The organism is Pseudomonas sp. S2_B10, assembly GCF_054668425.1.
Genome location: NZ_CP162768.1, coordinates 4452391 through 4510061, shown reverse-complemented (window position 1 = coordinate 4510061; position 57671 = coordinate 4452391). Strand labels below are relative to the sequence as shown.

Below are 57671 nucleotides of genomic sequence, written 5' to 3'. Positions count from 1 at the left end.
CCCCTCAATGGCAGCCATCGGGCCGCTGCTGTCGGCGATCCGTAGCGATATACCGTTGAGCTTCACGCTTGCCTCTTTGCTGACGATGCTGCCGGTCATGGCCATGGGGCTGGCGATGTTCTTCGGCCTGCGCATCAGCCAGCGTCTGGGCGAACAACGCACGGTGCTGCTGTCGCTGCTTGTCATCGGGCTGGCGAACGTGTCACGGCTGTTTATCGATTCTGCGGTCGAGCTGATCGTCAGCGCGATACTGGCCGGTATTGGCATAGCCCTGATTCAGGCATTGATGCCGGCGCTGATCAAGACGCGCTTTGCTGACAACGTGGCGTTGTGCATGGGCATCTACGTGACTTCGATCATGGGCGGCGCCGCGATTGCCGCATCGTTCGCGCCGCTGGTGATGGTGGAGACCGGCAGTTGGCGCATCGGGCTGGCCATCTGGGCGGCGTTGGCATTGGTCGCGTTGCTGGTCTGGTGCTTGCAGCCCGCGCAAGCCCTACCAAGGGTGACCCAGCGGGAATCTTTCATCACGCGCCGTCGCGCCTGGTTGCTGGCGATTTTCTTTGGCCTCGGTACGGCGTCCTACACCTGTGTCCTCGCCTGGCTTGCCCCGTATTACGTGGAAAAAGGCTGGAGTGAACAGAACGCCGGGCTGCTGTTGGGTTTTCTTACAGCGATGGAGGTCATTTCCGGCCTGGCAGTGCCTGCGATCGCCAATCGCAGCCGTGACCGGCGTGGGATATTGGCGGTTCTGCTGTTGCTGATCATCGGCGGTTTCTGCGGGCTGATTCTCGCCCCGCTAACTCTGGCCCTGTTATGGCCTTGTCTGTTGGGGTTGGGGATTGGCGGTCTGTTTCCGATGAGCCTGATCGTTGCACTGGATCACTGCGACGAGCCGCAGCGCGCCGGTGGCCTGACCGCGTTTGTACAGGGGATCGGTTATCTGATCGCAGGACTGTCGCCACTGTTGGCAGGGATGATTCGCGATCGGCTGGGCAGTTTCGAAGGCGCGTGGTGGGCGCTGACTGCAGTAGTGGTGCTCATGCTGCTGATGGTCGTGCGCTTCAACCCTCGCGACTACACACGTCACTTGCCCTGCCCGGGCTAGAGGCCTCTGGCCATCTTTTGCGCACGAGATTGGCAACGTCGTGTTGCTAAAAGTTTCTGTCCCACATGTGTCCGTGAAATGTCCTACGAGGGTTTCTCCTGGCACCATCGTTCCGTTAGGATCGTACGCACACGTTTGCGCGAATTCTGCGCGAGGGGCACAGCGAGACGGAACTCATGCTGAACAGTAATTTGCTTCGCAAGCTCGATATGCAGGACTTGATGGTATTCGTCGCCGTGTACGAGCAGAGCAGTGTCACCGATGTCTCGGAAACCCTGTTCGTCAGCCAGTCCACCGTCAGTTATTGCCTGAAGAAACTGCGCACCAGTTTCGAAGACGAACTGTTCATCAACACCCGCACCGGCATGCGCCCGACCTACAAGGCCTGCAGCATGTACGGCCATGTGCAGAAAATCCTCGAAAGCATCAACCTCTGCCACGCCGGTGCCCCGGCTTTCGACCCGAGCCGGCAGGCGGTGACTTTCAACATCTGCGCCCCGGAATACTTCGAGCAATTGATTCTGCCGCGACTGTTGAAGCGCTTCGATTTCGACGACTTGCCAGTGATGGTCAACATGCACAAATTCGAAACCGACGTTCCGGCCGAAGAGTTGCGCGACGGCAGCCTCGATCTGGTGATCAGTTTCGGCCCGCACTTTCACCGCCAGCATGCGGATCTGAAATCACGGATGTTGCTGGAAGATGACCTGGTCTGCGTCTTCGACAAACGCGCCACCCCACTCGAACCGCGCCTGAGCCTGCAAGCATTCACCGAACGTCGGCATGTGTTTCCAACGCCGTGGACTTCAAGCACCAACATGGTCGACGGCTGGCTGGCGCGGCAAGCGCAAAAGCGCCAGATAGTGGCCCGATCGAACAGCTACAGCGCCGCGTTGAAGATGATCACCGGCACCGATTTCATCCTCACCCTGCCCCGGCGTATCCAGCGTCTGCTGACCAACGACGCAGTGTTCAACCACTGCGAAGCGCCCAACGGCCTGCCGGGTTTCACCCTCGACATGCAGTGGAGCCAGAGCGCCGATCAGGACAGCGCCAACGTCTGGCTGCGCGAGCAGGTGATTCAGGTGTGCAGCGAGCTGGAAAACGCCTGAACGTCAGATGCCGATGGCGGCTTTGCTGTAGGACTCGCGATCGATGTCGAGCAGTTCCACGCACAGTTGCACTTCGAGCCCGGCCGGCCATTCGCAGAGTTCCTGCAACACTGCCAGCAGACTTTGCGAGAGCTGCTTCTTGATCTCCGCCGAGCGCCCGCTGAGCAAGGCCAGTTTCACATGGACGAAGGCACGCTCGCCCTGCGCCGTGCCGACCTTGAAGTTGTCGATCTTGATCGCGCGGCTCTTGATATCGAACTCCGCGCCGAACTGACCGGAACCGACCAGCGTGTTGTTGAGCCGGATCAGGGCGATGTCAGCGTTCAACTGCGTCAGGTTGGCGGTGTATTCCATGTGCAGGTGTGGCATTGCGGATCTCCAGTCGGCGGATGCGGGGGGCGTACATATACCACAATCACACAGCGTCATTTGTGGGAGCGAGCCTGCTCGCGAAAGCGTCCTTTCAGTTTGCACACCCGCGCCTGCCGAACCGCTTCGCGAGCAGGCTCGCTCCCACAGGGATACGTGGCATCTGTTAGATCTGAATAAGCGGCCGTTCACTCATGAATGCTTCCAGCCGCGAGCGCAGCCAGCGTTCGGCAGGGTCGCTGTCGACGTGGCTGAGCCAGACCATCGACAGGTCCAGTGTTGGCGTCTTGAACGGGAACGGTTCCTGGAACAGCGCCCCGGACGCCGCCATCGCCGCTGCGGTGTAATCCGGCAGGCTGGCGATCAGGTCGGTGCCGGCCAGCAAAGCCGGCAGTGCGCTGTATTGCGGCACCGACAACACCACCTGCCGCGTGCGCCCCAGTTCCGCCAGCCACTCATCGGCGTAACCGCTGACATTGGCCGTGTGTGACACCAGCACATGCGGGCGAGCGCAATATTCGTCGAGGGTCAGCGGCGTATCAGAGGCATCGGCGCGCAGGATGCTCGGCTGGATGTGCCGCAGCAGTTTGCGTTTGGCGTTGGCCGGCAGACCGCGGGTCTGGCTGATGCCGACGGTGATATCACCGGCAGCAAGCAGGTCGGGAATGCGCCAGTAATCGACATGTTGCACCACGAACACCACGCTCGGCGCCTCTTGGCGCAGCGCGCGCAACAGCGGCGGCAGCAGGCCGAATTCGACGTCGTCGGACAGGCCGATGCGAAAGGTCATGGTGCTGGTGGCGGGATCGAAATCGCGGGTCAGGCTCAGCGCCGCCGAGAGTGAATCCAGTGCCGGTTTGAGATGGCGGTAAATGTCTTCGGCGCGGGCCGTCGGTTCCATGCGATGGCCGACGCGGATGAACAGCGGATCATTGAGCATCGTGCGCAAACGGTTGAGTGCCGAACTGATGGTCGGCTGGCCAAGAAACAGCTTCTCCGCCGCGCGGGTCACGTTGCGTTCGAGCATCAGGGTCTCGAACACCACCATCAGGTTGATGTCGGCCTTGCGTAGTTCATTGCGGTTCATCCTTTGCCCCTGCTCCCGGAATAGCGGCAGTGTAGAAAGGCCCAAGAACCGCGTCTATGGGCCGCTGCGCCGAACAGTCACTGAAGGGTCAATGAAGCGTCAACGCCAGAATGCCAATGGCCAGTTTGCGCGGATCGAGTCCCATGCCCAGCGCTCTCGGGCTGACGGCATCGGCGTGCTGGAAACGAATCACCAGCACGCCTTCACGCTCAATGCGCTGCTGGACTTCCGCTGGCAGATCAACGCTGACAACGTTCGCTTCGGCCTTGAGCAAGCGGGTGGAGAGCACCGGCACATCGTTGACGCTAATCTCCAGCCCCTGTTCGGTATGCGACGGCGCAATCAAAGCGTTGGCTTCCAGCACAAATGAACTCACCGGGGCCTCGGGCCGCAGAATGATTTGCGACTCACTGCCCTCGGACCACGTACCCCACGGTTCGCTTTTCGACCATCCGCTGCCGAGGAAAAACGTCGCCAGGCTGGTAACGTTGAAGGTCACGCGCTCGTTCGACTTCATTGGCGAAATCAGCGTAAGGGGATCGGCGGCCACGATGGGCGGGCAATCGGCGCAACGCTTCCAGCCGGGCGCCAGCACGTTCAAACCGTCGATTCTGGCGAGTACGTCAGTCTCGCGATTGAGCGTCAGCGCGGCCGGCAGCACAGTGCGGCTATCGAGTACATACAACGTATCGGCGGCGTATTGACCAGAGCTGACCATCTGGTCGGCCACAGCCTGGGCCGCCTCGGTGGCCTTGGTACTCATGCGGCCGAGGTAGACCGCATTGGTCGGCAGATGATGGCGTCCCGCATACTCGGCCAGCGTTCGCCACTGCTCCGGATAATTCTCCGGGCGCAGCCAGCGCACCGCCTGATAATGGCGGGCTGCCTGATCCCAGAACGGATCAACCAGTGGCGTCGGCCATTGTGGCGCCGGCGTGGCCATGAACAGGTTGCGCGACTCTCCCCAACCGGAACGCGTATCCGCCACTTGCAGCAACAGGGCAATGCTCAGCAGAATCCGTGCCGTGCGCGAAGTATGGCCGCGAATCACCACGTACAGAATGGCGAAAATCGCCATGTACATGACAGGCCAGATCATCCGCCCCGAACCGCGAAAAATCGTCGCCACCGCCACCACCGCATCCGGCAGCGGGATGTGCAACTCGAATGGGCCGACCCCGATGTTGTTGGAAAACGCAAACAGCGCCAGGCCGGCGAGCGCGAGCAACAGCAACGGGTAGCGACGTGGCTTGAGGTGAACATCCGTGCCGCGTTGCAGCCATGCCGCGAAGGCGCAGATGAACAGGAACACCACACCCAAACCAAGGAAAGCAAAACCGTCACCATCGCCCAACACACCGGGCATGTCGCGCAGGGCAAACGACCAGGTTCCCGGGTCGAAAAAGCTCAGCACATTGGCGCGGAACAGACCGTAGCCCATCAGTGCCAGACCGTCATCGCCGACGCTGAAGTAGCCCGCCTGCCAGCAACACAGACTCACCAGCAAAAACAGACCGATCAGTTCGGCCACAGCTTTGCGCGGCGCCAGATGTCGCCGCAGGGTGTGCGCTGCGAGATCGGCGAGCCAGATCAGCGCAATCATCGCCAGCAAATAGGCGTGAATCAGCGCGGCCGCCGCCAGCAACGTTCCCCAGGCCAGAGAGCGCTTGGGCGTGAAGGGCCGCAGCGCCAGGTACAGCGCGGCCAGCAACATGAAATGCCCGCCCAGGGACAGGTGCACGCTCATGCGGATCAGCATGGCCGGAACGAATAAAAACAGCCCGGTGCCGAGCAACCGCAGAACCGCGTCGCGGGTCACCAGGCCGAGCAGTTTCCAGGCAAACCAGCTCTGCAGAATGAAGCAGGTCAGCAACCACAGTCCGAAATACTGAAACGGCTCTGGCAACAACGCCGAGAACGGCTTGAACAAAAAGGCGAACAGGGGATTGGAATCGGAAAAGATCAAGCCATTGCCCAATTCAAGTCCATAAGACGGATTAAGCCCCAGCGGAAAGCTCCATGGCGAGTGCCGGAAAAACACCCAACCCTGGTAATGGGTGGCCGGGTCGCCGTCGCCCAGCCAGGCAATGTTCATCGGGTTCAACGCCCGTGGGCCGACCACGATAAAAAAGGCCAGAATGCCTAGCAGCACAGGCAACAGCGCAGCGGCCCGAGAGGTTGAGCAAAGCTTCATCGATACGTCCAGAAATTATGCAAAACGAAAGTGAACGCTGGCACCGTCAGGGCCACGGCGCCGATCCCGAGCAGATAATGCAACCCAGCCATTTGCGCCGCCCAGGCAACCAGCATCGCCAATAGAAAACCGCCCGCCGAGACCGACACAAAGCGCAGTAACGTGCGCCCGTGCAGGCGAGCTGAAAAGCTCCAGGTGGTATTGATCACATACGACACAACGGTCGCCACGGCAAAGGCGAAACCATTGGCCAGCGGCGGTTCGGGCGCGATGAAGCGGATGAACATCACGGCCACCAGCGCATGCAGCGCAGTGACGAACAGCCCGGTCAGGGCAAAGCGCAGACCACGGCGAACCAACGCTGAACGATCACTGTCGATCACGGTTTCTGCGCCAGCACGAAGACGCTCAAACCGGCCAGCCGGTTGCTGCCCATCAACGGCAACTCCATTCGGCAAAGAGTCTTGAGCACGCTGTTGACCCACGGGTGATGACGCTTGAGTTGCGACTGCGGCCGTGCGGTTTGCGAACCTTGAGGTATCAGGCGCAACGCTGCGGCGATAGGAAACACCGCACCGAAATAGTAGGCGCCGCGCTGCACGGTCAAACCGGCATCGCCCGCCAGGGTTTCGAATTGCGCGAGGGTGTAGCGGCGCTTGTGCTCAAGAAAATCATCATGACCGCTCCAGAGAAACTGAAACGCCGGCACCGTCATCAGAAAACGACTGCCCGAAGGCACTTTATCGACATAGTTTTTGAGCAGGCCGAGGTCGTCGTCGACATGCTCGAGCACGTCCATCAGTAACACCAGATCGGCATCGATGCTGTCGATGCCGCGGCGGTAATGCACCGGTTTGCCCGCGGTGGTGGCGCTTGAATCGGCGGGGTAACTGATGTCGACGCACCACGCCTCATGCGCGTCGGTGTGGGTCAGCAGATGATGCGAGAAAAACCCCGAGCCGGCACCGACATCGAGTATTCGTCGGATCGGCATGTTACCCAGCAATCGCCGGGTCGCCGCCGCTTTGCAGCAGTAATACCAATGCTCATCGATGCTGTCGCCGAGGATGTCGGTTTCCTTGAGATCCATCTGTCAGTCCTTGGGGTCGTAAACGCGACGCACCAGAAAAACCGGCCGGCGTTTGGATTCGATATAGGTGCGGCCAAGGTATTCGCCGAGTACGCCAATGCCGATCAATTGCAGACCGCCAAGGAACGTGACTGCGACCATCAGCGAGGCATAACCAGGCAAGTCGACACCGTGGATCAGTGTGCGCAGGACAATGAACATGGCGAACGCAAACGACACCAGCGAAACCGTTGCCCCCAGGTAAGTCCAGACCCGCAGCGGCTCGGTGCTGAAACTGGTGATGCCTTCGAGGGCGAAGTTCCACAGCCGCCAGCCATTGAATTTGCTTTGCCCGGCCACGCGCTCGGGGCGCTCGTAGTCGACATGAGTGGTGCGGAAACCGACCCAGGCGAACAGACCTTTCATGAAGCGTCGCGACTCAGGCAGGGTCAGCAAGGCATCGACCACGCAGCGGTCCATCAAGCGGAAGTCGCCAACGTTCTCCGGCAACGGCTGTTCGGCGATGCGGTTGTGCAGGCGATAGAACCAGTGGGCCGAGGTCGATTTGGCCCACGTGTCGCTGCGGCGGCTGACACGATGCCCCAGCACCACTTCGTAACCTTCGCGCCAGCGCTCGATCATCTGCAAAATGACTTCCGGCGGGTCCTGCAGATCGGCGTCGATCGGAACCACGATCTGCCCGGTGGCCATTTGCAGACCGGCCGACAACGCCGCTTCCTTGCCGAAGTTGCGGCTTAGATCGACGATGCGCAGACGCGAGTCTTGCCGCTGCCGCTCAAGCAAGCGCTCAAGGGTGGTGTCGGTGCTGCCATCGTTGATGAAGACCAGTTCAAGATCGATCAGTGCCTGCGTCTGAAAGACGTCGTCGATGCGCGAAAGAAAGCTGTCGAGGCTGTCGGCCTCGTTGAAAACGGGGATCACCAGCGACAACGTCACCTGCCCGGCCTGTTGCGTTCCGTGCTCAGTCAAAGGAGTGCTCTTTTTATAGTTTGTCGGTCATCGAAAGTCTTTCGAGGCCATGAGCCGTGCCGTATTAAGCAGCAGCCGGCACGCACGTGCAAGCAGGACACGGCGTCATATCGGCCAATTCGCCGGGCAGTCGCGGCGCTCTGGCCAGCGTCTTTCAGAAACATCCGCGAACGATTGGAAACAAATCCGCGATAGCCAAAAAAACCCGCTGCGCTAGGCTTGCGTCGATGCGCCACACAGGTTGGCGCGCCTTTCTATCGCAGGGAGCGAACCCCATGTATTTCGAAATCTACCGACAAACCCGAGGCACCCCCAGCACTGGCAAAGGCCAGTGGCGCTGGCGTCTGCGTGCGCGCAACCACGAGACGGTGGCCAGTGGTGAGTCATATGTGAACAAGGCTGATTGCCTGCACGTGATCAATCTGATCAAAGCCGTTCAAGGCGAGACGCCGATCAAGGAGATTTGAGCGAAACCACATTCATCAAAGGTGCATGTGCTGCATTTGTTGCTTCCATGCACCCCAGCGCCTCTAGCAGCGCGCGCAGAGATGCGTCGACAGTGGAGCGAACCGGGAAAGCATCAGAGCTGTAACAGAACCACGCCGACCAATATGGCAATCACTGCCGATATCGCCAGCACTTGCGTCGAGGTCAAGGCCAGCGCTGCATCCCTGGAACGGCCGACGAAGCGGCCGCGAATCTGATGCCGATCCGGCTGCGCTTCGAACAGGTTGTCCGGGTGCTCGTTGTCTTCAGGCTCATTGGTCTGCTGACCGGACCATGCACTTCGCGCCATCAAACGGTCGAGCAGACCGGGCATGACCGACTGCCCAATAATCGCTTTGATCGTCGACCACCCTAGCCACAACTCTCGCGGAGGATGCTTTACCACACTGAAAATCGCCCGTGCCGCTACGTCGGGGTCGTGAATCGGTGGCACCGGTTGGGGACGCTTGGGCAATTTGTTGCGCGCCCAGTCGAACTGCGGGGTATTGATCGCGGGCAATTGCACCATGCACACGCGAATATGGCTGCGCTCATGCAGCAACTCACAGCGCAACGAATCGGTAAAACCGCGCACGGCAAATTTTGCCCCGCAGTAAGCGGCCTGCAACGGAATGGCCCGATAGGCCAGCGCCGAGCCGACCTGAATGATCAATCCTTTGTTACGCGGACGCATCAACGACAGCGCTGCCAACGTGCCATGAACCGTGCCGAGATAGGTCACCTGAGTGACGCGCTCGATCTCGGCGGCGGACAATTGTTCTATCGGCGAGAGCACCGTGACCATCGCTGCATTGACCCACACCGCCAGCGGCCCGAGCGAGGCTTCCAGTTGCTGCGCGGCCTCTTGCACGGCGAGCGCATCGGCGACATCGACGCTAACGGTTTCAACCTGAACGCCATACGCTTGCAGTTCCTCTTGCGTGGCGGCCAGGCCCGCCGGATCACGCGCCAACAGTCCGATGCGGTAGCCGCCAGCGGCAAACCGATGGGCCACCGCGCGCCCTACGCCAGCACTGGCGCCGCTAATCACCACCAAAGATTGCTCCTGCATGAACCGTCCTCGTCGACGCTCAGTCGATCGGCCCGTTATTGATCATCAAGTCATCGCTCACTGCCAATATCTCCTCGGGGATCGGGTCCCTCACTGGTTGTTCAATGCAGTCTTTAGGATGGACGCCGAACGTGCGCCGTCAGTTCGTTTTTTCAGCCGAGCATCGAGCGCAGCTTGCGCAAAAGGTCCACCGGCGCGTAGGGCTTGGCGATCAATTCGAACTCATTGTCAGCCAGCTCATTGGGCGTCGACTCGTCCGCGCAGTACCCGGTCGTCAGCAGGATCTTCATGGCCGGATAGCGTTGGCTGATTTCCCGCGCCAGTGCCAGCCCGTTCATGTCGCCCGGCATGACCAAATCGGTGAATACCAGGTCGTATTCGCTACTCTGCAGCACGGCCAGTGCCTCGCTCGCATCTGCAGCGAGGTCGGTGTGGTAACCCTGTTCGGCCAATACAAAGCGCGCCAGTTCAGCGACTTCGGCGCGATCCTCGACGATCAGGATGCGCTCCGTGCCCTTGAGATTTTCTGCGGCTTCAGCGGAGCCAGATGCCGATAGCTGACTGTCATCCGCCGGGAAGAACAGGCGCACCGTGGTGCCGAGTCCCGGCGTCGATTCGATTTTGACCACACCGCCGGATTGCTTGACGAAGCCGTAAACCATCGACAAACCGAGGCCGGCACCGTTGCCTTCCTCTTTGGTGGTGAAAAACGGCTCCATCACTTTGTCGAGATCGTCAGCGGCAATGCCCACGCCGTTATCGGCAACCGCGATGCAGACGTAACGCCCCGCCGCCAGTCCGCCCTGGTGCGGATCCGTCGAGTCCGGTACATCGACGTTGCGGGTCTGCACGGTGATCGCAGGTTGCTGCTGGTCAACCAGCGCATCGCAGGCGTTGGAGAGCAAATGGTTCAGCGCCATCTCGGCCTGCGCCGGGTCGAGCCGACAGTTCCACAAGTCCTCGGCCAGTTCGAATCGCGGTTCCAGATCGGCGGATTCATGCGTCGGCAGCGTAGAGCGCTCAAGCAAGGCATTGAGATTGATCACCCGGCCTTCGAGCCGTTGTCGGCGGGAGAATGCCAGCAGATGCTGGGTCAGCAAACGTGCTTTTTCCGCCGCCGCGCGAGCGTGACCGGCGCCTACCACGATGCGTTGCGGATCAATGCTCGGGCGCTTTGCGGTGTGCTGGATCAGCTCAATGTAGCCGATCATCACTTGCAGCAGGTTGTTGAAGTCGTGGGCAATGCCACCGGTCAACTGGCCCAGCGCTTCCATGTTCTCGCTGTAGCGCAGGCCGTCCTCGGCGTCGCGTCGGCGGCTGACGTCCATTTGCGAAGCGAAGAAATACACCAGTTGTCCGCGCTCGTTGAATAGCGGCGCGATGAACAGCTCGTTCCAGAACGACGAGCCGTCCTTGCGATAGTTGAGCACCTCCACGCAGGTTTCGTGGTGATGTTTCAGCGCTTGCTTGACCCGTTGCAACACCGCACGATCAGTCTGCTCGCCTTGCAGAAACCTGCAGTTACGCCCGAGCACTTCTTCCAGCTCGTAGCCGCTGAGTTCAAGAAACGCATTGTTGGCAAAAATGATGGGATCGTCGGGCTGCGCTGGATCGGTGACAATCATGGCCATGCGGCTGACCTGCACCGCCGCGAAAAACACATCTTTGCGTTCTTGCGAAAGGGTCGCCGCATCGGCGCGGTCGACGATCGGCCTGGATTTTCTGGGCAAGTTGACCTCCGCTAAGTGACTCCGTTTCGCTGTGACCATCATCAGCGAGCGAAGTGCCGAGGCCAGCCGCCGACAGCGCGGGTGTCCGATGAATTGTCGCAGTCCATCGATGGATCCGAATCGCCTCGCTGATTGTCGAAAGCTCACCGAGAACTGCACGCAATATCTGAAATCCGATCCGCCAGGGAGAACCACCGTGGATTTGTTGTTTCTGGGCACGTCTGCCGGCGTGCCGACCCGCCAGCGCAACGTCAGTGCGACGGCACTGATCGCGTCTGCCGGCAAGGGCTGGTACCTGATCGATTGCGGTGAAGGCACCCAGCATCAGGTGCTGCGCACGCCGCTGTCGCTGAGCGAGTTGCGGGCGATTTTCATCACTCATGTGCACGCCGATCACTGCCTGGGCTTGCCGGGTCTGCTGGCGAGCACCGGCATGTCCGGACGCACGCGGCCACTGGACATTGTGCTGCCAACATCGCTGCATCCATGGCTGAAAATGAGTCTGGAGGTGACGCAATCGTATCTGCCGTTCGAGATCAACCTGCACGCTGTGGAAACGCTCACGGAGTGGCGCAACGTTAACGTTCAGGTGCAGACCGTCGAACTGTCACATCGGGTGCCGTGTCACGGTTATGTGTTCACCGAGTCCGACCCGGAACCGCGTCTGGACGTGCAGCGCCTGGATGCCGAGGGTATCGAACGCGGCCCGCTCTGGGGTCAGTTGGCCCACGGTCAGGACGTGGAGGTTGACGGACGGATGCTGCACGCTCGCGACTATCTGCTGAGTTCACGACCTGATCGACGCATCATTGTCTGCGGCGATAACGATCGGCCGGCACTGCTGGCCGAAGTGGCGCAATCGGCGGATGTGCTCGTGCATGAAGCGACATTCGTGCAGGCAGCAATCGACCGCGCTCGTGCCAGTTACGGCCACAGCAGCGCCGCCGCTGTCGCTGGATTTGCCGAATCAGCCGGGGTGCGCAATCTGGTATTGACGCATTTCAGCGCGCGCTATCAGGCCAATCCGGCGGTGAGCCCGTCGATCGAGGATGTGCGCAACGAAGCGGCAGCGCTGTATCACGGCCAACTGATTCTGGCGCGGGACCTGCAGCGTTATCACCTCGACCGCTTGGGGCATTTGCAGCCCGTAGCGATCGAGCGCAAATCTTTGCAAGTCACGAACATTTCCCAGTGATCAACCGGGGCGCGCCGCCTGATGTCAGGCGCGCGCCCCATCAAGCGCTCATAGACGATCTTCGCCCGTGCTTCAGCTGCGATGTTGGAGCGCATGTCGGCGGTAGGCTCACCGACGGTGTCGATATACGCCGCCGTCCATGGCACGCCGGCCGAGACTAACGCAGCAAATGCACCACCAACCCAACCAACGCACAGCCCAGCAACACCTGAATCACTCCGCGCTTGAAGCGAAACAGCGCAATGGCCGCCGCAAGCGCAATCAACGCCGACGGCCAGTCCAGGCTGCCGCTGAAACCCTGCGGCCAGAGCACGTGGTAGCCGAAGAAACACGCCAGGTTGAGAATCACCCCTACCACCGCGGCGGTGATGGCGGTCAGCGGCGCGGTGAATTTGAGTTCGTCATGCGTCGACTCCACCAGCGGGCCGCCGGCGAGGATGAACAGGAATGAGGGCAGAAAGGTAAACCACGTCACCAGCGCGGCGGCGACCGCTCCGGCGAGGAATACCTGATCGGCGCCGAACACCTGCGACACATAAGCCCCGACAAAACCGACAAACGCCACCACCATGATCAGCGGCCCCGGTGTGGTTTCGCCCAGCGCCAAGCCGTCGATCATCTGGGTCGGGGTCAGCCAGCCGTAGTGACCGACCGCACCTTGATAGACATAGGGCAGCACCGCATAAGCCCCGCCAAAGGTGAGCAGCGCTGCCTTGGTGAAGAACCAGCTCATTTGCGTCAACGTGCCCTGCCAGCCGAATAGCGCGGTCAATACACCCATCGGCAGTGCCCACAGCGCGGCACCGATCACGGCGATCAAGGTCAGTTTCTTCCAGCTGAAACGGGCATGAGCCGGGGTTGGTGTGTCGTCATCAATCAACGCTGCGCCGAAAGACTTCTTCGCCGCGCTATGCCCGCCGGCCCTGAATTTCTCCGGCGCCAGGCGACCGCCGAAATAGCCAATCACCGCCGCGCCCAGCACGATCAGCGGAAACGGCACATTGAACGCAAAAATCGCCGTAAACGACGCCGCCGCAATCGCCCACAGCCAATTGTTCTTCAGCGCCCGCGAACCGATGCGATGCGCCGCCTGCACGACAATGGCCGTCACCGCAGGCTTGATCCCGTAAAACAGCCCGGCTACCACCGGCACCTCACCGAAGGCGATATAGAGCCACGACAGGAAAATCAGGATGAACAGCGAAGGCAGCACAAACAACGCCCCGGCCACAATGCCACCCCAGCTTCGATGCATCAGCCAGCCAATGTAGGTCGCCAGCTGCTGCGCCTCCGGCCCGGGCAGCAACATGCAATAGTTCAAGGCATGCAGAAAACGCCGCTCGGAAATCCAGCGCCGGCGCTCGACCAGTTCCTGGTGCATGATCGAAATCTGCCCGGCCGGCCCGCCGAAACTGATAAAGCCCAGCTTCAACCAGAACCAGAACGCCTCGCGCAAACTCACGCTCTGCGGCTTCACCTCGTCATCACCCGCCAATGGCTGAACTTCACTCATCGAGCTGTTCCTTTTATGCAGTCGGCAGGTTGTACCCGAAAAGCATTGCGAACAAAACGCCAGAAACGAAAAAGCCCCCGTAATCAGCAATGATTACGGGGGCTTCGTCTTGTTCAATAATGGCGGAGAGATAGGGATTCGAACCCTAGGTACCGGTGAAGGTACAACGGATTTCGAATCCGTCCCATTCGGCCACTCTGGCATCTCTCCAACGGCGCGCATCATAACAACACTTTCGTCGGTTGCGAACCCCCCAAACGAAATTTTTTCCGTGCTATCAGATGCTTGCGTCGATTAAAGCGGTACGCCCAGACGAGCGGCGACTTCTTCGTAGGCTTCGATGACGTCACCGAGGCCCTGGCGGAAGCGGTCCTTGTCCATCTTCTTCTTGGTGTCCTTGTCCCAAAGACGGCAGCCGTCCGGGCTGAACTCGTCGCCGAGGACGATGGAGCCGTCGCTGAACACGCCGAATTCAAGCTTGAAGTCGACCAGCAGCAGGCCGGCGTCGTCGAACAGTTTGCTCAGGACTTCGTTGACCTTGAGCGACAGTTCCTTCATGCGCGCCAGTTGCTCGGCGGTGCCCCAACCGAATGCCACAACGTGGGATTCGTTGATGAACGGGTCGCCTTTGGCGTCGTCCTTCAAGAACAGTTCGAAGGTGTACGGGTTGAGCTTCATGCCCTCCTCGACGCCCAGACGCTTGACCAGGCTGCCGGCGGCGTAGTTACGCACGACGCATTCCACCGGGATCATGTCGAGCTTCTTCACCAGGCACTCGTTGTCGCCCAGCAGTTTGTCGAATTGGGTCGGCACGCCCGCCGCTTCGAGTTTCTGCATGATGAAGGCGTTGAACTTGTTGTTCACCATACCTTTGCGATCGAGCTGTTCGATGCGCTTGCCGTCGAACGCCGAAGTGTCGTTGCGAAACAGCAGGATCAAGCGGTCAGCGTCGTCGGTCTTGTAAACCGATTTGGCTTTGCCGCGGTAGAGTTCTTCACGTTTTTCCATGATGGGCTCCGCTTGCTAAGTAGGTGGGCTAGGCGATGTGGCGCCAGTCGAGCCCTGAATCTTGATCGGCCAGTTGCAGCCAGTCCGGGTCGCACCCGAGGGTGTCGACAAAACATTGCCGGGCCAGCTGCGGCAGGTTGTTCTTGCTGCTCAGATGGGCCAGCACCAGGTGTTGCAAACCCTGCCAGCCCAACTCGGCCACCAGGAATGCCGCCTGATGGTTGTTCAGATGTCCGCGTTCGCCGCCCACCCGCTGCTTGAGAAAGTACGGGTAGTGACCACGGGCCAGCATGTCGCGGCAATGGTTGGACTCGATCATCAACGCATCGAGGTCCCGATAGCCATCCAGCACCCGCTCGCAGAACGATCCCAGGTCGGTCAGCAGGCCGAAGCGTCGCTGCTCCTGATCGCTGAAGACGTACTGGGTCGGCTCCTGCGCGTCATGGGCCACGGCAATGACCCCGACGTTCAGTGCGCCGATCTGCAGTTGCTCGCCGCCGGCCAGAAAGCCTGCCGGTTCCAGCGGTTTGCGCATCCCGCGCAGTGTGCCGCGACTGAGGTAGACCGGCAGATTGTAGCGCCGAGACAGCAAACCCACGCCATGCACGTGGTCGGCATGTTCGTGGGTCACGAGTATCGCGCTCAGTTGCGCCGGGTGCACACCCAGGCGCAACAGACGTCTTTCGGTTTCCCGCAGGGAAAAACCACAATCCACCAGCACGTACGTATCAGCACTGGCGATCAGCGTGCCGTTCCCTTGGCTACCGCTGCCGAGAACGGCAAAACGCATATCGGATCAGCCCAGGTTGTCCTGAATCACGCTCAACACTTTACGCGCGACATCGGCCGGCGCGACGGTGTTGATGTTCTTTTCGACGGTGACCTGGATGTTCTCGCCCACCTTGCTCAGGCGAACCTGATAACGCTCGGCGCGGGCTTCGACTTCTTCCTTGCTCGGCGCACTGCCGAACAGGCTGCTGAAGAAGCCAGGCTTGTCGTCTTTCTTCTCGGCTTTTTCGGCCAGGTTGATGTAGTACAAGCCCAGGCTGCGGTTGATGTCTTCAACGCGCCATTCGCCCTGTTCCAGCGCACGGCCGACGCTCGACCAGGCGCGGTCCAGATCGGTACCGACGTTCAACACCGGGTTGCCGCTGCCGTCTTCGTTCAGGCTGACACGGCTCGGGGCGTCGAAATCACGCGAGGCCAGCATCGACACCGAGCCGCCCTTCTCGGAGGTGCGACTCATGCTCGCGAGCATGTCGTCGACCAGCGCAGCGTCCAGGCCAGTGTTGACCGAACGGTTGGTGAAGGCCACGTCGGCCGTGCTGCCGGCAGGACGCTCGGCGCTGACCACGTAGATTTCACTGGTGTTGCGCTGCACGCCCGGCTCGATACGCACGCGCACGCGGGTTTCGCTGTCGCTGGCGATACCGGCCGCGCTCAGGCGCTTGGCCATCGAAGCGGACAGCTCGTCGGAGTGCTGCCAGGTAGTGGTGAACTCGCCGGTCTGCGGACGCTGTTCATCCAGACGGAAACCGTTGTCCTGGAAGAACTGCAGCGCCACTGGCCAGACTTCGGCCGGTGGGTGCTGGGCCACGACCCAACGCGTATCACCGCTCTTCTGCAGCGAGTAATCCGTGGCATCGGCAACCGCCGACAGCGGCTGAGGACGCGGCACGACGTATTCGCCCGTCGCGGTGTCATCGGCCACATTGCGCGGGATCGGCAACAGCGGATCGAGACGCTTGGCAGTGCTCACATCCGGTGGCAATTGCATCGGTGCAGTCTGTTGCGCTTGCAGGTAATCGCTTCCACGGTCGCGGAAATAACCTTCCGGCCCCCAGACCCATCCGCAGCCACTGGTGCTGGAGATAATCAAGGCAAGTGCGGAAAGTCCGGCCATTCGCTTCATGCGTTGTACTTCCTCAATTAAACCAGGACGTTGCACTGGCGCAGGGCCGAGCGCAGCGTTTCATGACAAGGGGTGCTCAGCCAGGTCAGTGGCAGGCGGATGCCTTCGTGCATCAGGCCCATTTCGACCAAAGCCCACTTCACCGGAATCGGGTTGGCTTCGATGAACAGGTCCTTGTGCAGCGGCATCAGTTTTTCGTTGATTGCGCGTGCGGTATCGGCGTCGCCCTTCAGCGCGGCCTCGCACAGGTCAGCCATTTCGCGCGGGGCGACGTTGGCGGTGACCGAGATGTTGCCTTTGCCGCCCAGCAGGATCAGCTCGACAGCAGTCGGATCATCGCCGGACAGCACGATGAAATCCTTGCTCACGCCATCGATGATCGCTTTGGCGCGCTTGAGGTCGCCGGTGGCTTCCTTGATGCCGATGATGTTCGGCACGGTGGACAGGCGAATCACCGTCTCGGCCTGCATGTCGCAGGAGGTGCGGCCGGGAACGTTGTAGAGAATCTGCGGAATGTCGACCGCTTCAGCGATGTGCTTGAAGTGCTGGTACAGGCCTTCCTGGGTCGGCTTGTTGTAATAAGGAACCACCAGCAGGCAGGCATCGGCGCCGGCGGCTTTGGCGTTGCGGGTCAGCTCGACGGCTTCGCGGGTCGAATTGGCGCCGGTGCCGGCGATGACCGGAATGCGCCCGGCAACCTGTTTGACCACGGCTTTGATGACGGCGATGTGCTCTTCTACATCAAGGGTGGCCGACTCGCCGGTAGTACCGACGGCGACGATGGCATGGGTGCCGTTCTTGAGGTGGAAGTCCACGAGTTTGCTGAGGCTGTCCCAGTCAAGACGCCCTTGTGCATCCATGGGAGTGACCAGTGCCACCATACTGCCCGCAATCATGAAACCGCTCCTGCCGGAAAAAGAGAGCGGTAATGGTACTGGCGCCAAGATGCTTGCACAAGCGAAGTACTGCGCCGCTGCCATTCCCCTTGGCGCCGCTTTTCGCTACCCTTCAGACTTTGATCGGTACAGATCAGCTTGTACGCCGGGTTTCAGCTTCCCCTTTCGGCCTCCCAGGCCCCGTTCCTGCGTCGCATCGACGCGCTCCCGCACAGAGGAGCGAGCCGCGAACGCTGGCCGGGGCTCTTTATACGGACCGCCAGAACAGGCACGCCCGGCCACCAATGCCCGTCAACCTACCGACCGCTCATCGCTTTAGGAATGCTGCATGTCCACCCCCACAGTTCGCGAACAATTCCTTGTCATCAGTGCCCTCGGCGCCAACCCCATGGAGCTGACCAACGTCCTGTGCCGCGCCAGCCATGAAAACCGCTGCGCTGTCGTCACCTCTCGCCTGACCCGCCACGGCGAGTGCAGCGCTCTGGTGCTGGAAGTTTCCGGTAGCTGGGACGCCCTCGCGCGCCTCGAAGGCAGCCTGCCATTGCTGGCCAAGCGTCACGCTTTCACCGTCAACGTGGTGCGCAGCGCTGCTCTGGAAAATCGTCCGCAAGCGCTGCCTTACGTGGCTTACGTCAGCTCGGCGTATCGCCCGGACATTATCAATGAGCTGTGCCAGTTCTTCATGGACCATAACGTCGAACTGGAAAACCTCACCTGCGACACTTACCAGGCTCCCCAGACCGGCGGCACCATGCTCAACGCCACGTTCACCGTGACCCTGCCGGCCAACACGCAGATCAGTTGGCTGCGCGATCAGTTCCTCGATTTCGCCGACGCGATGAACCTGGATGCCCTGATCGAGCCTTGGCGCCCACAAAACCCAATGTAAGGAAGCTTTCATGGCCGTTGTCATCGACCAACCGGTTGCGGATTTCACCGCGCCTGCGACCAGTGGGCAGACCGTCAGCCTGTCCGAACTCAAGGGCAAGCAAGTGGTGATCTACTTCTACCCAAAGGACAGCACCCCGGGCTGCACCACTCAAGGCCAGGGCTTTCGCGATCAATATGCGGCATTCAAGGCTGCCAACACCGAAGTCTTCGGCATTTCCCGCGACAGCTTGAAGTCGCACGAAAACTTCAAAGGCAAACAGGAATTCCCGTTCGAGCTGATCAGCGATAAGGACGAGGCGGTTTGCCAGCTGTTCGACGTGATCAAGCTGAAAAAGCTGTATGGCAAGGAATACCTGGGCGTTGATCGCAGCACTTTCCTGATTGATAAGGACGGTGTGCTGCGTCAGGAATGGCGTGGTGTGAAGGTGCCGGGGCATGTTGATGCCGTGCTGGCGGCGGCTGAGGCTCTGAATAAAGCCTGATGCTTTTGCTGCGTCGTCACCGACGCCATCGCTGGCAAGCCAGCTCCCACAGGGTTCAGCACATACAAAACCTGTGGGAGCTGGCTTGCCAGCGATGAGGCCAAAAGCCTCACCCCGATTTAAAGCAACGGCGCCACCACCGGCTCCTTGCGCGGCCACGCATCGAGCACAGCCTTGAACAGCGTCGCCAGCGGGATCGCAAAGAACACACCCCAGAATCCCCACAACCCGCCAAACAACAGCACCGCGCAGATGATTGCCACCGGATGCAGATTCACTGCTTCCGAGAACAACAGCGGCACCAGCACGTTGCCGTCCAGCGTCTGAATGATTCCGTAGACCGCCATCAGGTAGATGAACTGATCGCTCCAGCCCCACTGGAACAGCGCAATCAGCAGCACCGGCACGGTCACCACTACCGCACCGACATACGGCACCACCACCGACAAACCTACCAGCAACGCCAACAACGCCGCGTAGTTCAGGCCCAGCGCGATGAAGGCGATGTAGGTCACGCCGCCGCAAATCACGATCTCGATACCTTTGCCCCGAATGTAATTGGCGATCTGCCGGTTCATTTCCTGGGCGACACGGGTGATCAGGGCGCGCTCGCGAGGCAGATAGCCGCGCACCCACTCACCGATCATCGCCCGATCCTTGAGGAAAAAGAACACCAGAATCGGCACCAGCACAAGGTAGATCATGATGTTCACCAGCAGCGGCAAACTCGACAACGAGAAAGTCAGTGCCCACTGACCGAACTTGCCAATCTCGCCCCGCGCCGCCTCGATGGCTTGCAAGACTTGCTCGTCGGACACCAGATGCGGATAGCGCTCGGGCAATAGAAGCAGCAGCGATTGCCACTTGGCGAGCATGCCCGGCAACTCGTTGAACAGCGTGATCAATTGATGCCATAGCAGCGGCAGGACCACGACGATGAACAGCATCAGCGCGCCCATGAACAGCGCAAACACCAGCCCCACCGCCACGCCGCCCGGCACGCGCAGCCGCTCGAGCGTCACCACCAGGCCCTGCATCAGATACGCCAGCACCATGCCCGCCAAGACCGGCGCAAGCATGCCGCCGAGGGTGAGCACGGCGGTGAAGGCGAGAACCAGCAGCACCGCCAGCACCACGGCTTCTTCATCGGAGAAGTAGCGCTGAATCCAGTCGCGTAACACTTTGAACATCAATAATCCCTTCGATCGTTAACGCGCTCGCGTCAGGCTTTTTTCAACCAGTAACGGTAGACGCCAGCCTCGTCTTCTTCGCGCAACAGCGCATGACCGGCCAGTTTGGCAAAGGTACGGAAGTCGCGTTGCGAGCCGGCATCGGTAGCGATCACCTTGAGCACAGCGCCGCTGTGCAGTTTGTTGAGTTCCATTTTTGCCTTGAGCAACGGCAACGGACAGTTCAGGCCACTGGCGTCCAGTTCCACGTCATGGGCTACAGCGTCAGTCATTGCGTCACTCCGGTTCGTTGTCGAGCTGCCTAGAATATCTGGTCGCGGCTTCGGTGTCCGGCTACAGTAAGGTCTTTGTCCTCCAAGGCTTTGTGCATGACTTTTCTGCGCCCTACCCTGCTGACGCTCGCTTGCCTGCTCGCCTCACCAGGCTTTGCCGACGATCTGCCGTCACTCGGCGACGCCAGCTCTGCCATTGTCTCGCCGCAACAGGAATACCAGCTCGGCCGCGCATGGCTGGCCATGCTGCGCAGTCAGGTTTCCCAGCTCAACGATCCGCAGCTCAAGGACTACGTCGAATCCAGCGTGTACAAGCTGGTCGAGACCAGTCAGGTTTCCGACCGACGTCTGGAATTCATCCTGATCAACAGCCCGCAACTCAACGCCTTTGCAGCGCCGGGCGGCGTGGTCGGGGTCAACGGCGGCCTGTTCCTCAACGCCCAGACCGAAGGTGAATACGCCTCGGTGCTCGCTCACGAATTGGCGCACTTGTCGCAACGCCACTTTGCTCGCGGGGTGGAAGCTTCACAAAGAATGCAGGTGCCGATGATGGCCGCGTTGCTGGCCGGCATTGTCATTGCGGCGGCCGGCGGCGGTGATGCCGGCATCGCCACCATCGCTGGCACCCAGGCTGCGGCGTTGCAGGAACAACGGCGCTTCTCGCGACAAAACGAACAGGAGGCAGATCGCATCGGCATCCTCAACCTGGAAAAGGCCGGTTACGATCCGCGCTCGATGCCGACCATGTTCGAACGCCTGATGCGCCAGTACCGCTTTGACGCCAAACCGCCGGAATTCCTCCTGACTCACCCGGTCACCGAATCGCGTATCGCCGATACCCGCAACCGCGCCGAGCAGGCGAAACCGGGCGGCATCGAAGACAGCATGCGCTACCAGTTGATCCGCGCGCGGGTGCAGTTGATCTACGAAGAAACCCCGGGACTGGGCGCCAAGCGTTTCCGCGCCCTGCTCGATGAGAACTCGAAAAACGATGTGGCACGTTACGGCCTCGCCATCGCCCAGATCAAGGGCGGCCAGCTCAACGAAGCGCGAGAGAACCTCAAGCAATTGTTGGCCAAGTCGCCAAACGAGATCATCTACAACCTCGCTCAGGTCGATCTGGACATCACCAACAATCGCCTGCCCGATGCGCAGTCACGGGTCGACCGCATGCTCACGCAGTTCCCGGGCAACTATCCGCTGAATCAGGTGCGTGTCGATCTGCTGTTGAAACAGAATCGCGCCGCAGATGCCGAGAAGGCGCTGGACAGCCTGCTCAAGTCCCGCCCGGATGACCCGGACGTCTGGTATCAGGTTGCTGAAACCCGTGGTTTGTCGGGCAACATCATCGGCCTGCACCAGGCGCGAGCCGAGTATTTTGCGCTGGTCGGCGATTACCGCCAGGCCATTCAGCAGCTGGACTTCGCCAAGCGCAAGGCTGGCAACAACTTCCCGCTGTCTTCGCGCATCGATGCCCGCCAGCGTGAGCTGATGGAGCAGGAACGCATGGTCAAGGACATGATGGGCTGAGTCTTTCGAGACAAGACAAAAACTGCAGACACAAAAAAACCGCCTCTTTCGAGGCGGTTTCTTTTTTACCTTGTTGCTGGCTTATTCTGCCAGTTTGAAGGTGATGAAGCTGGCACGGCCCTGACGCAGCACGCGCATCGACACCGAACGGTTCTTCGGCAACGCCTTGGCGATGTCGGTGAACTCCTTGGCCGAACCAATGGCCTGGTTGTTCAGATGAGTAATCACATCACCCGGCTGCAGACCGATCAGGGCCGCAGGACCGTCCTGCACTTCCTTGATCACCACACCACCTTTGAGGTCGTAGGTTTTCTTCTGCTCGGCGGTCAATTCGCCGACCGCGACACCCAAGCGGTTGCTGCTGCTTTCCGCGCCGGATTTCGGCAGTGCGTCCAGCTCTTTATCCTCGTCCGGGATTGCGCCGACAGTCAGCTCGACGTTCTTGCGCTTGCCTTCTCGAATCACTTCCAGATTAGCTTTGGCGCCAGCCTTCAGCGCGCCGACCAGATGCGGCAGATCGGCAGACATGACGATCGGCTGACCGTTCATGCTCAGGATGACGTCGCCAACCTGCAGGCCGCCCTTGGCCGCAGGGCCGTCATCCTGGATCTGTGCAACGAGCGCGCCAGCTGGCTTGTCCAGACCGAACGACTCGGCGAGGTCCTTGTTCACTTCCTGAATGACTACGCCCAGCCAGCCGCGGCTGACTTTGCCACCGCTTTTGAGCTGATTGGAAACGTCCATCGCCACGTCGATCGGGATGGCAAACGACACGCCCATGAAGCCACCGGAGCGGGTGTAGATCTGCGAGTTGATGCCGACCACTTCACCGTTCAGGTTGAACAGCGGGCCACCGGAGTTGCCCGGGTTGATCGGCACGTCGGTCTGAATGAACGGCACATAGTTTTCGTTTGGCAGGCTACGACCGACGGCGCTGACGATGCCTTGGGTCACGGTGTGGTCAAAGCCGAATGGCGAACCGATCGCGACGACCCACTGGCCAGCCTTCAGATCCTGGGATTTGCCGAGCTTGAGCACCGGCAGATCCTTGCCTTCGATTTTCAGCAACGCCACGTCGGAACGTGGATCGGTGCCGACCAGCTTGGCTTTCATCTCACTGCGGTCAGCCAGACGGACGAGGATTTCGTCAGCATCGGCGATCACGTGGTTGTTGGTGAGGATGTAGCCGTCCGGCGAAATGATGAACCCCGAACCCAGCGATTGCGCTTCACGCTGACGCCCGTCGCCACGCGGTGAGCGCTGCTGAGGCGGCATGCCGCGCTCGAAGAATTCGCGCAGCATCGGTGGCAGGCCTTCCAGATCCGGCATCTGCTGATTCACGCGACGGTCCGGCAGTTTCTGCGTGGTACTGATATTCACTACCGCTGGCGACGCTTGTTCGACCAACTGGGTGAAATCAGGCAGATCGGCCGCTTGCGCAGCAGGGACCGCCTGACCGAGCAACAGCACGGTGGCGAAGATGGAAAGATAAGATTTCAAACTAGGTATCGACATACAGCTCCCGTTACGACGAGCAGGGTTAAGCGATATGGAGCAAAGGAACACCGGAAACCACAGACCGGTATTTTTGTTCCGGGAACAACAAACAAGGCCAGAGCCGTGAGGCTCTGACCTATAAAAAATTTTCAGGGGTTTTGCAAATGAAAATGCTCAGCAAACATTTCGACGTCTCGACGACGAGGTGGAAATGACTGAAATCAGCTCACTGCTTGCTGGTCGCAGCGCCATCGTTGTTACGCATCGATAGAGCAATTCGTTCGGCGGTGCCAATCGGGATTTCGCCAACCACCGTGACCATCATTTCACCTTGCGGTGTAGTCAAACGACGGGATACCGCGACGGTAGGGCCCAACTGGGTACGAGTATCGGTGACGGTTGCACCGTTCAACGGTTCAAGGAACACGGAGAAACGCGCCAGGCCATCGTCATACATCAGGCTGCTGACCTGGGTCTTGGTCTGCGCATCCTTGTGTGAACTGCTGCTGGTCAACTCGAAGCCTGGCGGCAGCCAGTCCGAACGCCAGTTTTGCACGGTCTTCGCCGCAGAAGCCTTGTCATTACCGATGTTGATCGGCTTGCAATCGGCGTCTGCCATCAAGTCTTTGTCCGACGGGACTTCATCAGTGTCGAGGCTAGTGAACTGAAAGCGCTCGAGCAATTGCCCTTTATCGTTCAACAGCAACGATTTGAGCGGCAGGCCGGTTTTCTTGTCCAGATGCAGCTCGAAACCGTAGCGGTGCTGATCACGTGGCGTCAGTGCCACGATCACTGCATCACGGCCGGCCACGCGCGACTTGCCGATGACGGCAAGGTCATACCAATTCTTCAGCTTTTTGGGATCAAGTGCACGGGCGGCAGCATTGGGTGAATCACCCAGTCCCGCAATCAGGGTGCCGCTGACGCATTGAGTACGTCCATCAATGCGCACGACTTCCTGAGCCGAACCGTCGAGCTGCAATAACCGCTCGCGGACCTGGCTATTCTGGACACGATGCCAGATGTTGTGCGTGGAAAAACTGCCGTTCCGCTCGTAAACGAAAGTACCGTGAAAGCTTTGCTGCTGCTCGGCCTGGCCCAGACGGGTCAACCAGTCCTGGGCCTCGTCAGCGTGGGCTGGAACGATGAACCAGCCACTGAGCAGAAGCGAAAGTAGAGGGATGGCGCGCATGATCCTCCTTAACGGTTTTCCAGGCTTGCGGCACGTGCGTATGGCAGCGCGCTTTCAGTTCCTTTGAGTGCAGCCTGCTGAGCGTGCTGACGCAGGTAGCCTGGCAGACGCTGATCATGCCAGCCTGGCTGACCTTGCAGAACGCCGTTAGCCATAGGCCCAGTCGCTTCCGAGCTTTCGCTGTAACCAGCCAGAACTGCCGGACCTTTGACCTGTGGAGTGGCCAGAGTAGGCTGGTTCGACTGCTGGGCCAGTTCAACACCAGCGATTTCGTCCTGGTTGTACAGGCGAACACCGGCCAGAACGGCCACGGTTACCGAAGCGGCAACAGCGAGGCGACCCAGGTTACGCCATGGGCTGCGGGATACTTTGGCCGGAGCCGTTTCGTCTTCCAGCGCAGCGGATACTGCCGCAGCGATATCCAGACGCGGAAGCAGCAGATCCTTGTGCATGGCTGCCCGAGCGATCTGGTAACGAGCCCAGGTCTCACGGGTATCAACATCATCCAGTGCGCTAAGCACTCGACGCAATTCCAGTTCGTCCGCTTCGTTATCCATCACTGCGGACAGCGATTCCTGCAGGGCTTCACGACTCATGGCGTTCCTCTCTTGGCTGTCGCCGCTGTCTCAGTTTTCCTGCAACAACGGTTGCAGGGCTTTGTCGATGGCCTCCCGAGCGCGGAAAATCCGGGAGCGCACGGTACCCACCGGACACTGCATGACGCTCGCAATGTCCTCGTAACTCAGACCATCGAATTCACGTAAAGTTAAAGCCGTACGCAAATCCTCTGGCAGTTGCTGGATGGTCCGATGGACGGTGCCTTCGATCTCATCCCGCAGCAATGCACGTTCTGGTGATTCGAGATCCTTGAGGCCGTGATCGCCATCGTAGAACTCTGCATCCTCCGAACTTACATCGCTATCCGGCGGCCGACGGCCGCGGGAAACCAGGTAGTTCTTTGCCGTGTTAATGGCAATACGGTACAGCCACGTATAAAACGCACTGTCACCGCGGAAATTTCCAAGTGCCCGATACGCCTTGATAAAGGCTTCCTGAGCAACGTCCTGGGCTTCATGGGTGTCGTGCACAAAACGCACGATCAACCCGAGAATTTTGTGCTGATATTTCAGCACCAGCAGATCGAAAGCTCGCTTGTCGCCACGCTGTACGCGTTCGACCAGCTGCTGATCCTCTTCCTGGGTTAGCATGAACACTCCTCGATAAGCCCGGAGGAGACTTGCATTACTAAACGACCAGACTTGCAAACATAGACTCGGGCTTTTCGCAAAAGTTCTCCCCCTCCAAGCAAGTTTCCTGCGAGCTCTGATTTGGCACGCACGAAAAACGCAGCGCGGGATAAACCGGCTGCGCGAATAATCTTGTTATCGGTTTCGCCGGCAGGAATCCAAACGCAGATTCCGCACTGAAGCCGACACTGTCCCTGGTTTCTGGCACCGTCTATTGATCTTGGGCCTTTGGCAAAAGTTCCAATTATTTATAGCCGTACCCACCTGACATTGCGCAACCCTGCTCGGAAAAGTCTGTTTCAGCGCCGATACAGGTGTCTTTTTCCCAAACCGGCAAAAAAACTTCCGACGAAGCACAGCGCTTTTTACCGCGCAGTAGTCTCACAATGCCATCTGGGCCTGGCTATTGTGCCGCCCAACCCCTCTATATACTAGTGGGCTGTGTGGCTGTCTTGACTCGCCGATCCAGCTGTCTTGCGCCAACCCCGACCCGGGTCGCTTTGAGCGGAATCCTGAAATGAGCCAACAGTTCCAACACGATGTTCTGGTGATTGGCAGCGGTGCTGCCGGTTTGACTCTCGCTTTGACCTTGCCCGGTCATCTGCGCATTGCCGTATTGAGCAAAGGCGATCTCGCCAACGGTTCGACATTCTGGGCCCAGGGTGGCGTTGCCGCCGTGCTCGACGATACCGATACTGTCGAATCCCACGTCGACGACACCCTCAACGCCGGCGGCGGCTTGTGTCACGAAGACGCTGTGCGTTTCACCGTCGAGCACAGCCGCGAAGCCATCCAATGGCTGATTGACCAGGGTGTGCCGTTCACCCGCGACGAACAGTCCGGCACTGAAGATGGTGGTTTCGAATTTCACCTGACACGCGAAGGCGGCCACAGTCATCGGCGCATCATCCATGCTGCAGACGCCACCGGTGCCGCGATCTTCAAAACCTTGCTGGCCCGGGCCAAAGAGCGCGAGAACATCGAACTGCTGGAACAGCGGGTGGCCGTTGATCTCATCACCGAGCGCCGCTTGGGCATGGAAGGCGATCGCTGCCTGGGCGCTTACGTGCTGAACCGCGCCACGGGCGAAGTCGACACCTACGGCGCACGTTTCGTGATTCTGGCTTCGGGCGGCGCGGCCAAGGTCTACCTTTATACCAGCAACCCCGACGGCGCCTGCGGTGACGGCATCGCCATGGCCTGGCGCTCCGGTTGCCGGGTGGCGAACTTGGAATTCAACCAGTTCCACCCGACCTGCCTGTATCACCCGCAAGCCAAGAGTTTCCTGATTACTGAAGCGCTGCGTGGCGAAGGCGCGCATTTGAAGCTGCCCAACGGCGAGCGCTTCATGTATCGCTTCGACAAACGCGCCGAGCTGGCGCCTCGTGACATCGTCGCGCGGGCCATCGACCATGAGATGAAGCGCCTGGGTGTCGACTGCGTATATCTCGACATCAGCCACAAGCCTGAATCGTTCGTAAAAACTCACTTCCCGACTGTTTATGAACGCTGCCTGGGCTTCGGCATCGACATCACCAAACAACCGATCCCGGTGGTCCCCGCCGCGCACTACACCTGTGGCGGGGTGATGGTCGATCAGCACGGTCGCACCGACGTGCCCGGCCTCTACGCCATCGGCGAAACCAGCTTCACCGGCCTGCACGGCGCCAATCGCATGGCCAGCAACTCACTCCTGGAATGCTTCGTTTATGCCCGTTCGGCAGCGGCGGACATTCTTGCGCAACTCGATGACGTTGCGGCGCCAAGCGCCCTGCCCGTCTGGGATGCCAGTCAGGTGACCGACTCGGATGAAGACGTGATCATCGCGCACAACTGGGACGAGTTGCGCCGATTCATGTGGGACTACGTCGGCATCGTGCGCACCAACAAGCGCCTGCAACGGGCGCAGCACCGGGTGCGTCTGCTGCTGGATGAGATCGATGAGTTTTACAGCAACTATAAAGTCAGCCGCGACCTGATCGAGTTGCGCAACCTGGCACAGGTTGCCGAATTGATGATCAGCTCAGCCATGGAACGCAAGGAAAGTCGCGGGCTGCACTACACCCTCGACTATCCGGATATGCTGCCCGAAGCGCTCGACACTATTCTGGTGCCGCCCACCTACGCCGGCTGAACTTGAGCCGCACTCGCAGGCGTCGGTGCAGATCCGCCGCCTGCGAGTCACGTGGCACGCAGATCGACCTGACCCGCCACTCTCCGCGCAAACGAAAGCGCAACACCACAATCAATGGCAGCGCCAGACTGTCCGGGCGCAGTTGCACCGCTTGCCAGCCATCAGCCTGATTCCAGACCTGCCAGCCATCGCCATCGCGGCGCAAGCCGCAGAATGCTTTCGGGTGGTTCAGCAGAATCTGCCGTGGCAGCACCCAAAAACCATGCAGCGCACAGACGCAAGTGCCGAGCAGACTGGCCCAGAGCGGAATCGACAGCAGACACAGCGAACCCACGGCGAACGCCTGGGCCAACAGATACGCCGCCAGCAACTGCCGTGAGGCATGCCAGCGGCATTCGAACGTATTACTTGGGCTGGACACGATCCAGAATCATCCGGACCATGCGTTGCAGCTCGGGATCTTCCGACTCGCTGCGCTCCATGAACCAGCCGAACATGTCCTGATCCTCACAGGTCAGCAAACGCACGTACAGATCGCGATCCACTTGATTCAACGTCGCGTAAACCTCCTGCACGAACGGCACCAGCAGCACGTCAAGCTCAAGCATGCCGCGACGGCTGTGCCAAAAGAGGCGATTCAGTTCAACTTGTTCGACCATGGAGCCCTCCTCGAATTTGCCGGGCAGTATACAGCCCCGGCGCGGGCCGCACAGTCGGCTTTGGTCGGGCACCCGTGATCCTTTATCAACTACCCATTTCAACCCTGCCCCCTTATGATGTGCCCCAGTCTATTTACCCTGCGATGACCCATGGCCGATTCTGCTTTTTTCTGCACCCTGTCTCATGAAGGCGTACTCGCGGTTCGCGGTGCGGACGCCGGAAAATTCCTGCAAGGCCAGTTGACCTGCAATATCAATTACCTGAGCGACACCCGCGCCAGCCTCGGCGCCCGCTGCACACAGAAAGGCCGGATGCAGTCGAGCTTCCGTATTCTGCTTGAAGGTGACGGCGTGGTGATGGCGATGGCCAGCGAGCTGCTCGAGCCGCAACTGGCCGACCTGAAAAAGTACGCAGTGTTCTCCAAATCGAAACTGACCGATGAAAGCGCCGCCTGGGTGCGCTTCGGTGTGGCACATGGCGATGCAGCCCTGACCAGCCTCGGTCTGGCACTGCCCGCCGAAACCGACAGCGTTGTGCGCAACGAAGGCCTGATCGCAATTCGCGTTTCGCCCGAGCGCGCCGAACTCTGGGTGCCTGCCGCTCAGGCGCCAAACATTCAAAGCCGACTGTCCGCCACGCTGGCTGAGGGCGAACTGAATCAATGGCTGCTGGGCCAGATCCGCGCCGGTATCGGCCAGGTCATGCCTTCCACCCGCGAGCTGTTTATCCCGCAGATGCTCAATTTGCAGGCGGTCGGCGGCGTGAGTTTCAAGAAAGGCTGCTACACCGGCCAGGAAATCGTCGCGCGCATGCAGTACCTGGGCAAGCTCAAGCGGCGCCTGTACCGCCTGCGCCTCGACGCGGCCGAGTTGCCGGAGCCCGGCACTCAACTGTTCGCCCCCAGCCACAACAGCTCGATCGGCGAAGTGGTGCTGGCGGCCAATGCCGAGGGAAACATTGAACTCCTGGCCGTGTTGCAGGCCGAAGCTGCCGAAGCCGGTGATTTGCGTCTGGGCGCCCTCGAAGGCCCCGCGTTGCACGTGCTCGACCTGCCTTACGAACTGGATCGCGACCGCGAAATCCAGCGTTGATCGCAGCATTGTTGCAACACCCTAGAGAGTCCAAATGAGCGAACTGGCGGAAAAGGTCCAACAGGATTTGGTTGCGGCCATCGATAACGATGACCTGGTTCTGCCAACGTTGCCGGAAGTGGCCCTGCAAATTCGCAAGGCCGCCGAGGATCCGGAAATCAGCGTCAGCGATCTGAGCAAAGTCATCGGCCGCGACACCGCGCTGTCGGCGCGCCTGATCAAAGTGGTCAACAGTCCGCTGCTGCGCGCTGCGCAGGAAGTCACCGACCTGCACACCGCCATTACCCGTTTGGGCATCAACTACAGCAGCAACCTGGCGATCGGTCTGGTGATGGAGCAGATCTTCAATGCCCGCTCCGAGGTGGTCGAACAGAAGATGCGCGAAGTCTGGCGCAGCAGTCTGGAAATCGCTGGCGTCAGCTATGCCCTGTGTCGTCGTCACACTCAGCTCAAACCCGATCAGGCGGCACTCGGCGGGCTGGTGCATCAGATTGGCGTGCTGCCGATTCTGACTTACGCCGAAGACCACAATGAACTGCTCTCTGATGCGGTCAGCCTGACCCATGTGATCGAGCAGATTCACCCATTGCTCGGCGAGAAATTGCTGCGGGTCTGGGAGTTTCCCGAGCGCCTGGTGCATTTGCCATTGCTGTATCAAGACTTCAGCCGCGACTCGACGCGCATCGATTACGTCGATGTCGTGCAAGTGGCCAATTTGTATTGCCGCAAGGACACCGATCATCCGTTTGCGCGGATTGATCCGTTTAGCGTGCCGGCGTTCAGGAAGCTGGGGATTGATCCGGAGAACAAGCAGTTTTGCGCGGATCTGGAAGAATCGCGGTCGATGTTCTACTGACCTGTGGTGAGGGGATTTATCCCCGTTGGGTTGCGAAGCGACCCTAGACTCTGCGATCCGAACCGCGACTGCTGCGCAGCCGAGCGGGGATAAATCCCCTCGCCACAAAACTACTACCAGGGGGAAAATCCCCCGCCACAAAAGTATTACCCGGCAATAAAACTGACCCGCACCTTCAACCCTGCCTGCTCGCCATCATGCAAGGTGATCTGCGCCAGATGCGCGCGACAGATCTCGCCGACAATCGCCAAGCCCAGACCTGAACCGGCGACCTGCTGATTACGCCGGTAAAACCGCTCGAACACCCGATCGCGCTCATGCAGCGGGATCCCGGGCCCGTCGTCCTCAACCTCAAGCACCGCCGGCGCCGTCACCCGCAAAATCACGTTGCCGCCCGGCGGCGTGTGCGCCAGCGCGTTGTCGACCAGATTGCTCAGCAGCTCATTGAGCAGCGTCGGCTCACCGCGCAGCCACACCGGTTCATCCGCTTCAAGCGCCAGCGCCACGCCGCGCTTGTGCGCCAAAGGCGCCATGGCCATGCCCAGCTCTCGGGCCAATTGACTCAGATCGAGCAACTGCGCGCCGCCCTCGGCAATCGCCCGCGCACCGTTTTCGACACGGGCCAGCGACAGCAGCTGATTGGCCAGATGGGTCAGGCGATCGGTGCTTTGTGCGGATGACTCAAGGGTGGTGCGCCAGGTTTCCGGTTCGTTTGAGCGCAGGCCCAATTCCAGGCGTGCCTTGAGTGCCGCCAGCGGCGTGCGCAACTCGTGAGCGGCATCGGCGATGAACTGCGCCTGCCGCTCGAACTGGCCGCGTAGCCTTTCGGTGAAATGATTGAGCGCGCGGACCAAGGGTCCCAGTTCATGCTGCACTTCCACCAACGGCAGTGGCCGCAAGTCGTCGGGCTGGCGTTCCTCAACGGCGGTTCTTAACCGCTCCAGCGGGCGCAACGCCGCACTCACCGCGAACCACACCAGCAACAATGCGCCCACGGCCAGCATGCCCAGGCGCAGCAACGTATCGGCCGCCAGACTGCGCGCCATACTGACTCGCGCTTCGTCGGTTTCAGCCACGCGGATCTCCGCCATGCCGTTCATGTTCGGCTCGCTTACGGCCTTGAGCAGGCTGACCACGCGCACGTTCTGGCCGTTGTACTTCGCATTGTAAAAGCGCGCCAGCGCCGGATAGCTGTCGGTGCGCGGCGTGCCGGGCGGTGGCCCGGGAAGATTTTCGTAGCCGGAAATCAGCTTCTGGTGAATGTCGTTGACCTGGTAATAGATGCGCCCGGCGCTGTCGTAGGCGAAGGTGTCCAGCGCCACGTAAGGCACATCGGCGCTGAGGCTGCCATCGCGCTGCGACAACCCGGCAGCGATGGTGCGTGCCGAGGCCAGCAGCGTGCGGTCATACGCGGTGTCGGCGGCTTCGCGACCGTTCCAGTAAGCGCTCAAGCCGCTGGCGAGCATCAGCACCACCAGCAACCATCCAAGGTTCCACAGCAACCGCCAGCGCAGGCTGCTGGGCTTATGCATCGCGGCTTTCCAGCAGATAGCCGAGGCCACGGAAGGTGACGATGGCCACGGGCTGGCCATCGAGTTTCTTGCGCAAGCGGTGCACGTAGATTTCGATGGCGTCGGGGCTGGCTTCTTCATCGAGGCCGAACACCTGCGCGGCCAGTTGTTCCTTGCTCATCACTCGCCCCGGCCGCGCGATCAACGCTTCGAGGACGGCTTGCTCGCGTGAGGTGAGGGTCAGCAGTTCGTCGCCGAGGGTGAAGCGCCGCGTATCGAGGTCGTAAGCCAGCACGCCACAGCGCTGCTGACGCTCGCCGCCCAGGACACTACGGCGCAGCAAGGCTTTGACCCGCGCTTCCAGTTCCGTCAGTTCGAACGGCTTGGCCAGGTAGTCGTCAGCACCGAGATTGAGGCCATGCACGCGATCCTTGACGTCACTGCGCGCGGTCAGCATCAACACCGGCAGGTTTTTGCCGCGTGCACGCAGCCGCGCCAGCACCTCGAAACCGTCCATGCGCGGCAGGCCTACGTCGAGGATCGCTACGGCGTATTCCTCGCTGCCCAACGCCAGGTCGGCAGCTACGCCATCGTGCAACACATCCACCGTCAGACCGGTGCTCTTGAGCGCCTGAGCCACGCTTTCGGCCAGTTGCAAATGGTCTTCGACGAGCAGGACACGCATGGATTTTTACCTCGTTCAGGGTTGGCCGACGCCACGCTTTGTCGCGGAGTTTACAGCCGCAACCGCCGCTGTGAAGCCCGAAAAACCGTGAAAGACAATTGAAAGGTTGTTGAAAGGTTAGCCGGTTAGAGTCGGCCCACGGACAGTTTCGACTGTCGCCGCTGCCGCCACACAGCGCAACGAAAAACGCCATGAAGCGTTTTCGACTCATAAGAACAATAACGGAGTACCCCAGCATGCCCTCCATGCGCACCAAGGCTGTAATGCCTGCTCGCCTTGCTCGATTCCACCGTTGCACCGTCGGCTTCTCGCCGCAGTCCTGTTTCCCCTCCGTTGTTTCAGTCGTTGCGCGCGCGCCGCGAGAAAACTGCGCCTGCCGCTAGGTTTTCGCGTTGCCCTTTGGTCATTCGGTCCATCCATAACAACAACTCCTCTGGAGACTCAAATGAACGTATCACTGCGTAAAGTTGCTCTCGCCGCTGGCGCGATGCTGTTTGCCGGCCAACTCATGGCCGAGCCGAAACGTCCGGAATGCATCGCCCCCGCCTCCCCCGGCGGCGGTTTCGACCTGACCTGCAAACTGGTGCAGAGCGCACTGGTCAACCAGAAGTTGTTGAGCAAGCCGATGCGCGTGACCTACATGCCCGGCGGCGTCGGCGCGGTGGCGTACAACGCGGTGGTGGCACAACGTCCGGCGGATGCCGGCACGCTGGTGGCGTGGTCGAGCGGTTCGCTGTTGAACCTGGCCCAGGGCAAGTTCGGCCGCTTCGATGAAACCAACGTGCGCTGGCTCGCGGCCGTCGGCACCAGCTACGGCGCCATCGCAGTGAAAAGCGATTCGCCCTACAAGACCCTCGACGATCTCGTCCAGGCGTTGAAGAAAGATCCAGGCTCGGTGGTTATCGGCTCCGGCGGCACCGTCGGCAGCCAGGACTGGATGCAGACCGCACTGATCGCCAAGGCTGCCGGTATCAACCCGCGCGAACTGCGTTACGTGGCACTCGAAGGCGGTGGTGAAATCGCCACGGCCCTGCTCGGCGGCCACATTCAGGTCGGCAGTACCGACATCTCCGACTCCATGCCGCACATCCAGAGCGGTGACATGCGCCTGCTCGCGGTGTTCTCGGACAAGCGTCTCGACGAACCGGAAATGAAGGACATCCCGACCGCTCGCGAGCAAGGCTACGACATCGTCTGGCCGGTGGTGCGCGGCTTCTACCTCGGGCCAAAAGTCAGCGACGAAGACTACGCCTGGTGGAAAGACTCGTTCGACAAACTGCTGGCTTCCGACGAGTTCGCCAAGCTGCGCGACCAGCGTGAGCTGTTCCCGTTCGCCATGACCGGCCCGGAACTGGACACCTACGTGAAGAAGCAGGTCGCCGACTACAAAGTGCTGGCCAAAGAGTTCGGCCTGATCCAGTGATCGTCTCTGTCTAGTGGCTGCGTCTCCTACGCGGGGACGCAGCACAGGAGCTCCCATGCTTATTCAACGCATTTTCGCCTCGGTGTTGCTGCTGGTGTGTGCCGGCCTGGCACTGATGGCGTGGCCGTACCAAGCGGCTTTTTCCTATGAACCGGTCGGCCCACGTGCCTTTCCGCTGCTGATGCTCGGCCTGATGGGGCTGGCGCTGCTGTACATGGTGGTTCGCCCGGCCCCCATCAAACACAACCCGGATGAGCCGCCGCTGGATCGCGAAACCCTGACCAAGATAGGTCTGTGCGTGGTGTTGTTGCTGGTGTTTGCCGGCACCTTCGAACCCCTTGGCTTCATCGTGGCCAGCATCATTACCGGCGTACCGATGGCCCGTCTCTATGGCGGCCGCTGGCTGCCGAGCGTGGTCATCATCAGCCTGATGGCGGTTGGTCTCTATCTGCTGTTTGATCGCTTGATGGATGTTCCGCTGCCCCTCGGCCTGCTCAGCGTCCTGGAGAACTGATATGGATACCCTTGGCTATTTGGGTCAGGGCTTCGGCGTCGCGCTGAGCCCGTACAACCTGGTGACCGCCCTGTGCGGCACTCTGATCGGCACCGTCGTCGGCCTGTTGCCGGGCCTTGGTCCGATCAATGGCGTGGCGTTGCTGATTCCGATCGCGTTCGCGCTCGGCCTGCCGCCGGAGTCGGCGTTGATCCTGCTCGCGGCGGTGTATCTGGGCTGCGAATACGGCGGCCGGATCAGCTCGATCCTGCTGAACATTCCGGGCGAAGCCTCGACTGTAATGACCACCCTCGACGGCTACCCTATGGCCCGCAAAGGCATGGCCGGTGTGGCACTGTCGCTGTCGGCGTGGAGTTCGTTCATCGGCGCGTTCATCGCCACCTGCGGCATGGTCCTGTTTGCGCCGCTGCTGGCGAAATGGGCGATTGCCTTCGGACCGGCGGAATACTTCGTGTTGATGGTGTTCGCAATTGTCTGTCTCGGCGGCATGGCCGGTGATCGACCGTTGAAGACCTTTATTGCGGCGCTGATCGGCCTATTCCTTTCCACCGTCGGCATCGACGCCAACAGTGGCGTGTACCGCTTCACCGGCGACAACATTCACCTGACCGACGGCATCCAGTTCGTCGTGCTGGTGCTGGGTCTGTTCTCGATCAGCGAAATCCTTCTGCTGCTGGAAAAGACCCACCACGGCCAGGAAGCGGTGAAAGCCACCGGCCGGATGATGTTCAACTTCAAGGAAGCGGCGTCGGTTTTCGTCGTCAACGTCCGCTGCGGCGTGCTCGGTTTCATCATGGGCGTGCTGCCCGGTGCCGGCGCGACGCTCGCCAGTGCCGTGGCCTACATGACCGAGAAGCGCATCGCCGGCACCAGCGGCAAATTCGGTGAAGGTGATCCGCGTGGTCTGGCCGCGCCAGAGACCGCAATCGGCGGCGCGGCGTGCGGCGCTCTCGTTCCGATGCTGACCCTCGGCGTTCCGGGTTCGGGCACAACTGCGGTGATGATCGGCGCGCTGTCGCTGTACAACATCACCCCGGGTCCACTGCTGTTCCAACAGCAACCGGACATCGTCTGGGGTCTGATCGCGTCGTTGTTCATCGCCAACGTGATGCTGGTGATCCTCAACATCCCGATGATCCGCGTATTCACCCGCATCCTCGCCGTGCCGAACTGGGCGCTGGTGCCGATCATCGCGATCATCACCGGGATCGGCGTTTACGCGGTGCACGCGACCACCTTCGATCTGTTCCTGATGATCGGTATCGGCATCTTCGGTTACATCCTGCGCAAGCTGGATTTCCCGCTGTCGCCACTGCTGCTGGGCTTCATCCTCGGTGGCCTGATGGAGCAGAACCTGCGTCGCGCGCTGTCGATCTCCAATGGCGCGCTGGAGATTCTCTGGTCGAGTCCGATCACCTTCGGTTGCTGGATCCTCACCGCGATCATGCTGCTGATGCCGCTGATTCGCATCTGGCGTAAACGTTCGGCGGCACGGCGCGTCATTGCCGATGTTTGATCGCTTGTCCCTGAAAGCCTGGTGGGGCACCCCGCTGGTCGGTCTGCTTGGCGGTTTCATCGCCAGCCAGATCGGCTGGCCGCTACCGTGGATGGTCGGCTCGTTGCTGGCGATCATCCTGGTGCGCTGCCTGACGCCGTGGCAACTGGCGGAAATCCCTGGCGGGCGCAAGTGCGGCCAGTGGATCGTCGGCATCGGTATCGGCCTGCACTTCACCCCGTTGGTGATGGAACAGGTGCTCAGTCATTTCGGTTTGATCTTCTTCGGTGCATTGGTCACCAGCCTGTCGGCGGTGGTCGGCGTGTGGCTGATGCGCCGCACCGGCGAGGATCGCGCCACGGCTTTTTTCTCAAGCATGCCCGGTGGTTCCGGGGAGATGGTCAACCTCGGCGCTCGTAACGGTGCACTGCTCAGCCATGTCGCGGCCGGGCAGAGTCTGCGGGTGTTGGTGGTGGTGTTGTGCGTGCCGGCGGCATTCAAGTATCTGCTCGGCGACGGCACGCCGATTTCTCACGCCGGCAGTGTCGATTGGCGCTGGCTGGCGATTCTGTTCCCGGCGGGCGCCCTGCTCGCCTGGCTCTGGCAGCGTCTGCGCCAACCCAATCCATGGCTGTTCGGGCCGTTACTGGTCAGTGCAGCGGTCAGCATCACCTGGGATCTGCACATCGGTTTGCCCAATGGCGGCAGTCAGATCGGCCAATGGCTGATTGGCAGCGGCCTGGGCTGTCACTTCAATCGGCAGTTCTTCCGCCGCGCGCCGTCGTTCATGGGCCGGACGTTGATCGGCACGGCGCTGACCATGTTGATCGCGTCGCTGGCGGCGCTGGGCTTGAGTGCATTGACCCATCTGGATCTGCGTTCGCTGACCCTGGGCATGATGCCCGGCGGGATCGCCGAGATGAGCCTGACGGCGGAGACCCTGCAACTGTCGGTGCCGCTGGTGACGGCGATGCAGGTGATGCGGCTGTTGTTTGTGCTGTTTCTGGCGGAGCCGTTGTTCAAATACTGGAATCGTCATCCCGCCTAAGTCTGCGAGATCGGGTCGCTCTTTTCGCGAGCAGGCTCGCTCCCACAGGGGGTTTGTGGCTTGCACACAATTCCTGTGGGAGCGAGCCTGCTCGCGAAGGGGCCAACCCGGTCGACACATCAAATCGGTGGCAAGCGCCAGTCGATCGGCGTTTCGCCATTCTGTTCGAGAAACTTGTTGGTTCGGCTGAAATGCCCACAGCCCAAAAACCCGCGATAGGCCGACAACGGCGACGGATGCACCGAGGTCAGCACCAGGTGCTTGGTCGCGTCGATCAGCTTCTGCTTGCTCTGCGCATGGGCGCCCCAGAGCATGAACACCAGATGCGGCTGCCGTTCGCTGACCACCTCAATGATGCGATCGGTGAAGTGCTGCCAGCCCTTGTCCTTGTGCGCGTTGGCGTTGGCGCGCTCAACCGTCATGGTGGTGTTGAGCAGCAGCACGCCCTGTTCGGCCCAGCTCTGCAGGTAGCCGTGGTTGGGAATGTCGATATTGAGGTCGCGCTTCAGCTCTTTATAGATGTTGACCAGCGACGGCGGCGCCGGCACGCCCGGTTGCACGGAAAAGCACAGACCATGGGCCTGGCCCGGGCCGTGATACGGATCCTGGCCAAGGATCACCACTTTGACTTTATCCAGCGGCGTCGAATTCAGCGCATTGAAAATCAGCGGTCCCGGCGGATAGATCTCCTTGCCGGCTGCCCGCTCCTGCTGCAGAAAGCTGCGCAACTCTGCCATGTAAGGCTGGTCGAACTCAGCACGCAGTGCCTCCTTCCAGCTCGGTTCGAGTTTGATACGGTCGTCAGCAGTCATGGTCATTTCCGGCAAAAACAATGGGGCGAACCCTAGGAAAGCCGACCACGCTTGTCAATTGATCTGACGCAGATCCGGCACTTTCCCCCATAGCGATCATACTGATCGCTCAAATTCCCGATCGAGGTCACGATGAATCTGCACTTCGAAGAACTTACCGGCACCGACGGCGCCCGCATCGGCATCGCCAGCCTGGATGCCGAAAAATCGTTGAACGCGCTGTCACTGTCGATGATCAACGCCCTCAGCGACAAATTGAACGCCTGGGCCAATGACCCTCAAATCGTCTGCGTGCTGCTGCGCGGCAACGGCGCCAAAGCCTTCTGCGCCGGCGGTGAGGTGCGCAGCCTGGTCGAAGCCTGCCGCGCTCACCCCGGCGAAGTGCCGCCGTTGGCCGCGCAGTTTTTCAGCGCGGAATATCGCCTCGATTACAGCCTGCATACCTATCCCAAGCCGCTGATCTGCTGGGGTCACGGTTATGTGCTCGGTGGCGGCATGGGCCTGTTGCAGGGCGCGAGCACGCGGATCGTCACGCCGAGCAGCCGTCTGGCGATGCCGGAAATCACTATTGGACTGTATCCGGACGTCGGCGCCAGTTGGTTTCTCGCCCGATTGCCGGGCAAGCTCGGCTTGTTTCTCGGCCTGACCGGCGCGCACATCAACGGCCGTGATGCGCTGGATCTGGATCTGGCCGATCGCTTCCTGCTCGACGAACAGCAACCGCAATTGATCGAAGGCCTGCTGCAATTGAACTGGCAGGAACAGACCGCCATGCAGCTCAACAGCCTGCTCAAGGCTCTGCAGCAGGAGGCACTTGAGCAAATGCCCGAAGCGCAGTGGCTGCCGCGTCGCCAGCTGATCGACGAACTGCTCGACGTCAGCGACGTCACCTGTGCGTGGAAAGCCATCAGTCTGCACCGCGACAGCAGCGATCCATTGATCGCCCGAGCGGCGAAAACCATGACCGAGGGCTCGCCGCTGACCGCGCATCTGGTCTGGGAACAGATCAGCCGCGCGCGGCACATGTCGCTGGCCGAAGTATTCCAGATGGAATACACCCTGAGCCTCAATTGCTGCCGCCATCCGGAATTCAGCGAAGGCGTGCGTGCGCGGTTGATCGACAAGGATCAGAAGCCGCACTGGCACTGGCCGGACATCAATAACGTGCCGGATGCGGTGGTCGAGGCGCACTTTCATAAGGTCTCGGAGGGACGGCATCCGTTGGCGGATCTGACCCAGTATTGAAGTGGCGCGAGGCCCGCGATGGCGACTGGATTGCCTTCGCGGGCCGGCTCAATCAGTCGTCTTGTCAGACATTCAGTCCGTAGAACTCAATGAATTCCTTCATGGCCCGCTGCGCTTCATCGTCGCCCTTTATCAAAATGTCTTCGACATCTCTCAGTGGCGGAAGCGGGTGCAGACGTTCAGCAATTTGCCTTGCGCTGTAGTCTTGAATCGCTGTTCCTTCGCTGACTCTTATGAAGCCAATAGCGCTTTCACCTTCGGCAAAATGACTGGAAACCCGGATTTTCGGTGCCATGCCGTAGTCGACCACGATCACCAGATCATCACGCTCACGGTGAAACTTCAGGTTGTCGATCGTCAGCCTGCGTTCGGAAAAATCGATCCCGTCCAGGCCGCCTCCGTTGTTGATGATCACGTCTCTGCCGAGGCCATCGTATCGGTAGATATCATTTCCCGCGCCGCCGGTTAGCGTGTCATTGCCCGGCCCACCCAGCAGCAGATCATCACCGGGGCTGCCCGTGAGCACGTCATCCCCCTGCATCCCTCGGATCTCCCCCGCGCCGCTTATCGTGTCATTGCCGCGACCGCCCACGAGTGGCAGCGCTCGTCCGTCTCGCAAGGAAATTGAACGGGTGGGATGGTTGACGATGACACCCGTATGAAAAGTCTCGGGCGCAGGTCCCAGCTGACTTGATTCCAGGAGCTGCTTCAAACTTGCGACCGACCCATCGGCGAACTTGACGAGCTCAATACCGGCGCCCTCAAGTTCACCGCTGTGGGGCCAGACGATGCGGACTTTCTGTGTCCCGCCCCATTGGATATCGAGTGTCGGATGAAGCATTTTCGCTCTCGGCGGGTTGCGGTAAGCCGCGCGATCCGGGTTGGGCTCCAGCTCGACATGGGTGGTCTCTATCAGCGCAGCACTCCAGCTCAATTGCAGTGCATCGCGCTGCGCATCTGCTGGAAGAACGACCGTGTCCTGATCGATCAATCCGTACTCATCTTTCCACCCCGCTACGCCTACTTCTGCGCGGTGGAAAACAGGGTTCGGCACATCCGCAATCGTGGTGGTCGCTGCGGCGTACGCTTGCACGATGTAGGTGTCGGCGCCGTCTTCGCCGTAAAGCCAGTCATCCCCTGCCCCGCTGACCAGATAGTCGGCGCCCTCGGCGCCCAGCAAGGTATCGTCACCTGCACCTGCGGATAAAAACGCGCCCGGTGTTCTGTCGCCGACAGTGCCGTAGTCAAGTGGGGAGCCTGCATAAGCGACGATCAGATCATCACCCGCGCCGCCGTGGAAAACGTTTTCCACTTCGACGTTGACTCGCCCGCCGGCATCGTTGCCATGGACGATTTTGCGTTTGATCGTTTCAGTTGTGACATCCCAGCGAAACGCCTTGGGCACTGTTGCGCCCGAACTGAAGCTTGCCGCCGGATAGACGTACCAGCCTTCAAGCGCGCCGGATTCCTTTCGGCCCTCAACCAATACGTCGCCCGTATTGAATGAAAACCCGTTGGCCGAACCGGATCGATAATAGCGAGGCGCCTGAGCAGAGGAAGGCATTGCTCCCTCGGCTTTCACCGGTTTATGTTCGACACGGGTTGTGGTTGTCGACTGCCTTTCACTGACCACGGCGTGCCCTGCATCAACCTTCATCCATGGCGGCGTTTCAGACAGTGTCCCCGCTTCGACGCTGCCATCGATCAGCTCCGTGTGAGTGGTGTAACCGGTGTCGCTGGTAGTGATATGGCTGCGAACCCAGACGCCTTGCTCATTCAAGGTAAAACCTGTGGCGTGTCTGCGGGCGGAGCGTTTTGACTTGATTTGCGCGAGGAACTCATCGGTCCAGTTGACCGTTTGAACAGACGCCACCGGGCCTTGCGCCGCAGCGGTGAAATCGTCTGGCTTAACCGGATCCTCAACTTTGCTTTCAGGGGATGCCGGGGCGGTGACAGGTTCTGGTACGGGTGACTCGGCCGTCTCTATCGGTGGCAATGTTTTGCGCAGGACATCTGCATAATCAAGTACCACGCCGTCGCTGAAATTGAATGTGGAATCCTTCCACCGCTCGTGATTCTTGATGAGTATCGCGTCGCCCGTGCCATTGGCCAGTCGCAAAACCGTGCCGACGGTAACTTCGATAACGTCGGCCTTCAGGCTTTGCGCGGAAAACCCTGCACCGAACCTGATGATGTTGCGGCCGCCGGCATCGGTGACGATATCCAGGCCGTCGCCAGCGCCGAAATAGTAGATGTCGGCGCCATCCATGCCATCCAGCACGTCAGCACCTGGACCGCCATCAAACACGTTGTCGCCAGAATCGCCGCGAAGGTAGTCCGTCCCCTCTCCGCCCAGCAATGTGTCGTTGCCGACGCCACCGAGCAACGTGTCGTTACCTGAGCCACCGTGTAGATAATCGGCATTCTGCTCGGCCTCAGCGCTGTTTTCGTAATCGCCGGCAAGGATGTCGTCACCCGCGCCGCCGTACAGCGTGTCGGCACCGAAACCACCCTGTAACGTATCGTTTCCTTCGCCGCCCTGAAGCACGTCGTTGTTGCTCCCGCCCGGTTGCAGGTCAGACACATCGCCATCGAGGAAATCAGCCCCTGCGCCACCCACCAGCGTATCCGCGCCACCCATGCCGCGCAGGGTGTCATTCCCCGCGCCGCCATCGAGAAAGTCGTTGCCGTGATAACGAACCGGATGGTCAGGGCTGTCGCCGATCAGATCGTCATGGCCTTCGCCGCCGAAGAGCAAATCATCGCCACCGCCGCCCCAGAGCGTGTCATCACCGGAGCCACCGTCCAGCAGATCATCGCCAAAAAAATGCGCGGCATCGCCTTCGACGCCGTCCAGTACGCCGTCATCACCCTGCAAAATGTCGTTGCCAGGGCCGCCATACAAAGCGTCGCTGCCACCGTTACCGCCGAGTGAATCATCACCACTGCCGCCGTCCAGCACATCGTTGCCATGGTGTCTGCTGGGCAGGCCACCGCCCCAATCGAGGTTGTCACCAAGCATCACGTCGTTGCCGCTGCCACCGGCCAGGGTGTCGTTACCTTGATCGCCTTTGAGAAAATCGTCGTCAGCTCCGCCGTCAAGCAGGTCCTCTCCCCAGCCGCCGTTGATAATGTCCTTGCCGCCCTGCCCATACAGCACGTCACTACCGCCTTCGGGCGCACTGTTTATCGAGGCCTTTGAATAGACCGCTCGGTGACTGGTCACACCGCGAGCAATCGTGACGGCAGCGCGCTTAACCGACCAACCTTGTTCCAGCGCACCGGTGGTTTCGTCTCCGGATAACACATCGTCGCCAGCACCGCCGATCAAGGTATCCCGGTCATTGCCACCGAGCAGAACATCTCGGGATGCCGTACCGATAAGCAAATCGTCACCTTGCCCGCCGTCGAGCCAGTCTCCGCGACTTGCCTTGCCCTTGGCGTCACCGTCGGCCATAGCATTTTCGAGCGTCGTCTGCTTGTCGCCGAATAACCGATCGTCTCCAGCCTTGCCGAACAATCGATCAGAACCGCCCAGGCCGAGAATGACGTCGTCTGCGGCGGAACCGTAAAGTACGTCGGCCTTGTTGCGCTGTTTGACCTTGGGCAGCAGCACCACGTTGCCCAGCTCATCAAAGGAGGGCTGATCGCCGGGGACAGTGGGATCGGCGTCTTTGGCTTTCCAGTCGCCCTGAAGCGTCAGATCCGCAGCAGTGAGCGGCTGCCCCTCGTATTCAGGGAGGCGGATGCCAAGCATCCCGGGCTGGAAGTTTTTGATCACCACCAGATCGCCCTGGCCGTATTTGATGTTGAGGGTGTTTTCAACAAGCGCCAGGGTGATGGACCGATTCTCGGTAGACCAGATGTTGCTCAGAGGCGCGCGGCGTTTGAGTGCGGGAATCGGTGCGCCATTGATCCACAGCTGCCCATTGGCATTGGCATCAAGAATCTCGTCGAGGCCATCGCCGCTGGCGAATTCATAACGGTCGTTGCCTTCGCCCCCGATCAAAGAATCGTTCCCCTTTCCTCCGATCAGAACATCATCACCGGCCATCCCGTACAACACATCATTGCCGTCACCTCCGGTTAGCGAGTCATTGCCGCGACCACCTTCAATTACATCGTGACCGGCCATCCCATCGATGGAGTCATTGCCCTCGCCGCCATACAGATGATCGGCATTGGCGCCACCAGCGAAAGATCGCCCGCCGTCATCACCGAACATGGCCAACGAGTTCAGCACTCCGGTGGTCATCGGCGCCTGTTTGCCGGAGGCGAGATCGGAGTAGGAAAACTGCTGCAGCGAGTGTTCTCCAAACGAGCCTTGGGTTCGGGCAATCAAACGGGCGAGCATCTGCGCACGGTCCGCCAGCCACTGCGCGGTGATAAAGCCTTCGCCAGTGTGCGGATCGTAAAGCTCGAGGTTGCGGTCGGGATAACCGTCGGCTCGCTCTATGACGACTTCACTGAATTGCTGCAAAGAGTTGCGCAACGCCAGACCGAGCGGCGTCGCCTCGGCTGCCAGTTTCGCCCATGCATTGGCATTGCCGAACTCGCCTATTGTTCGGGTGACGATGCTTTGCGACTGCTCTGGGGAGAATGCCGAGAAGAAGGCGTAAGCGTTGCTGGCGAAGGTGTCGTTGGTAGTGGGTATGGCAGCAGAATCGCCGTCGTAAGTGCGCTTGAACATGTCGAGAAATTCGTTCTGGCCGTAGCGCAAGATCAGCTCGACCACGGCGGCAACAGGTGTGCCTTTGACTACATGCTGAATCAGCGGATTCACACTGCCACTGGCCAGCGCGATATTGATTTGCTCGGGTACGACCGAGAGCAGACTTTGCAGTGGATTGATGCCGAAATTGCTGATCGCCGCTCGCAGGCCGACGCTGTAGGCGTCGATGGCGAAGAGAATGTTTTTATAGTCGTCGAGCCGGTTGGGTTTTGCCTGGATGGGTGGGCCGCCATCTTCCGCATCCGGGTCGCCCGCAGAGATCAGTCTCCACGTTTCATAGGGAGGTTTACCGCCCAACAGGCTGAATCCGACTGTTCCAGACCAACCGGAGTTACGTTTCACGGCGGTGTCGTCCTCCCCGCAAACCTCCTTGAACAGCGCCTCGCCAATCGCGCTGGCGTCGATTTCTGCGATCTGGCTGATTGACGGAACGGTCCAGGGTGCCAGTTGACCGGCAAGGGATCCGTTGATCAGGGTATTGATGAAATTGACGGCAACCTGGTTGGATGAAAGCTGCATCAGGTCTTCACTGAAAATTGTATTCAGTCTGAGTTCACCCTGGCGGGAGGTGTAACCACGAATCAGGGCAGAGTAGGCACCGTTTCCACCGTTGGCATCAATGGCCACGGCAAGCCAGAGTCTGGCGCTTTTCAGCACTTCTCCAGCCTCTTTATCGGCAGCTACAACGTCAGAAACTTTCTCACCAATAATATCGAACAGCTTTTGGTACAGGGGGGCGCAGCTTGCCCCTGCTATTTTCAGCGCATCGTACTGAATTTGTTTTGAGCTCAGCCTCATTCCTTTGCAAATATTAGCCGCGTTGAAAATCTCTGATTTTTCCATGTCGCTAAAAACATAACTCATTGTTACTTCCTTGTAATAACCGCCCGTGAAAGATAACCACTGAGATACTTGAGCATCTCAGGTGCTTCGCGTAATGACGCTAATCCGAGTTTTACGCCACCGTGCCCACCAGCGAAGTCGAAGTTATCCAGATTGATAGCGCAGAAGAAATTCAGTTTGCCGAAATCAAGATTTTCCAATTCAGTTCTGCTGAACCTTGCCAGTTTCTCGTCAGTCAGCTTTTCCTCCGAAGCCGGGCGAATCAAGCCGTCACAGTTGATCAACCGAGGGGTTCCATCTCGCCGCGGCCAGCCAGTAATGACAAACGTTCTAACCGAATCTTGATTCTTGAAATGCGGTGGAGGTGCATCGAGCCAAATCTCCAGCCCCGGATAATTCTTTAGTTTCACAATCAACTCATCCGGCCAGTTGACGTGCCGATAACCCCGCTCATGGGGTTCGGTGGTTTCTTTCCTGGTAAAAAGTCCGGCGTTCAATTTATAGAGCCGCCAACTTTTGGGGATCGACTCTGCGCGCTGATCCTGGTACCGGTGCAGCCCCGTCCCGGTCCGCCAGAAAAGCCCCTTCAGAGCAATCGCCAGACACGCTTTCTTGTTCACCATTTCAGGCATGCCTACATAAAACTCAGGGACTAGCGTCTTATCTATATAGGCGCCGCCTAATATCGGCACTTGCCGCATGCTCGCCAGCTTGTTCTGGCAAGCTTTCTCGTTTGCCTGGTGAATAGCCGCCGACTCGGCAGTTTGTTCTTTGCGAATATAAAATTCCGCTACGCAGTAACAGACATAAAAGAACAATCCATACTTCAACAACCTTTTAAACCACTTGATCGCCTGCTTACGCGACTTCCTGGACATTTCAAACCTCCCGCTCAAACTGCGGAACGGTTGGTATGTCGCTATGCCCGGATATCGCGCTTGCAAAAACCTCAAAATATTGGCTCACGCCCGATTCCACACTGAACCGACCTGCCGTCAACTTCGCGGTGCTGGCAAGACCACCGTACTCACCTGCCGACTTCAAAACCTTGCTTACACTTCCGGCAATTTCTTGATGGTCAAAGAAATCCACCAATATTCCATTAGCCCCCTCGACAACGACTTCCCTTACCGGAGCCGTATCCGACGCAACAACCACACAACCGGACGCCATCGCCTCCAGTAACGACCAGGACAAGACAAACGGATACGTCAAATAGACATGAACTTTCGAACACTGCAGAACCGCTCGATAAGTCTGGTAAGGAAGTTTCCCTGTGAAATGCACTCTGGAGTGATCGAAACTGACCTCCGCCTCCATCCTGCTGCGCCAATCCGGGTACCCGACCGGCTTACTCCCATAACTGACACCATCACCGCCAACCACGATGATCTGCGCATCGGGGCACTCGGCCTGAATAAGCGGGATCGCTCGCATGAAACTGTGAAAGCCGCGATAAGGCTCAAGGTTTCTGGCGACATAGGTAACGATCGGCTGTCCGGCTTTGAGCTCGATTCCATTGGGCAATCTGACTTCCCCGACTTTCGCCAGGTCAGAATTTTGAATCACACCTTCGTGAATGACCCGAATCGCCGACCGGTAAGCGGCCGGAAACAGGCTGCGCTGCCACTGCGTGGGCGCGATTGCGATATCGCATTGTTGAATATTCAACAGATGCAGCGAGTTGAGCACTCGCAGCCGTGACGACTCCCTTGCGGCTCGCCGGAATTCAGGGTCGAACCCGCAATCGGCGCCCTGCGCTCGATAGTAATACTCGCAATAGTGAATCAGCGGCGTATCGGCATAGACGTCCTTGGCAAACAGCGTCTCTCCCCATCCGGGATGAGCAAGAATCACGTCTGGCTGATAGCCCGAACGTTTCAGCCTGCCCAGGATTTCAAAAACTTTCTGCCCGTCGATCACCGCTTGTTCGTAGCGGATCAGATACGGGTGAATATTGCCGGGCGCTCGGCTGGTCGCTCGATATCGATGGGTGTTCACACCGGCGACGCCCGGTGCAGTGTCCCGACCTATCGCCATAACCTCATCACCGCGCTCCAGCGCTGCCAGCACCACATGACGGAACTGACCGGGAAAATTTTGATGAATAACCAGTAGCTTCATAGCGCTGAACGTCCATTTTTCGCCGCTATCGAGCTGAGGATTGCTCGCCTCGTTCGGCGTCCACGAACGCTAACAAACACCACGAAATGAAACTGTAGGACGCTTCCGGGATTGTCCTAGGAGATGGCCAACGAAAGGACTTTTCGCCGGGCAAAAAAAAGCGGCGCATCATGCGCCGCTTGCTCATTGCAGAGATTTACCAGCGGTTGCCACGGCCGTTGTAGTCACGACGACCGCTGTGGCGATCGTAGTTGCCGCGACCGCGGTGGTCATTGTCCCAACCGCCCCGACGGTGGCCGTCCCAGCGTCCGCGATCGTTGCCGTGCCAGCGACGGCTTTCGTAGTAACGCGGGGCCGGTTGGTAGTGCCGCGGCGCCTGGTAATAACGCGGTTGCTGGTAGTACCGCGGCGCTGGCTGGTAGTAGCGCGGCTGAGTGTAATAAGTGCCGCCGCTGCGGTAATAGGAGCCGCCACCGCTGTAATAGGCCGGTGCGGGTGATGTGTAGACCTCTGACCTGTAGTAGCTGTCTCCATAGGAATAAGGAACGCATCCGCCAAGGGAAAAAAGCATCACGGCAAGCAGTACGATTCGGCGATACATGGCGGCCTCCTGGACCGCGGGTTGGCCACACCAGCGACGCTGGCAGGCGACCGTCAGCAATTGCGTGACTGTCGAAGAATCAGACAGCGGTTTCGGAATCTGGTGCGTTCCTGCAACAAGTTGAAACAAGTGATCATGAAATCTTGTTAATCCGCAAAATCAGCGACCCGTGAAGCGTAACCGCGCTGCATGACGGTGCAACCACGCACCACCACGATGCGCTGTCGCTCGCCCCGCTCACCTCGGCAATCCAGCAAATCCCCGCCGCAAAGGCCTCGGCCCGACTTGGCACGCCTCTCGCTTTAGCAAACCCGTGCAGGAGTCATCACAGGTTCGCGGCACCACAATTTGCAATGGCTGACTAGGGTTCCGGCTCGCAAGCGCGAGTGGCTGGTCCGAGAGTTGGCGACCTCCAGTTGAGGTTACACGGCGGGACAAAAGCCCGGGAGACAAGCCACCGTTCGCGGTGCCGCGTTGCCTTCCTGTCCGCCCTCGATCAACTGGAGAATCCGCAATGATCCGACTACGTTTCCCCGCCCTGCTCGCCGCCGCCTTCGCCGCGCTCATCAGCACGCAATCTTCCGCCGCCCAGAAAGACCACTTCAGCGTGTGCTGGACGATCTACGCCGGCTGGATGCCATGGGAATACGCTGGCAGCCAGGGCATCGTCGACAAATGGGCGAAGAAATACGGGATCAAGATCGACGTCGTGCAGCTCAACGACTACGTCGAATCGATCAACCAGTACACCGCCGGCCAGTTCGACGGCTGCACCATGACCAACATGGATGCGCTGACCATTCCGGCTGCCGGTGGTGTCGACAGCACCGCGCTGATCGTCAGCGATTTCTCCAACGGCAACGACGGCATCGTGCTCAAAGGCGAAGGTAAAAAAGTCGCCGATCTGAAAGGCATGGACGTCAATCTGGTCGAGCTGTCGGTCTCCCATTACCTGCTGGCCCGCGCGCTGGACTCGGTGGACCTGACAGAGAAAGACCTGAAGGTGGTCAACACCTCCGACGCCGACATTGCCGCCGCGTTCAACACCAACGACGTCAACGCCGTGACCACCTGGAACCCGATGCTCTCGGATATCAAGGCCAAACCCGGCGTCACCGAAGTGTTCAATTCCAGCCAGATCCCCGGCGAGATCATGGACATGATGGTGGTCAACAGCGCCACCCTCAAAGACAACCCGGCACTGGGCAAAGCGCTGACCGGGGCGTGGTTCGAAGTGGTCGCTTTGATGAACGCGAAAAATGCCGCGAGCAAAGCTGCGCTGGAGCACATGGCCAAGGCCTCGGGAACTGATCTCGCCGGCTTCCAGGCGCAACTGGACACCACAAAACTGTTCGCCACGCCGAGCGAAGCGCTGAATTTCGCCACCAGCAAACAACTGCCGGACACCATGCGCAAGGTCGCCGAATTCTCCTTCGAGCATGGTCTGCTCGGCGAAGGCGCGAAGGACCCGAGCGCGGTCGGCATGTCCTTCGCCAACGGCGTGACCAGCGGCGACACCGCCAATCTCAAGCTGCGTTTCGATCCGACTTACATGCAGATGGCCGCCGACGCCAAGCTGTAAGCCACGGAGGATTTGGCCATGCGCCTGATCAATCGCCACCCCGATCGCCCGAGTCGCCTGTTGCTGGTGATCCTGCCGTTCGCGCTGGTGCTGTTCGCCTACTTCACAGGCTCGGCCGAGCGCCTGGCGGACAACCCCAACGACAAACTGCTGCCCAGCGCCGTGCAGATGAGCGACGCGGTAAAACGCCTGGCCTTCAACGCCGACAGCCGCACCGGTGAATACCTGTTGTGGCAAGACACCGCGGCAAGTCTGCGCCGCTTGGCCATCGGCCTCGGCATCGCGGCGCTGGCAGGTCTTTGCCTCGGTATTGCGGCGGGCACCCTGCCGCTGTTCGGCGCGCCGTTGTCGCCGCTGCTGACGGTGCTGTCGATGGTGCCGCCGCTGGCGATCCTGCCGATTCTGTTCATCGTCTTCGGGCTGGGCGAGTTGTCGAAAGTCATGCTGATCGTCATCGGCATCACCCCGGCGCTGGCCCGAGATCTGGAACAGCGTGCCCGCGACATTCCGGTCGAACTGCTGATCAAGGCGCAGACCCTCGGCGCCTCGACCTGGACGCTGATGCTGCGCGTGGTCTTGCCGCAGCTGTTGCCGCGCTTGCTGATCTCGCTGCGTTTGATGCTCGGTTCGGCATGGCTGTTCCTGATTGCCGCCGAAGCGATCGCCTCCACCGACGGCCTCGGCTACCGGATCTTTCTGGTGCGGCGCTACCTCGCCATGGATGTGATCCTGCCCTACGTGGTGTGGATCACCCTGCTCGCCTGGCTGATGGACTGGGGCTTGAAGCAGCTGACCCAGCGCGCTTTCCCTTGGTACGAGGGAGCAGCGAAATGAGCTTCATCACAGTTAAGAACGTCTGGCAGCAGTACGCCGATCAAGTGGTTCTGGAAGGCTTGAACCTGAGCGTCAACGAAGGCGAGTTCTGCACCCTGGTCGGCGCCTCCGGTTGCGGCAAATCGACCTTCCTGCGCCTGCTGCTCGGCCAGGAAAGCGCCAGTCGCGGGGAGATTCTGCTCGACGGCCAGCCCTTGGCCAGCGAACCGGATGCCAGCCGTGGCGTGGTCTTTCAGCGCTACTCGGTGTTCCCGCATCTGAGCGTGCTCGACAACGTCACCCTCGGTCTCGAATTGCCGCGCGCGCCCTTGCTTGGTCGGCTGTTCGGCAACGCCAAACGCGAGGCTCGCGAGCAGGCAGCAGCACTGCTGAGCAAAGTCGGCCTCGGCCATGCGCTGGACAAGTACCCGGCGCAGCTGTCCGGCGGCATGCAGCAACGCTTGGCCATCGCCCAGGCGCTGATCATGAAGCCGCGCGTGTTGCTGCTCGACGAGCCCTTCGGCGCACTCGACCCGGGCATTCGCAAAGACATGCACGCGCTGCTGCTGGAGCTGTGGCGCGAGACGCAACTGACGGTGTTCATGGTCACCCACGACCTGTCCGAAGGCTTCAGCCTCGGCACGCGTCTGCTGGTGTTCGACAAGGTGCGCCTCGACCCGCACGCCCCCGGCGCCTATGGCGCCCGCATCACTTACGACATCCCGTTGAACAGCGACCGCCGCGCCCAGCGCGCCGCCGTCGAGGCCCTGCCGCTGCCGCTGGCGGGCACCCTTCGCACTGCTTGAGAGGACTGCTGCAATGACTGATTCAATCCAACTTTTCCCACCCTTCGCTGAGGAAATGCTGCCGGGCGGCGGCCACCGTTCGTTCGTGCTCAAGCGCGGCCAATTGCTGCGCCTGACCGACCTGCGCGGTGGCGCCAATGTCAGCCTGACCTTGCTTAATGCCAATGAAAAAACCGAGCGGCTGAACCTGCCCGACAGCCTCAAATGCCAACACACCGCCAAGCTCACCGCCGGCCACTGCCTGTACTCGGACATGGGCCGCGTGCTCGCCGCGATCACCGCCGACACCTGCGGCTGGAGCGATAGCCTCGGCGGTGTGCTTTGCGCACAGGAAGTCGCCGAAAAGTACGGTCAGGGCCGCTACCAGGAATTGCGCAACGGCTTCTTTCGCAATGGCACCGACAACCTGCTGGTGGAACTCGGCAAGTGGGGCCTGGGCCTGTCCGACCTGCTGATGACCCTGAATCTGTTCAGCCGTGTGAACGTCGATGAGGCCGGGCGTTTCCACTTCGTCGAGGGCAATTCGAAGGCCGGTGACTACATCGAGTTGTACGCGCCGATGGACACCCTGGTGGTGCTCACCGCCCTGCAACATCCGATGGACCCGTCACCCGAATACGCCCCGAAACCTCTGAAGCTGAGCTGGATGAACGCCGACGCCAGCGTCGCCGAACACTGCCGCACTTCGCGCCCGGAAAACGAGCGCGGCTTTATCAACACCGACCGTTTGTTCGCCTGAGGATCGCTGCCATGTCACTCGCAATCGCCACTTCGCACAAGCAAGCCGACAGCGCGATCTACCGCGCGACCATTCCCGCCGGCGAGCCCTGGCTGATGGAGGTCAAGGCCGGGCAGACCCTGCGCATCCTCGATCTGGAAGGCAATCAGGCAGTCGACACTTTGTTCTACAGCCTCGCCAACCCGAAGGAACGCTACGACGTGCAACGCACCTTGCGCCGGCAGAACAGCGTCTACCTGAGCACCGGCAGCGTGCTGTATTCCAACCTCGGCCAGCCGATGCTGACCATCGTTGCCGACACCTGCGGGCGCCACGACACCCTCGGCGGCGCCTGCGCGCAAGAGAGCAACACCGTGCGCTACGCCCTGGAAAAACGCTACATGCACAGCTGCCGCGACAACTACCTGCGCGCCTGCGCCCACGACGGCCGATTGAGCAAGAGCGACATCGGGCCGAACATCAATTTCTTCATGAACGTGCCAGTGACGGCGGACGGCGGGCTGACTTTCGAGGACGGTATTTCGGCGCCGGGCAAGTATGTCGACTTGCGCGCCGAGATGGACGTGATCGTGCTGATTTCCAACTGCCCGCAGTTGAACAACCCGTGCAATGCCTACAACCCGACCCCGGCGGAGTTGCTGGTATGGAACTGACCATCAGCCGTTTACGCCGTTGGCTTTTTGCCCTGTGCCAGGCGCGTTCCGGGCAGTGCCTGAAACCTTCAAGGCACTGATAGTCCTGTGGGAGCTGGCTTGCCAGCGATTGCGGTGTTTCAGTCACCAACAATGTTGGATGTGCCGACCTCATCGCTGGCAAGCCAGCTCCCACAGGAGTTTGTGGTGGGTTTGAGTGAAGTGTGTTTTTTCCATCCGGGACGGCCCGGATGTCTGTCGAAAAACAGCGGGACGGCCCGCTCCCCCTTCAGGGGTTATGCCATGTTCGAAAAAATCCTGATCGCCAACCGTGGCGCGATTGCCTGTCGCATCCTGCGCACGATCAACGTGCTGAAGGCCCAAGGCGTCGCCGTGTACTCAGAAGCCGATGCTGCCAGCCTGCACATCTCCCAGGCCGCTGAAGCGTACAGCCTCGGCGAAGGCGCGGCGTCCGCGACGTATCTGGCCGTCGATAAAATCCTCGCTATCGCCAAACAAAGCGGCGCCACGGCGATTCATCCCGGCTACGGATTTCTCTCGGAAAACGCAGCGTTCGCCGAAGCCTGCGAAGCGCAGGGCATCGCCTTCATCGGCCCGACGCCGGAGCAATTGCGGGTGTTCGGCCTCAAGCACACTGCTCGCGCATTGGCCAGACAGCACGGCGTACCGATGCTCGAAGGCACCGACCTGCTCGACAGCCTCGATTGCGCGCTGAGTGCCGCCGAACAGGTCGGCTACCCGGTGATGCTGAAAAGCACCGCTGGCGGTGGTGGCATCGGCATGCGCGTGTGCCGCAGCGCCAGTGAATTGAGCGAATCATTCGAAGCGGTGAAACGCCTCGGTCAGAACAACTTCAGCGACGCCGGGGTGTTCATCGAGAAGTACATCGAACGCGCGCGGCATCTGGAAGTGCAAGTGTTCGGCGACGGCTGCGGTGAAGTCATCGCTCTCGGTGTGCGCGACTGTTCGGTGCAGCGGCGCAACCAGAAAGTCCTCGAAGAAACCCCGGCGCCGAACTTGCCCGAAGGCATGGCCGATGAGCTGTGCGCGGCAGCGATCAAACTGGCGCAAGCGGTGAATTACCGCAGCGCCGGCACCGTCGAATTCGTCTTCGACAGCGAGGCCCAGCGCTTCTATTTTCTCGAAGTGAACACGCGCTTGCAGGTCGAGCACGGCGTCACCGAACAGGTGTGGGACGTGGATCTGGTGCGCTGGATGATCGAGCTGGCCGCCGGTGATCTGCCGCCGCTGAACGAGTTGTATCAAGGCCTGGAACCGCAGGGCCATGCGATTCAGGCACGTCTGTACGCGGAAGATCCGGGGCGTGATTTCCAGCCGAGCCCGGGCCTGCTGACCGCTGTGCAATTTCCGCCAGCCAACGGCGTTGAGTTGCGCATCGACACCTGGGTCGAAGCCGGTGTGGAAATCCCGCCGTATTTCGACCCGATGATTGCCAAGCTCATCGCTTGGGCGCCGAGCCGCGAACAGGCTCGCGCCGAACTCCATCAGGCACTGGGCGATAGCCTGCTGTATGGCGTGGAAACCAACCGCGATTACCTGCGGCAGATTCTCCTCGATACTCCATTCGCCAGCGGCCAGCCGTGGACCCGTTGCCTGGAAAATCTGCTCTATCACGCCAACACCTTCGAAGTGCTCAGCGCCGGCACGCAAACCAGCGTGCAGGACTATCCCGGACGCCTCGGTTACTGGGCCGTCGGCGTGCCACCCTCGGGGCCGATGGACAGCCGAGCGCTGCGTCTGGGCAATCGCCTGCTCGGCAATGAACAAGGCGCCGCCGCACTGGAAATCACCATGAGCGGGCCGATCCTGCGCTTCAATTGTGACGCGGTGGTCGCGGTGACCGGCGCGCCGATTGCCTTGACCCTTGACGCTGAACCGGTGCCGATGAACACCGCGCTGCTGATCCCGGCCGGCGCGACATTGCAACTGGGCAGCATCAGCGGCGCCGGCGCGCGCAGTTATCTGTGCCTGCGCGGCGGCGTGCAGGTGCCGGATTATCTGGGCAGCAAAAGTACCTTCACCCTCGGCCAGTTCGGTGGGCATGGCGGGCGCGCGTTGAGGGCCGGTGACGTCTTGCATGTGCCGGCATTGGCCGACCACAGCGCCGGCCAGCAACTGGCCGAACAGCACATCACTGCGCTGCCGAGCGTGCGCCAGATCCGGGTGATCTACGGTCCGCACGGCGCGCCGGAATACTTCAGCGAAAACTACATCACCACGTTCTTCGCGACCCAGTGGGAAGTGCACTTCAACTCCAGCCGCACCGGCGTGCGCCTGATCGGACCGAAGCCTGAGTGGGTGCGTGAGGATGGCGGTGAAGCGGGTCTGCACCCGTCGAACATCCATGACAATCCGTATGCGATTGGTGCGGTGGATTTCACCGGGGACATGCCGGTGATTCTCGGCCCGGATGGCCCGAGCCTGGGTGGGTTCGTCTGCCCGGTGACGGTGATTGAGGCCGATCTGTGGCAGCTGGGGCAGCTCAAGGCGGGCGATAAAATTCAGTTCACTCCCGTCGACCTCGGCACCGCCCGCGATCTCGCCCTGAAATGGGATGCCCCCTGTGGGAGCTGGCTTGCCAGCGATGGTGCCCGATCTGACACCGCATCAACATCATCGCTGGCAAGCCAGCTCCCACAAGGGATTGTGTCGCCTGTGGTTCTTGAGTTGGGTCAGGGGGATCGGCGGCTTGTCGGGAGGGTTTCTGGCGACACTCATTTACTGCTGGAAATCGGCGAGCCCGAGCTTGATCTGGTCCTGCGCTTTCGCGCCCACGCGCTGATGCAGGCGCTGGAAAGCCAGGTCCTGCATGGGGTGATCGACCTCACCCCGGGCATTCGCTCGCTGCAAGTGCACTACCAGCCCGAGCAACTGCCGCTGGCCGATCTGCTCGGCATCATCGCTGGCGAATGGGACGCGGTGTGCGCCGCCAAGGACTTGCAGGTGCCTTCGCGCATCGTGCACTTGCCGCTGTCGTGGGACGACCCGGCCTGTCAGTTGGCGATCGAGAAATACATGACCACCGTGCGCAAGGACGCGCCGTGGTGCCCGAGCAACCTGGAGTTCATCCGGCGCATCAACGACCTGCCAAATCTCGACGAAGTGCAGCGCACGGTGTTCGATGCGAGCTATCTGGTGATGGGCCTTGGCGACGTCTATCTCGGCGCGCCGGTGGCCACGCCGCTCGACCCGCGTCATCGTCTGGTGACCACCAAGTACAACCCGGCACGTACCTGGACGGCCGAAAATTCGGTCGGCATCGGCGGCGCCTACATGTGCGTGTACGGCATGGAAGGCCCGGGCGGTTATCAGTTTGTCGGGCGCACCCTGCAGATGTGGAATCGCTATCGCGAAGTCGCCGCGTTCGACGGCAAACCGTGGCTGCTGCGCTTCTTCGATCAGATCCGCTTCTACCCGGTCAGCGCCGAAGAACTGCTGCGCATTCGCCGCGATTTCCCGTTGGGGCGCTTCGATCTGAACATCGAACACAGCCAGCTCAACCTCGCCGACTATCAGGCATTTCTCAGTCAGGAAGCCGCGGGCATCAGCGCTTTCCGTGCGCAGCAACAGGGCGCGTTCAAAGCTGAACGCGAGCGCTGGATCGCCAGCGGCCAGGCGCATTTCGACAGCGAAGAAGCCGTGCCTGACGCCAGCGAAGAAGCACCACTGGAAAACGGTGAACACAGCGTCGACAGCCACATCGCCGGCAATCTCTGGCAGGTGCAGGTCGAGGCCGGCCAGCGTGTCGCGGCGGGCGATGTGCTGGTGATTCTCGAGTCGATGAAGATGGAAATCCCTGTGCTCGCGCCGCTGGCCGGTGTGGTGCGAGAGATCCGCGTGCAACCCGGTTCGGCGGTGCGCGCCGGACAACGGGTGGTGGTGCTGGAACTCGACTGAAGCCATTTTTTATAAGGATCAACCGATGAATCTGCAACTCGATGCACTGCGCCAGGCCTATCGCAATGGCGACACCACACCGCGCCAACTGCTGCTGCAACTGCGCGAAAAAGCCGCTGCGCTGAATCCCGACTATCACCTGTTCATCCACCTGCTGAGCGTCGATGAACTGGAGCCGTACCTCGCCGCCCTCGACGGTCGTGACCTCGACAGTCTGCCGCTGTATGGCGTGCCGTTCGCGATCAAGGACAACATCGATCTGGCCGGCATTCCCACCACAGCCGCGTGCCCGGCGTTTGCCTATGTGCCGCAGCAGTCGGCGACCATCGTCGAGCAACTGTTGGCGCTGGGGGCGATTCCGCTGGGCAAGACCAATCTCGATCAGTTCGCCACCGGCCTCAATGGCAGCCGCTCGTCTTATGGTGCGTGCCCGAACAGCGTGCTGGCGGAGTATCCGTCCGGCGGTTCCAGTGCGGGTTCATCCCTGGCGGTAGCGCTGGGTGTGGCGAGTTTCGCCTTGGGCACTGACACCGCCGGTTCCGGGCGAGTGCCGGCGGCGCTGAATAATCTGGTGGGATTGAAGGCGAGCAAGGGCCTGATTTCCACCGCTGGCGTGCTGCCGGCGTGCCGCACGCTGGACTGCGTAACCACCTTCACCGCGACCGCCCGTGAGGCCAGTCAGTTGCTGGCGTTGACGGCCAGACACGATCCTCGCGATGAGTACAGCCGACGCAATCCGGCCTGGAATGACGGCTCGGCATTTGGCGCGCCACGGCCGTTTCGCTTCGGCGTGCCACGGGCACAGGACCTTGAATTTTTCGGCTGCAACGAGGGGCCACAGTTGTTCGCAGCGGCCATCGAACGGCTCAAGGCTTTGGGCGGCGAGGCAGTCGAATTCGATCTGTCGCCGTTTCTCGAAGCAGCGCGTCTGCTCTACGACGGGCCGTGGGTCGCCGAGCGTTACAGCGTCGCCGGTGAGCTGCTGGAGCAGAATCCCGAAGCGGTGCTGCCGGTGATCCGAGCGGTGCTGGCCAAAGCTCCGGCAGTGACTGGCGTGCAGACCTTCCGCGCGCAATATCGATTGCAGGCGCTGAAGGCCCTGTGCGACGAAGCCCTGGAAAATCTCGACTGCGTGCTGACACCGACCATCGGCCGTCCAGTGACCCTGGCCGAACTTGAGGCGGAACCGGTGCTGCGCAATTCCGAACTTGGCTATTACACCAACTTCATGAACCTGCTCGACTACGCCGCCGTCGCCGTGCCGACCGCGTTCATGGGCAATGGTTTGCCGTGGGGCGTGACGTTGTTCGGGCGGGTATTTACCGATCAGTATCTGTTGAGCGT

The 57671-nt window shown here is 60.4% G+C and carries 50 protein-coding genes, 1 tRNA gene, 1 pseudogene and 1 riboswitch (2 of these 53 only partly in view); of the genes and pseudogenes, 22 read left to right on the top strand and 30 right to left on the bottom strand.

What is annotated here, in order from left to right:
• Together AB4O45_RS20130 and AB4O45_RS20125 are read left to right on the top strand one after the other, a co-directional pair.
• Positions 1 to 1108 carry the 3' portion of a cyanate transporter gene (locus AB4O45_RS20130; RefSeq protein WP_460160462.1) on the top strand. It extends 65 nt beyond the left edge of the window, so only the last 1108 of its 1173 coding nucleotides appear in the window; its start codon lies beyond the left edge, outside the window; its stop codon occupies positions 1106 to 1108.
• Between the two features lie 176 nt (positions 1109 to 1284).
• Positions 1285 to 2220 carry a LysR family transcriptional regulator gene (locus AB4O45_RS20125; protein ID WP_252887457.1) on the top strand — a complete coding sequence of 312 codons (936 nt, stop codon included), beginning with the start codon at positions 1285 to 1287 and terminating at the stop codon, positions 2218 to 2220.
• Between the two features lie 3 nt (positions 2221 to 2223).
• Here the strand turns inward: AB4O45_RS20125 and AB4O45_RS20120 are convergent, their stop codons facing one another.
• The 6 genes from AB4O45_RS20120 to AB4O45_RS20095 form a co-directional block, all read right to left on the bottom strand.
• Entirely contained in the window at positions 2224 to 2589 is a 366-nt protein-coding gene (locus tag AB4O45_RS20120) for a 5-carboxymethyl-2-hydroxymuconate Delta-isomerase (protein WP_041478855.1), read from the bottom strand.
• 166 nt (positions 2590 to 2755) lie between these two features.
• Positions 2756 to 3676, bottom strand: coding sequence for a LysR substrate-binding domain-containing protein (locus tag AB4O45_RS20115; protein ID WP_056783563.1), 921 nt, complete (start codon positions 3674 to 3676; stop codon positions 2756 to 2758).
• Positions 3677 to 3764: 88 nt separating this feature from the next.
• Positions 3765 to 5870, bottom strand: a complete 2106-nt coding sequence (locus AB4O45_RS20110) for a DUF6311 domain-containing protein (RefSeq protein WP_460160461.1) — start codon at positions 5868 to 5870, stop codon at positions 3765 to 3767.
• Entirely contained in the window at positions 5867 to 6253 is a 387-nt protein-coding gene (locus AB4O45_RS20105; RefSeq protein WP_056783558.1) for a GtrA family protein, read from the bottom strand. The genes AB4O45_RS20110 and AB4O45_RS20105 overlap by 4 nt, the downstream gene beginning before the upstream one ends.
• Positions 6250 to 6960 (bottom strand): class I SAM-dependent methyltransferase, encoded by a 711-nt coding sequence (locus tag AB4O45_RS20100; RefSeq protein ID WP_095180646.1) that lies wholly within the window; start codon positions 6958 to 6960, stop codon positions 6250 to 6252. Before AB4O45_RS20100 ends, AB4O45_RS20105 begins: the two co-directional genes overlap by 4 nt.
• Positions 6961 to 6963: 3 nt before the next feature.
• Positions 6964 to 7929 (bottom strand): glycosyltransferase family 2 protein, encoded by a 966-nt coding sequence (locus tag AB4O45_RS20095; RefSeq protein WP_150636528.1) that lies wholly within the window; start codon positions 7927 to 7929, stop codon positions 6964 to 6966.
• Between the two features lie 275 nt (positions 7930 to 8204).
• On the opposite strand from AB4O45_RS20095, the gene AB4O45_RS20090 reads away from it, so the two are divergent.
• Positions 8205 to 8396 carry a YegP family protein gene (locus AB4O45_RS20090; RefSeq protein WP_016771242.1) on the top strand — a complete coding sequence of 64 codons (192 nt, stop codon included), beginning with the start codon at positions 8205 to 8207 and terminating at the stop codon, positions 8394 to 8396.
• Between the two features lie 113 nt (positions 8397 to 8509).
• Here the strand turns inward: AB4O45_RS20090 and AB4O45_RS20085 are convergent, their stop codons facing one another.
• Together AB4O45_RS20085 and AB4O45_RS20080 are read right to left on the bottom strand one after the other, a co-directional pair.
• Positions 8510 to 9487 (bottom strand): SDR family oxidoreductase, encoded by a 978-nt coding sequence (locus AB4O45_RS20085; RefSeq protein ID WP_460060180.1) that lies wholly within the window; start codon positions 9485 to 9487, stop codon positions 8510 to 8512.
• Positions 9488 to 9639: 152 nt separating this feature from the next.
• Positions 9640 to 11217: a histidine kinase famiy protein gene (locus tag AB4O45_RS20080; protein ID WP_460160460.1), complete on the bottom strand. Its 1578-nt coding sequence runs from the start codon at positions 11215 to 11217 to the stop codon at positions 9640 to 9642.
• Between the two features lie 196 nt (positions 11218 to 11413).
• Between AB4O45_RS20080 and AB4O45_RS20075 the strand changes: the two genes are divergently transcribed.
• On the top strand, positions 11414 to 12412 hold the full coding sequence (locus tag AB4O45_RS20075) for a ribonuclease Z (protein ID WP_460160459.1): 999 nt from the start codon (positions 11414 to 11416) through the stop codon (positions 12410 to 12412).
• Positions 12413 to 12435: 23 nt separating this feature from the next.
• Here the strand turns inward: AB4O45_RS20075 and AB4O45_RS20070 are convergent.
• From AB4O45_RS20070 to dapA, 7 genes and pseudogenes are all read right to left on the bottom strand, one after another.
• Positions 12436 to 12567 (bottom strand): annotated as a pseudogene (locus AB4O45_RS20070) (manganese catalase family protein); the annotation flags it as partial.
• Positions 12568 to 12569: 2 nt separating this feature from the next.
• The gene (gene chrA, locus AB4O45_RS20065; RefSeq protein ID WP_460160458.1) at positions 12570 to 13925 is read right to left on the bottom strand and encodes a chromate efflux transporter; all 1356 of its coding nucleotides are present in this window, start codon (positions 13923 to 13925) and stop codon (positions 12570 to 12572) included.
• A 120-nt stretch (positions 13926 to 14045) separates the two neighbouring features.
• Positions 14046 to 14135: transfer RNA gene (locus AB4O45_RS20060), tRNA-Ser, on the bottom strand.
• Between the two features lie 84 nt (positions 14136 to 14219).
• Positions 14220 to 14933, bottom strand: coding sequence for a phosphoribosylaminoimidazolesuccinocarboxamide synthase (purC, locus tag AB4O45_RS20055; RefSeq protein ID WP_016771262.1), 714 nt, complete (start codon positions 14931 to 14933; stop codon positions 14220 to 14222).
• Between the two features lie 28 nt (positions 14934 to 14961).
• On the bottom strand, positions 14962 to 15723 hold the full coding sequence (locus AB4O45_RS20050) for an MBL fold metallo-hydrolase (RefSeq protein WP_024012002.1): 762 nt from the start codon (positions 15721 to 15723) through the stop codon (positions 14962 to 14964).
• A 6-nt stretch (positions 15724 to 15729) separates the two neighbouring features.
• Positions 15730 to 16845: an outer membrane protein assembly factor BamC gene (bamC, locus tag AB4O45_RS20045; RefSeq protein ID WP_076566403.1), complete on the bottom strand. Its 1116-nt coding sequence runs from the start codon at positions 16843 to 16845 to the stop codon at positions 15730 to 15732.
• A gap of 17 nt (positions 16846 to 16862) precedes the next feature.
• On the bottom strand, positions 16863 to 17741 hold the full coding sequence (dapA, locus tag AB4O45_RS20040; protein WP_016771265.1) for a 4-hydroxy-tetrahydrodipicolinate synthase: 879 nt from the start codon (positions 17739 to 17741) through the stop codon (positions 16863 to 16865).
• A gap of 328 nt (positions 17742 to 18069) precedes the next feature.
• Here dapA and AB4O45_RS20035 point away from each other — a divergent pair, with 328 nt between their 5' ends.
• The gene (locus tag AB4O45_RS20035) at positions 18070 to 18630 is read left to right on the top strand and encodes a glycine cleavage system transcriptional repressor (protein ID WP_024012001.1); all 561 of its coding nucleotides are present in this window, start codon (positions 18070 to 18072) and stop codon (positions 18628 to 18630) included.
• Positions 18631 to 18640: 10 nt separating this feature from the next.
• On the top strand, positions 18641 to 19114 hold the full coding sequence (locus AB4O45_RS20030) for a peroxiredoxin (protein WP_041478861.1): 474 nt from the start codon (positions 18641 to 18643) through the stop codon (positions 19112 to 19114).
• Between the two features lie 119 nt (positions 19115 to 19233).
• On the opposite strand, the gene AB4O45_RS20025 is transcribed toward AB4O45_RS20030, so the two are convergent.
• Entirely contained in the window at positions 19234 to 20304 is a 1071-nt protein-coding gene (locus AB4O45_RS20025; protein ID WP_041478862.1) for an AI-2E family transporter, read from the bottom strand.
• Positions 20305 to 20336: 32 nt separating this feature from the next.
• Positions 20337 to 20576, bottom strand: a complete 240-nt coding sequence (locus AB4O45_RS20020; RefSeq protein ID WP_041478863.1) for a sulfurtransferase TusA family protein — start codon at positions 20574 to 20576, stop codon at positions 20337 to 20339.
• A 96-nt stretch (positions 20577 to 20672) separates the two neighbouring features.
• Here AB4O45_RS20020 and AB4O45_RS20015 point away from each other — a divergent pair, with 96 nt between their 5' ends.
• The gene (locus AB4O45_RS20015; protein WP_252887450.1) at positions 20673 to 22106 is read left to right on the top strand and encodes a M48 family metalloprotease; all 1434 of its coding nucleotides are present in this window, start codon (positions 20673 to 20675) and stop codon (positions 22104 to 22106) included.
• Positions 22107 to 22187: 81 nt separating this feature from the next.
• Here AB4O45_RS20015 and AB4O45_RS20010 read toward each other — a convergent pair whose 3' ends face one another.
• The 4 genes from AB4O45_RS20010 to rpoE all read right to left on the bottom strand — a co-directional run bounded on the left by AB4O45_RS20010 (position 22188) and on the right by rpoE (position 26003).
• Positions 22188 to 23621: a DegQ family serine endoprotease gene (locus tag AB4O45_RS20010; RefSeq protein ID WP_039760902.1), complete on the bottom strand. Its 1434-nt coding sequence runs from the start codon at positions 23619 to 23621 to the stop codon at positions 22188 to 22190.
• A gap of 208 nt (positions 23622 to 23829) precedes the next feature.
• Positions 23830 to 24795: a MucB/RseB C-terminal domain-containing protein gene (locus AB4O45_RS20005; RefSeq protein ID WP_460160457.1), complete on the bottom strand. Its 966-nt coding sequence runs from the start codon at positions 24793 to 24795 to the stop codon at positions 23830 to 23832.
• 8 nt (positions 24796 to 24803) lie between these two features.
• Complete coding sequence (locus AB4O45_RS20000; RefSeq protein WP_008077804.1) at positions 24804 to 25391, bottom strand: sigma-E factor negative regulatory protein; 588 nt, start codon at positions 25389 to 25391, stop codon at positions 24804 to 24806.
• A gap of 30 nt (positions 25392 to 25421) precedes the next feature.
• Positions 25422 to 26003 (bottom strand): RNA polymerase sigma factor RpoE, encoded by a 582-nt coding sequence (rpoE, locus tag AB4O45_RS19995; RefSeq protein ID WP_003172477.1) that lies wholly within the window; start codon positions 26001 to 26003, stop codon positions 25422 to 25424.
• A gap of 556 nt (positions 26004 to 26559) precedes the next feature.
• Between rpoE and nadB the strand changes: the two genes are divergently transcribed.
• Positions 26560 to 28176, top strand: coding sequence for an L-aspartate oxidase (gene nadB / locus AB4O45_RS19990; RefSeq protein WP_460160456.1), 1617 nt, complete (start codon positions 26560 to 26562; stop codon positions 28174 to 28176).
• On the opposite strand, the gene AB4O45_RS19985 is transcribed toward nadB, so the two are convergent.
• Positions 28145 to 28597, bottom strand: a complete 453-nt coding sequence (locus tag AB4O45_RS19985; RefSeq protein WP_150742395.1) for a protein YgfX — start codon at positions 28595 to 28597, stop codon at positions 28145 to 28147. The two genes, nadB and AB4O45_RS19985, sit on opposite strands and share 32 nt — an antisense overlap.
• Positions 28581 to 28835: an FAD assembly factor SdhE gene (locus AB4O45_RS19980; protein WP_007911418.1), complete on the bottom strand. Its 255-nt coding sequence runs from the start codon at positions 28833 to 28835 to the stop codon at positions 28581 to 28583. Before AB4O45_RS19980 ends, AB4O45_RS19985 begins: the two co-directional genes overlap by 17 nt.
• 150 nt (positions 28836 to 28985) lie before the next feature.
• Between AB4O45_RS19980 and ygfZ the strand changes: the two genes are divergently transcribed.
• Positions 28986 to 29927 carry a CAF17-like 4Fe-4S cluster assembly/insertion protein YgfZ gene (gene ygfZ / locus AB4O45_RS19975; RefSeq protein ID WP_150636508.1) on the top strand — a complete coding sequence of 314 codons (942 nt, stop codon included), beginning with the start codon at positions 28986 to 28988 and terminating at the stop codon, positions 29925 to 29927.
• Between the two features lie 34 nt (positions 29928 to 29961).
• Positions 29962 to 30783, top strand: coding sequence for an HDOD domain-containing protein (locus AB4O45_RS19970; RefSeq protein WP_016770675.1), 822 nt, complete (start codon positions 29962 to 29964; stop codon positions 30781 to 30783).
• A gap of 146 nt (positions 30784 to 30929) precedes the next feature.
• Here AB4O45_RS19970 and AB4O45_RS19965 read toward each other — a convergent pair whose 3' ends face one another.
• Together AB4O45_RS19965 and AB4O45_RS19960 are read right to left on the bottom strand one after the other, a co-directional pair.
• Positions 30930 to 32315, bottom strand: coding sequence for a sensor histidine kinase (locus AB4O45_RS19965; protein ID WP_039760888.1), 1386 nt, complete (start codon positions 32313 to 32315; stop codon positions 30930 to 30932).
• Positions 32308 to 32979, bottom strand: coding sequence for a response regulator (locus AB4O45_RS19960; RefSeq protein ID WP_024011992.1), 672 nt, complete (start codon positions 32977 to 32979; stop codon positions 32308 to 32310). Before AB4O45_RS19960 ends, AB4O45_RS19965 begins: the two co-directional genes overlap by 8 nt.
• A gap of 445 nt (positions 32980 to 33424) precedes the next feature.
• Here AB4O45_RS19960 and AB4O45_RS19955 point away from each other — a divergent pair, with 445 nt between their 5' ends.
• The 4 genes from AB4O45_RS19955 to AB4O45_RS19940 are packed head-to-tail and all read left to right on the top strand — an operon-like array spanning position 33425 to position 37459.
• Complete coding sequence (locus AB4O45_RS19955; protein ID WP_024011991.1) at positions 33425 to 34402, top strand: Bug family tripartite tricarboxylate transporter substrate binding protein; 978 nt, start codon at positions 33425 to 33427, stop codon at positions 34400 to 34402.
• Positions 34403 to 34457: 55 nt separating this feature from the next.
• Positions 34458 to 34916, top strand: a complete 459-nt coding sequence (locus tag AB4O45_RS19950; protein WP_095180598.1) for a tripartite tricarboxylate transporter TctB family protein — start codon at positions 34458 to 34460, stop codon at positions 34914 to 34916.
• A gap of 1 nt (position 34917) precedes the next feature.
• On the top strand, positions 34918 to 36432 hold the full coding sequence (locus tag AB4O45_RS19945; protein ID WP_016771277.1) for a tripartite tricarboxylate transporter permease: 1515 nt from the start codon (positions 34918 to 34920) through the stop codon (positions 36430 to 36432).
• A complete protein-coding gene (locus AB4O45_RS19940) occupies positions 36425 to 37459 on the top strand; it encodes an AbrB family transcriptional regulator (protein ID WP_056783516.1) in 1035 nt (344 codons plus the stop codon). Before AB4O45_RS19945 ends, AB4O45_RS19940 begins: the two co-directional genes overlap by 8 nt.
• Positions 37460 to 37578: 119 nt before the next feature.
• Here AB4O45_RS19940 and ung read toward each other — a convergent pair whose 3' ends face one another.
• Positions 37579 to 38271 carry a uracil-DNA glycosylase gene (gene ung / locus AB4O45_RS19935; RefSeq protein ID WP_252877641.1) on the bottom strand — a complete coding sequence of 231 codons (693 nt, stop codon included), beginning with the start codon at positions 38269 to 38271 and terminating at the stop codon, positions 37579 to 37581.
• 132 nt (positions 38272 to 38403) lie between these two features.
• On the opposite strand from ung, the gene AB4O45_RS19930 reads away from it, so the two are divergent.
• Positions 38404 to 39516: an enoyl-CoA hydratase/isomerase family protein gene (locus tag AB4O45_RS19930; RefSeq protein ID WP_460160455.1), complete on the top strand. Its 1113-nt coding sequence runs from the start codon at positions 38404 to 38406 to the stop codon at positions 39514 to 39516.
• Between the two features lie 64 nt (positions 39517 to 39580).
• Here AB4O45_RS19930 and AB4O45_RS19925 read toward each other — a convergent pair whose 3' ends face one another.
• The 4 genes from AB4O45_RS19925 to AB4O45_RS19910 form a co-directional block, all read right to left on the bottom strand.
• Positions 39581 to 45112 carry a calcium-binding protein gene (locus tag AB4O45_RS19925; protein ID WP_460160454.1) on the bottom strand — a complete coding sequence of 1844 codons (5532 nt, stop codon included), beginning with the start codon at positions 45110 to 45112 and terminating at the stop codon, positions 39581 to 39583.
• Between the two features lie 2 nt (positions 45113 to 45114).
• Positions 45115 to 45969 (bottom strand): hypothetical protein, encoded by an 855-nt coding sequence (locus tag AB4O45_RS19920; RefSeq protein WP_460160453.1) that lies wholly within the window; start codon positions 45967 to 45969, stop codon positions 45115 to 45117.
• 1 nt (position 45970) lies between these two features.
• Positions 45971 to 47215, bottom strand: coding sequence for a glycosyltransferase family 4 protein (locus AB4O45_RS19915; protein ID WP_460160452.1), 1245 nt, complete (start codon positions 47213 to 47215; stop codon positions 45971 to 45973).
• A 196-nt stretch (positions 47216 to 47411) separates the two neighbouring features.
• Entirely contained in the window at positions 47412 to 47816 is a 405-nt protein-coding gene (locus AB4O45_RS19910) for a hypothetical protein (protein WP_039760873.1), read from the bottom strand.
• Between the two features lie 350 nt (positions 47817 to 48166).
• A riboswitch (guanidine-I (ykkC/yxkD leader) is annotated at positions 48167 to 48267 on the top strand.
• Positions 48268 to 48330: 63 nt separating this feature from the next.
• Between AB4O45_RS19910 and AB4O45_RS19905 the strand changes: the two genes are divergently transcribed.
• The 7 genes from AB4O45_RS19905 to atzF form a co-directional block, all read left to right on the top strand.
• Positions 48331 to 49398: a putative urea ABC transporter substrate-binding protein gene (locus AB4O45_RS19905; protein ID WP_252887445.1), complete on the top strand. Its 1068-nt coding sequence runs from the start codon at positions 48331 to 48333 to the stop codon at positions 49396 to 49398.
• An 18-nt stretch (positions 49399 to 49416) separates the two neighbouring features.
• Positions 49417 to 50232 (top strand): ABC transporter permease, encoded by an 816-nt coding sequence (locus AB4O45_RS19900; RefSeq protein ID WP_041478876.1) that lies wholly within the window; start codon positions 49417 to 49419, stop codon positions 50230 to 50232.
• On the top strand, positions 50229 to 51017 hold the full coding sequence (locus tag AB4O45_RS19895) for an ABC transporter ATP-binding protein (RefSeq protein WP_095180592.1): 789 nt from the start codon (positions 50229 to 50231) through the stop codon (positions 51015 to 51017). The genes AB4O45_RS19900 and AB4O45_RS19895 overlap by 4 nt, the downstream gene beginning before the upstream one ends.
• A gap of 13 nt (positions 51018 to 51030) precedes the next feature.
• Positions 51031 to 51756: an urea amidolyase associated protein UAAP1 gene (locus AB4O45_RS19890; protein ID WP_016771290.1), complete on the top strand. Its 726-nt coding sequence runs from the start codon at positions 51031 to 51033 to the stop codon at positions 51754 to 51756.
• A gap of 11 nt (positions 51757 to 51767) precedes the next feature.
• Positions 51768 to 52409 (top strand): urea amidolyase associated protein UAAP2, encoded by a 642-nt coding sequence (locus tag AB4O45_RS19885; RefSeq protein ID WP_016771291.1) that lies wholly within the window; start codon positions 51768 to 51770, stop codon positions 52407 to 52409.
• A gap of 282 nt (positions 52410 to 52691) precedes the next feature.
• Positions 52692 to 56327, top strand: a complete 3636-nt coding sequence (gene uca, locus AB4O45_RS19880) for an urea carboxylase (protein WP_460160451.1) — start codon at positions 52692 to 52694, stop codon at positions 56325 to 56327.
• A gap of 25 nt (positions 56328 to 56352) precedes the next feature.
• Positions 56353 to 57671: the 5' portion of an allophanate hydrolase gene (gene atzF / locus AB4O45_RS19875; RefSeq protein WP_460160450.1), read on the top strand. The gene runs 454 nt beyond the window's last position; 1319 of the gene's 1773 nt are visible here — the first part of the coding sequence; the start codon lies at positions 56353 to 56355; its stop codon lies off the right edge, out of view.

Coding starts and splice junctions, on each gene's coding strand:
- nadB (WP_460160456.1), top strand. CDS start 26,560: ATGAGCCAACAGTTCCAACACGATGTTCTGGTGATTGGCAGCGGTGCT.
- AB4O45_RS20110 (WP_460160461.1), bottom strand. CDS start 5,870: ATGAAGCTTTGCTCAACCTCTCGGGCCGCTGCGCTGTTGCCTGTGCTG.
- AB4O45_RS19955 (WP_024011991.1), top strand. CDS start 33,425: ATGAACGTATCACTGCGTAAAGTTGCTCTCGCCGCTGGCGCGATGCTG.
- AB4O45_RS20010 (WP_039760902.1), bottom strand. CDS start 23,621: ATGTCGATACCTAGTTTGAAATCTTATCTTTCCATCTTCGCCACCGTG.
- AB4O45_RS19905 (WP_252887445.1), top strand. CDS start 48,331: ATGATCCGACTACGTTTCCCCGCCCTGCTCGCCGCCGCCTTCGCCGCG.
- AB4O45_RS19885 (WP_016771291.1), top strand. CDS start 51,768: ATGTCACTCGCAATCGCCACTTCGCACAAGCAAGCCGACAGCGCGATC.
- AB4O45_RS19970 (WP_016770675.1), top strand. CDS start 29,962: ATGAGCGAACTGGCGGAAAAGGTCCAACAGGATTTGGTTGCGGCCATC.
- AB4O45_RS19920 (WP_460160453.1), bottom strand. CDS start 45,969: ATGTCCAGGAAGTCGCGTAAGCAGGCGATCAAGTGGTTTAAAAGGTTG.
- AB4O45_RS19930 (WP_460160455.1), top strand. CDS start 38,404: ATGAATCTGCACTTCGAAGAACTTACCGGCACCGACGGCGCCCGCATC.
- AB4O45_RS20125 (WP_252887457.1), top strand. CDS start 1,285: ATGCTGAACAGTAATTTGCTTCGCAAGCTCGATATGCAGGACTTGATG.
- AB4O45_RS20120 (WP_041478855.1), bottom strand. CDS start 2,589: ATGCCACACCTGCACATGGAATACACCGCCAACCTGACGCAGTTGAAC.
- uca (WP_460160451.1), top strand. CDS start 52,692: ATGTTCGAAAAAATCCTGATCGCCAACCGTGGCGCGATTGCCTGTCGC.
- AB4O45_RS20025 (WP_041478862.1), bottom strand. CDS start 20,304: ATGTTCAAAGTGTTACGCGACTGGATTCAGCGCTACTTCTCCGATGAA.
- AB4O45_RS19915 (WP_460160452.1), bottom strand. CDS start 47,215: ATGAAGCTACTGGTTATTCATCAAAATTTTCCCGGTCAGTTCCGTCAT.
- AB4O45_RS20100 (WP_095180646.1), bottom strand. CDS start 6,960: ATGGATCTCAAGGAAACCGACATCCTCGGCGACAGCATCGATGAGCAT.
- AB4O45_RS19950 (WP_095180598.1), top strand. CDS start 34,458: ATGCTTATTCAACGCATTTTCGCCTCGGTGTTGCTGCTGGTGTGTGCC.
- AB4O45_RS20115 (WP_056783563.1), bottom strand. CDS start 3,676: ATGAACCGCAATGAACTACGCAAGGCCGACATCAACCTGATGGTGGTG.
- AB4O45_RS19960 (WP_024011992.1), bottom strand. CDS start 32,979: ATGCGTGTCCTGCTCGTCGAAGACCATTTGCAACTGGCCGAAAGCGTG.
- AB4O45_RS20050 (WP_024012002.1), bottom strand. CDS start 15,723: ATGCGTTTTGCCGTTCTCGGCAGCGGTAGCCAAGGGAACGGCACGCTG.
- AB4O45_RS20015 (WP_252887450.1), top strand. CDS start 20,673: ATGACTTTTCTGCGCCCTACCCTGCTGACGCTCGCTTGCCTGCTCGCC.
- AB4O45_RS19980 (WP_007911418.1), bottom strand. CDS start 28,835: ATGGTCGAACAAGTTGAACTGAATCGCCTCTTTTGGCACAGCCGTCGC.
- ygfZ (WP_150636508.1), top strand. CDS start 28,986: ATGGCCGATTCTGCTTTTTTCTGCACCCTGTCTCATGAAGGCGTACTC.
- AB4O45_RS20020 (WP_041478863.1), bottom strand. CDS start 20,576: ATGACTGACGCTGTAGCCCATGACGTGGAACTGGACGCCAGTGGCCTG.
- AB4O45_RS19900 (WP_041478876.1), top strand. CDS start 49,417: ATGCGCCTGATCAATCGCCACCCCGATCGCCCGAGTCGCCTGTTGCTG.
- AB4O45_RS20030 (WP_041478861.1), top strand. CDS start 18,641: ATGGCCGTTGTCATCGACCAACCGGTTGCGGATTTCACCGCGCCTGCG.
- AB4O45_RS19965 (WP_039760888.1), bottom strand. CDS start 32,315: ATGCATAAGCCCAGCAGCCTGCGCTGGCGGTTGCTGTGGAACCTTGGA.
- ung (WP_252877641.1), bottom strand. CDS start 38,271: ATGACTGCTGACGACCGTATCAAACTCGAACCGAGCTGGAAGGAGGCA.
- rpoE (WP_003172477.1), bottom strand. CDS start 26,003: ATGCTAACCCAGGAAGAGGATCAGCAGCTGGTCGAACGCGTACAGCGT.
- AB4O45_RS19925 (WP_460160454.1), bottom strand. CDS start 45,112: ATGAGTTATGTTTTTAGCGACATGGAAAAATCAGAGATTTTCAACGCG.
- AB4O45_RS20000 (WP_008077804.1), bottom strand. CDS start 25,391: ATGAGTCGTGAAGCCCTGCAGGAATCGCTGTCCGCAGTGATGGATAAC.
- bamC (WP_076566403.1), bottom strand. CDS start 16,845: ATGAAGCGAATGGCCGGACTTTCCGCACTTGCCTTGATTATCTCCAGC.
- purC (WP_016771262.1), bottom strand. CDS start 14,933: ATGGAAAAACGTGAAGAACTCTACCGCGGCAAAGCCAAATCGGTTTAC.
- chrA (WP_460160458.1), bottom strand. CDS start 13,925: ATGAGTGAAGTTCAGCCATTGGCGGGTGATGACGAGGTGAAGCCGCAG.
- AB4O45_RS19940 (WP_056783516.1), top strand. CDS start 36,425: ATGTTTGATCGCTTGTCCCTGAAAGCCTGGTGGGGCACCCCGCTGGTC.
- AB4O45_RS19895 (WP_095180592.1), top strand. CDS start 50,229: ATGAGCTTCATCACAGTTAAGAACGTCTGGCAGCAGTACGCCGATCAA.
- AB4O45_RS20005 (WP_460160457.1), bottom strand. CDS start 24,795: ATGCGCGCCATCCCTCTACTTTCGCTTCTGCTCAGTGGCTGGTTCATC.
- dapA (WP_016771265.1), bottom strand. CDS start 17,741: ATGATTGCGGGCAGTATGGTGGCACTGGTCACTCCCATGGATGCACAA.
- AB4O45_RS19890 (WP_016771290.1), top strand. CDS start 51,031: ATGACTGATTCAATCCAACTTTTCCCACCCTTCGCTGAGGAAATGCTG.
- AB4O45_RS20085 (WP_460060180.1), bottom strand. CDS start 9,487: ATGCAGGAGCAATCTTTGGTGGTGATTAGCGGCGCCAGTGCTGGCGTA.
- AB4O45_RS20090 (WP_016771242.1), top strand. CDS start 8,205: ATGTATTTCGAAATCTACCGACAAACCCGAGGCACCCCCAGCACTGGC.
- AB4O45_RS19910 (WP_039760873.1), bottom strand. CDS start 47,816: ATGTATCGCCGAATCGTACTGCTTGCCGTGATGCTTTTTTCCCTTGGC.
- AB4O45_RS20035 (WP_024012001.1), top strand. CDS start 18,070: ATGTCCACCCCCACAGTTCGCGAACAATTCCTTGTCATCAGTGCCCTC.
- AB4O45_RS19945 (WP_016771277.1), top strand. CDS start 34,918: ATGGATACCCTTGGCTATTTGGGTCAGGGCTTCGGCGTCGCGCTGAGC.